A 56,656-nucleotide genomic window follows, 5' to 3' on the forward strand; every position below is an offset into this window, starting at 1 on the left:
CCCCCGTGAACGCCGACAACCGCGACCCCGCCCCGCGCCCATCACCCCCCGTCACCCGCGCATCCGTCAGCACCATCCACTCCCGATGCCGCGGCCAATCCGTCAGCACCGAAAACAATCGCTCCGCCGGCACATCCGCCTCCGCCGACACCGCCAACCGCACCGCCACGACACCCTCCCTCACACCCCACCCAGACGAAACACCCCTACCCCCACCTGACAGAACCTGACAACAATCCCCGCCACCATCGCCGACATGCACGCCACCGGAACCTTCGACATCACCACCTGGGACACCCTCGCCACCGACGAACACCCCGGCGCCACCATCGCCCGCCACCGCCTCACCAAACACTTCACCGGCGACCTCACCGGCACCTCCACCACCGAGATCCTCACCATCACCACCCCCGACGGCCCCGCCGCCTACACCGGCCTCGAACACCTCGACGCCACCCTCCACGGCCGCACAGGCACCTTCGTCCTGGCCCACAGCGCCGGCGGGGGAGCGGACGGAACACCGTGGACGCGCTGGGAGATCGTCGCCACGTCGGGAACGGGAGAACTGACCGGCATCACCGGCTCAGGCCAGATCATCAACGACGACGGACACCACTACACCCTCGACTACACGCTCACCAACGGGACATGAGCGGATTCTCTCCGTTACGGCTCCGCCTGGCCGGCACCGACCGCCGCCACCTGTTCCGGTCGGCCGAACGGCGGCAACCACCCGCTGTGGTCCCGCGCCGTCACGGGTCGCCCGACTCCCTAAACAACGGGCATCGCCTCCGACCCGCCCAGGGAACCAGCAGCCTCGGCGACGCCATCGAGACGCTCGCCGGTGCCGCGGCATGCGCGTCATCGTCTCCGACTTACTCGACGACCCCGGCTGCCCGGAACACCCCATCCCGGGCAGCGGGGGAGAGGGGAGCGGCCCCGAGGTGTAGCCCGGCCGGCCCAGGGGTCGCCGACGGCAGCTGGAGTGCGGCCACGTCGGGCTGATCCTCCTCGGCGTCATCGCCGGCATCGTCCTGCTGGCCCCCAGGGGAGGACCGGGGCGAGCGGCGCCCGGCCAAGGCGCTGCCGACATCCCGGCAGGCAGGGCGCGTCCCGCAAGCGACCAGGGCCCCAGCACGCCGGGCGGCACGGGCGGGCGCGGTTGCGGCAGGCCGCCCCGGCGAATCGCCGACCACGACCCGTGACGGCGCGGCACCACAGCGGGTGGTTGCCGCCGCGCACCGAACCGCGACGCGCTGCGGCGAGCGGGGCCGGCCAGGCGGAGCCGTAACGGAAAAAGACCTGAAAACGCGGAGGAGCCCCCCACCCAACCACGGGAAAGAGGGCCCCTCACCACGCCCCGGCACCGGCAGGCGACGGGGGACGGCCACACGCGGGCCACCGCCGTAACCCGCGCCGCCGTCACCGCCGGCGGCCCCGGCAAGAAGTGGTCGACACCGCCGCGACCGACCACCCCCGAAAACCGGCGCCACCCATCCCGCCGACACGTCATGCCCGCCGAAAGCCGGACGAACGGCGATGGTCACCTTCACCACCCGCCACGGTCAATCCCGAGACCCGCTCACGACCCGACCGAAACCCACCACGACCAGCACAACCGCGCCCACCCGCGCCGCCCGGCGCGCTGAACCTTTCACCCCGCCCAGCCAACTTGACATAATGTTCATTATCGAGCACGCAAAGCCGTCGTAAGATCACCGTCATGGGCAACGTCGGACCCACCGAACTCCTCGTCCTGCTGATCCTCCTCGGCGTCATCGCCGGCATCGTCCTGCTGGCCGTCAGAGCCGCCGGCGGACGACCCCGCGCCCAAGTCGCCTACTGGGCGCCCGGCGTCATCCCGCAGATCGCCGAACCCATCCGCGACCGCGTCCGCGACCTCGGCGCCGACGGCCGCATCCTGGAAGCGATCAAACTCGTCCGGCAGGAAACCGGCCTCGGCCTGCGCGACGCCAAGTTCGTCACCGAATCGATCATCGCCGGCCGCTACCTCCCCACCAGCACCGAACGCGCCCTCCAGACCGGGCCCGACCTGGCCGGGCGGGTCCGCGAACTCAAGGAGGCCGGGCGGACCGAGCAGGCGATCTTCCTGGTGCGCGGCGAGACCGGCATGAACCAGGAACAGGCCGAGGCGTTCGTGGGCCTCATCTGAGAACCCCCATATCGGGCAAAGATGTCTATACCAGACAGAAGGTGAATTCTGTTTGGTATCCCATTTTTGTCGTGTTGTGAGCTACTGATTGACCAGGCAGGTAGTCGAACCATGACGCACATGTCGAGCGAACTCTGATCACATCCACGGCTCTTCATGGTCGGGAAGGGTCGTGCACCAGATCGCCAACGTGTAGCGGTCGCCGTCTTCGACGACGCCTACCTCATGTTCGAACCGACGATCACACGGGAAAGCGACGAGGGTGCCCGCAGCCGGGATCACCTCCAGCTCGCGGGACGGGAAGCGCAGCGAACCTCCCGAATAGCCGCCGCCCGGGCCTGCTGAATTGAGATAGAGAATCGCGGCATGGCTTCGGTGAGGGGTGTGGTTGGGCTCCCATTTCTCGGCTACGCGACGCTCGTTGTCGGCGTGGAGGGGAACACGGTCACCGGCCCGCATTTCACTCAGGATGGTGCATTCCAGCCATAGGTCGTCGAGGCCGAAGAATTTGCTCAGTTCGGCAAGAACGCGGGAGCGGATTCCTGCAACGGTGTCGTCACCGTGCTCCATCAGGGAGATTGCCGACATCTCCGAGCGCACCCGGGTGGTTCGCACCGTCGGGTCGCTCGTCTTGACTTCCCGGATTTGCTCGACGAGGCGGCCACACTCGGCTGCGGTCGTGAAGCCGGGCCTGATCATGATCTGCATGTTGGCCCCCACACATGGTTCCGCCAGGTCATGTGATGACGGTAAGTCGGACACAGAGCCGGATCAAGCTCGCTTGGCAGGGGTTGCGTGCCCGTCCTTGACGCTGTCGGCCCCCCGTGCTCACAATCGCTGTACCGTTGCCACGGATTAGGAGAACGCGTGGACTTCTCCATGCGGCAGTTGACGGCCTACGCACTCGAGCCGCCTCATCTCCCCCTCGAACCCGCAGAAGTGTTTCGAGACTGGATGAACGGGACTCCCGATCGGTACGCGAACCGATGCCTGCCGATGCTCATCGCCAATCAGTACGGGTGGCACGTCCTCAACAGGGGGACGGTCCGCGTGGAATGGAATGGCGGCATCGACGCGGCCGACGTCTCTATCAGCGCTGATGGCTGGGACGACCCACCGATCTCGAATTTCGGCAGCGGCATAGTGACCTGGCGAATCCCCTATCTGTTCAGGACGCCGCCGGGCTGGAATCTGCTTGTCCGCGGTCCGGCGAACCACATCAAGGGTGGTGCCGGCTCACTTGAGGGGATAGTCGAGACCGACTGGGCGATCACCCCCGCGTTCCATTCCTGGCGCCTGACCGACCCGGGCCGCACGGTTGTGTGGACCGACGGCGAGCCGATCTGCTCGATCGTCCCGCAGCGGCGGAGCGATCTGGAGCGCTGGGACCCGATCCTGCGTGAGCTGGGGTCCGATCCGCAGCTCGCAGAGGAGTATCGCCGATTCGCCGAACGCCGCGCCGCGTTCAGCGCCGCCCATCCGACCGGCTGGGAGAAGGACTACTTTCTCGGCCGCCGGCCGGGCGGCGAGGTATCCGGCCCGGATGACCATCAGCGCAGGCTCCGCCTGCGTGCCTTCACTCCCGCCGTCGCCGACGGAACACAGTAAGGAGCTCTCTCATGCCGACTGATGAGACGACCGCCGAGGAGACTCCGGAGATCGCGGAGCCCGCCGTTCTCACCCCGGACGAGGTGAACCCGCCGCCTCCCCCGCCTGTCCCCACCCGCTAGGCCGTGCCTCCCGTGGCGCAGCGCGCGCCACGGGGGCCTACTACCGAGGAACGCCCCATGGCCGGACCCTGCCGCCTGACCCTGTTGGACTGTGAGATCGACGAGATCGGGGCGTTGCTGAGTGAGGTGGCGGCCCGTTATTCGTTCGTCGATGACACCGGTTTCCTCATGGAGGCCGAGCGGCTCGCCCACGGCCTCCCCCGACGGCTGCGGGCCTTCCTCGCTGAGTGCCGCGCTGCGGAGAGGCCGTTGTTCGTCATCGCGCGCTGGCCGGTCGACGATGCCGCATTGGGACTTACTCCGCCGGACTGGCGAGCCGGCTGCGCCGACCACGAGTCGATCCACCGGCACCAGTTGCTGTTGGTGCTCGCCGCCTCGTTGCTCGGCGATCCGTTCACTCTTTCCTCCGCTCAGGGGGGACACCTGGTCAACCACATCGTGCCGGTCGCTGGTGCCGAGCGGCAGATCAGCGCGGCCAGTAGCGAGGAGCTGGGCTGGCACACGGAGGAGGCCGGTTTCCGGTTCCGTCCCGACCATCTCGGCTTCATCTGCCTGCGTAACCCTCAGCGGGTGCCGATGATGATCGGACTGGCTGACCATCTGGTCCTCGATCCCGCCGTCAGGGAGATCCTTCGCAGCCCTTTGTTCGGCATGCCGCAACTGGGGGCGGCTGAGCGAATCGAGTACGCGCCCGTCCTTTACGGCGATGTGGACCGACCTTATTTGAGTGCCGATTCGGTCTACATGGTGCCCGCGCCGGGTGACCGGGCCGCCGCGGAGGCCTGGGAGGTGCTGGGCGCGGCGATCGACACGGCCCTGCGTCCGTTCGTCATGGAGCCGGGCGACCTCTACTTTCTGGACAACCACCGGGCGGTCCACGGCCGCCCGGCGTTCCTTCCTCGGTACGACGGTGCCGACCGGTGGCTGCTGCGGGTCAAGATCGGCAGGGACCTGCGCGCTTCTCGTCCATATCGGGGCGGCGCAGGGACCCGCGTGATCGATTTCGACCGGTTAGGCTGATGCGGCATTCAGGGGTTCTCGACATGAGGTGCGACGCCGATGATCGAACTGCATGAGCTGATCCGCGATCTGCGTTCGGAATTGATGGAAGCGATGGCGGCCGCGCCCGAGGAAGGGCTGCAGTTCGAACTGGGTCCGATCGAGCTCGAAGTCAGCTTCGGCGTCGAGAAGAGCGGCGGCGGTGGGGCCAAGGTCAAGTTCTGGGTCGTCTCGCTTGAGTCCGAGGGGAAGGTGGCTGCGACGTCCTTGCAGAAAGTGACGTTGACACTGTCGCCGCGGACTGCCGGCTCCTCCGCTCCCCCGTATGTCTCCGGTCGTGAACGGCTGGGCGAGCGGTAGCTCCGTGCCCTCGACGGTCGGACGAATGGGACGCGCGCGAGGCCATGGGCTCGATCCGCACAGCGCCGCTGAGATCATCACGGTGCTGCCGGACGGTTCTCGGCGCAGGGGCTCCGGCTACCGGGTCTCGGCGACGGCGGTTCTCACCGCAGCCCATGTCGTCGTCGGCGCCGAGACGGTCACGGTACGGTTCGACGCGGACCGTTCCGATGAAACGGTGGGCCCCGCGACCGTCGCCTGGCTTGACGAGACCATCGATGTCGCCGTCCTCGAAGGCGCCTGGCCGCTCCCGGGAGGCGCTGCGCGCGTCGTGCGCTACGGCTGGGTGGACGACGTGGACACGGTCTTGTCCTGTTCTTCCGTCGGGTTCCCGCGCCACAAACTCCGTCAGGCGGCCGATGGCTGGTATCGCGACTCCAGCCACGTACACGGCACGATCTCGGCGCTGTCGCACCGCCGCGAGGGGACGCTGGAGATTCGCGTCGGACCGCCGGACAGTGACCCCGACCCGAGCATCTCCCCGTGGGAGGGGATGTCGGGATCTGCCGTGTTCGCTCGTGGGGTCTTCATCGGCATGGTCTCGCGTCACCATCGTTCTGACGGCCTCGGCGTGCTGACCGCGACCCGGGTCGACGGCTGGCTTACCCGGCATGACCGTGGGCTGCTGGCCGGGCTGTGCGCGTTGACCGGCCTGCCGTCCGCCCCTGAGGAGCTCGTCGACGTCCTGGGTGAACTGGGCGACGCGGAGGCCGCGGTGCTCGCGCCGGTCGCGCCGTCGCGGACGGTCTTTCTCTCCTACGAGGTGCACGACCGTGCTTCCGCCGACCAGGTGGCGCGGCTGCTGATGCGGCACAGTATTCGTTCTCTCACCGATCCGGCGTCGTCGGCCGACGATCCGCTCGGCGGGTCGTTGGAGCAGACCGAAGCGGTCGCTGTGCTCGTGGGGCCCGAGGGCATCACCGGCGAACGCTCGGCCAGCATCCGCGCGGCCGTCGAATACGCCAGCCGTGAGCGCAGCAACCTGCGCATCGTGCCGATCCTGCTGCCCGGCGCCTCCGCGCGACTGCTCCCGGCGTTTCTGTCCCGGCAGCTCGCGGTGGACCTCCACACCGCTCTGGGGCAGCCGCGCACGAGAGCGGAGCTGGTCGCCACCGTAGAGGGCCTGGCTCCCGAGAGGTCGCAGACGACGCTGCCGGATGATCCGGCGCCGTTTCCGAGCCTGCGCGCTTTCACTTCCACCGAGGCGTCGTTGTTCTTCGGCCGCTCCGCCGAGACCGCGCGGCTGGTTGATCGGGTGCGTGGTGCGTCCTTCACCGCGGTGGTCGGCGCCTCGGGCTCGGGCAAGTCGTCCTTGGTGATGGCGGGGCTGGTGCCCGCCGTCGGGGAGCGGACCGAAGTGGTGACGTTGGTGCCCGGACCATGGCCGATCCGTGCGCTCGCCGCCCGGATCGCCGCGCTGGTGCCTGAGAACGAGCGGCCGAGCCCGAGCGTGCTCGAACGGCAGTTGCTGACCGACCCCGACGAGCTCGGCAAACTCCTGCATGATCTGGTCGCCGCCGACGATCGAACCGACCGGGTGTTGCTCATCGTCGACCAGTTCGAGGAGGTGTTCACCCTCAAGCCGCCGCAGCGGGGCGACGTCGACGCGCAGCTGCACTTCATCCAGAGCCTTCATCGCATCGCCGAATCCCGGTCCGACGCGGTCCGCGTCGTGATCACGCTCCGCGCCGACTTCGTCCAGCACTGCCTCGCCTTCGCCGAACTCCGCGAACTGCTGGCCGCCGACCAGCTGCTGCTCGGACCGCTCGACGACCCTTCTTTGCGCGAAGCGATGCTGATGCCCGCGCAGCACGTCGGCGCGCTGTTCGAGCGCGGCTTGGTCGACCGGGTCCTGGTCGACATGCGAGGCCGGTCCGGCGCGCTGCCCCTGCTGCAGACCGCGCTCGCGGCGTTGTGGCGGCGGCGTCGCGGCGTGTGGCTCACCCACGCGGACTACGATGCCGTCGGCGGCATCGGTGGCGCGCTGAACCAACTGGCCAACGACACCTATGCAGGGCTCAGCGAGCGCCAACGGGAGCTCGCCCGGCTGATGTTTCTGAGGTTGGTGGCCGTCCGTGAGGGCGCTTACACCCGGCGGCGGGTCCCCCGGCACGAGCTCGACCTCGTCGCGGCCGATCCGCGGGAGATCGAGCAGGTCATCCTCACGTTGTCCCATCGTGACGCCCGGCTGATCGCCGCCGGTCACGACACGGTGGAAATCGTCCATGAGGCGCTGATCGACAACTGGGACACGCTCATCGCCTGGTTGCAGCAAGACGCCGCGGACTTGCGCACCCACCGGCTGCTCACGGAGGCTGCGCAGGAGTGGGCCGATCACGAACGTGAGGACAGCTACCTCTACCGCGGGCTGCGTCTGGCGGCCGCGAGCGACTGGGCCACCCGCAACGCAGGGCTCCTGAGCAGGCTGGAGGATGTCTTCCTGACCTCCAGCCGTACCGCGCAGGACACTGCGGTGGCGCGTGAGCAGTCCGATCGGACCCTCGCCCGCGCCGGGCAGGCCATGTTCGAGCTGGAGGCGGCGCCGGAACAGGCGCTGAGGTTAGCGCTCCAGGCCGCAGACGACGGCGGCGATATCCCGCTGGTGCAGCGAACGATGTTCCGGGTCTTCAACGAGGCACGGGTGCGCCGCATCCTGCGGGGCCACTCCGACCGGTTGTCGGGGGTGGCCTGGCATCCTGACGGCCGCCTGGCGGCCACCGCCAGTTACGACGGCACGATCCGGCTGTGGGACGCGGCCGAGGGTCGTCTTCTGACGGTCATCGAGGCGGGCCAGGACTGCGTGACGTGCCTCGACTTCGACGCCGACGGGACTCGCCTTGTGAGCGGCGGCTGGGACGGCACCGCTGGGATCTGGGACGTCGGGAGCGGACGGAGCGTCAGTAGGCTGAGGGGCCATACCGACTGGGTGTCGTCGGTGAGGTGGAGCCCAGACGGCCGGTTCGCGGTGACGGGAAGCCTGGACACCACGGCCCGCATATGGGACGTCTGTGCGGGAACGACGATCCGCACGCTGGAGGGGCACAGCGACTGGGTGCGCTCGGCCGAGTGGCATCCGGACGGCACACGGATCTGCACCGGTAGCTATGACACCACCGCCGCGGTCTGGGATGTGGAGACCGGGGAACGGCTCTCGACGTTGCGGCAGCACGAAGGGCCGGTGCCGGCGGTCGCGTGGAGCGCCGAGGGGACCGAACTGCTCACCGCGAGCGAGGATGGAAGTGTCGTCCTGTGGGATGCCGAGCACTTCACTCCGGTCCGCCGTATGTCGGTGACCTCGACCCCGCTCTACGGAGTCGGCTGGTCGCCGGCTGAGCGGCGGGCGGCCGTGTGCGGGGAGGACGGCCGGGTCCGCTTGCTCGACGTCGACCTCGGGCAGACCGTTGACACGCTGCCCGGCCACGTGGGCTGGGCCTCTGGAGTGGCGTGGAGCCCTGGCGGGCATCTGCTGCTGTCCGGGAGCGAGGACGCCACCGCCCGCGTCACCGCCGTGGACGAAGGTTTCGTGGCACGAATCGCCGGTCGGCACGAAGGCCGGGTGCTCAGTGTCGCCTGGCATCCCGACCAGGAGAGGATCGCATCAGCGGGCCAAGACGAACGGGTGCGAATCTGGGACACCAAACACGGCGGCCCGCCGACGGAGCTCCTGACGGACGCCGTCGCCGTCGCGTGGAGCCCGAACGGCCATAGCCTCGCCATCGGAGGCGACGACGGGTCGGTCAGCATCCGCGACTCTCTCACGTTCGCCGTGGACGCCACCGTTCACGGGCACCAGGGCAGGGTCACCTCGGTCCGCTGGAGTCCCGACGGGCTGCTCCTGGCTTCCGCCGGCAGCGACGGCTCGGTGACGATCTGGGCGGCCGACGGCCTGCGAGAGCGCTGGCGGCTTTCGGGTGACCAACTCGTCGAGGACCTGGCGTGGAGCCCGACGGGCGAGCACGTCGCCGTCGCGGACTGGAACACGGAGGCGCGCGTCTGGCAGCCCGGCGCCGACGCCGATCCTGTCCGGCTTCCCGCCCACACCGCACCGCTGCACGCGATCGACTGGAGTCGCAGCGGCCGCTACCTGCTCACGTCGAGTGGCGACGGTACCGCTCGCCTGTGGGACACCCACGACCGCCGACCGGTCCTGCGGCTGGCGACCGGCGAGTCGCACGCCGCACGCTTCAACCCGATCTACACCCAGGTCGCCACCGGAAGCCAGGACGGCGGCGTCCGGCTGTGGAACTACGCCGACAGCGGCGACCTGCTCGTCACCTACGCCCACCCGGGCGCGGTGTGGTCACTGGCCTTCCGTCCCGATGGCGGCGAGTTGGCGACCGGCTGCGAAGACGGCGCCGTTCGCGTCTGGCTCACCAGCCCGCAGACCATCCACGCCGCCCTGCGCCAACGCGTGGCTGATCTTTCGGCCTGACTGGCTCCGGTCTTCGATTCACGTCGTATGGCCCCCCGCATGACCGTGAAGTAGTGTCGCCCGGGTGTATCCCATCGAACTCATGCACCGGGGCGGCATACGGCTACGCGAGTTCGCGCCTGACGATGGTGAACAGCTTTTCGCGATTTACGGCGATGCCGAGGTCACTCGGCACATGAGTTTCGAGCCTGGCGACAGGGAGCAAGTCGAGGAGATCGTCGGCTCGGTGAGACGGGCGGCTCTGGACCAGCCTCGGCAGGAGTACTCCCTGGCGGCTGTCGATCCGTCGGGCCTGCTCGTGGCGTTCGCCCGGCTGGCCGTCGACACCGTCCATCCCCGCCAGAATTCGGGCCAGATCGGGTTCGCGGTACGTGCTGACCAGTGGGGTAAGGGCATCGGTGGCCAGGTCGTGAACTTGCTGTGCAGGCTGGCGTTCGATGACATGGGTCTCTATCGCGTGTGGGGTGCTCGTTCTCCCGTCAATGAGTCTTCGGCCCGTGTGATGGGACGTGCGGGAATGATCGAGGAGGGAGTCATCCGGGGGCACATTCGTGTGGGTGACGGTTACCGCGATTCGGTGGTTCATTCCATCCTGCTGCCGGAGTGGAAGACCCGAACCGCTGCCTAGCCTTGCCTGTGCTCGTCCGGCGATGTCGAGGACATGAAGATGTCAGCGTGTAGCTCCGAGGTGACGATCGTGACGTACAGCGGACCTGAACCGACGAGCAGCGCGAGATCCTCAGCCTCGACCACTGGAGCACCGCGTCAGCGCCCTCGCAGGCGAGGATGAACTCCTTGGCGTTGCCCACGATGGACGACACCCCGGCCGAGACGCGGGGCGAGCCGCACACGCTGATGTTCGGCTCCCCCGGTTACCGCCGCGCGATGTTCACCCGCCCCGACTTCGCCCGCTACCGGGTGGTGCTCAACTACGCCTCCCTGCGCCTGACGCGGCTCGGGCTGACCCCGCTCGACCGTTTGCGCGCCTGTCACCTGCTGGCGAGCGCGGCCGAGGAGGTCTACGGCGTCTCAGGGGTGGAGTCGATGCGCCGCTACGCCCGCGGCTGACGGCTATTTCTCCTCGACCCAGAAGGTGTCGTGGCGGACGAAGAACTCCTGGTCGGTGCGGCCGGAGGCGGCCCATTCGGCGATGCCCTCGAAGTAGCCCTCCCGTGGCGCCCCCGGGGAGAAGATGAGCAGCAGGCTGGCCGGTTCGCCGGATTCGTTGCGGAAGCCGTGCACGCCGCCCTCGGGGACGTGCACGAAGTCGCCGGGGACCGTGGTGATCCATTCGCGGCCGTTGTAGATGCGGACGGCGCCGGTGAGGATGAAGAACGACTCGGTGAGGCTGCGGTGGAAGTGCGGGGCGGGGCCGCTGGGTTTAGCGCCCATGTCCCAGCGGTAGAGGCCGAACTTGCCGTCGGTGGAGGCGCCGGTCGCCAGGTAGGTGCAGCTGCCGCCGTTGGCGTAGGTGATGTCGGGCGGGGCGCCGTGCGGGAGGTAGGTGGCGGTGATCTCCCCGGTGTCCCCCAGGTAGCGCGGTTCCGGATATGTCATGTTATCGATCATGCCACTGAGCTGGGATTGTCGGTGGCGGGGGTTAGGGTCTGGGGTCATGCGTCCGGCGGAGCTGAATCGGTTGTCGGTGGAAGAGGCGGCGGATCGTTATGTGGAGCTGGTCCGCGCCAAGGTGGTGACGGGCGGGTTGTCGCGCGCCACGGCGGAGGTGTACGCGCGGGATGTGCAGACCTTCGTGCGGCTGACGGCGGCCTGCCGGTTGTCGCCGGTGCTCGACGACCTGTCGGGTGACGACGTCGACGCGGTGCTGCTGGCCTTCGCCCGCAAGCCCGACGAGCGGCGGCGGGCCCCGGCGGGCGGCGGGGAGTTGCAGAGCGCCGCCTCGCAGGCGCGGTTCCGGCGGTCGGTGTCGGCGCTGTTCAAGCATGCCGCGCTGGCCGGGTGGGTGCAGCTCAACCCGATGGCGGCCGCGACGGTGACGGCGCGGGAGCGGGGCGGGCTGCGGGCCGAGCGGCGGGCGCTGACCCGTGAGCAGGCGCAGGGGCTGATCGGGGCGGCGGCCGATCCGGCCGCGGGTGAGGAGGCGCGGGGGCGGCGTGACCAGCGGACCGAGGTGCGTGACGCGCTGATCGTGCTGTTGCTGACGATGGTGGGGCCGCGGGTGTCGGAGCTGGTCCGGGCCAACGTGGAGGATTTCTACACCAACGACGGCGAGCGCTACTGGCGGATCTTCGGCAAGGGCGGCAAGACGCGTGACGTGCCGCTCCCCCGTCTGGCGGCTCGGGCGCTGGCGGCGTATCTGGAGGTCCGGTCGAGTGAGGAGAAGGCGTTGTTGTTGTCGTGGCGGGGGCGGCGGCTGGCCCGGGGCGACGTCCAGGGGGTGATCGACCGGGTGCTGGCCCGCGTCGACCCGGAGCGGCGGCGGTCGGTGACCCCGCACGGGCTGCGGCACACCACGGCGACCCATCTGCTGGCGGGCGGGACCGACATGGACGCGGTCCGCCGGGTGCTGGGCCACGGCGACCTGAGCACGCTGGGCCGTTACCGCGATGAGCTGCCGGGCGAGCTGGAGGCGGCGATGCGGGCCCATCCGCTCGTGCACGATACGGGTGTCTAGGGCGGGCGGTAGAGGGCCGTATAGGGCTTGACTCTCACGTTACGGCAGGCCGCAGGCTGGGTCGCGTCCGAGAAGGGAGGGGGAGATCGTGGCGGGTTATTCGGTGGGGCAGGTGGCGGCGTTCGCGGGCGTGACCGTGCGGACGCTGCACCACTACGACGAGATCGGCCTGTTGTCGCCGAGCGAGCGCACGGCCGCCGGCTATCGGCGGTACGCCGGGCCCGATCTCGACCGGCTGCAGCAGGTGCTGTTCTACCGGGAGCTGGGTTTCCCCCTGGAGGAGATCACCACGATCCTCGACGATCCGGGGGCCGACGCGCAGACGCATCTGCGGCGTCAGCATGAGCTGCTGCGGCGGCGCATCGCCCGGCTGGAGGCGTTGGTGGCGTCCGTGGAGACCGCGATGGAGGCGGCGAGAATGGGAGTGTCGTTGACGCCCGAGGAGCGTTACGAGGTGTTCGGGGAGTTCCGGCCCGAAGACCACGCCGAGGAGGCCGAGCGGCGGTGGGGCGGCAGTTCGGCGTGGACGGAGAGCCGCCGGCGCACCGCCTCCTACAGCAAGGCCGACTGGGAGCGGATCACGGCCGAGGCGGGCGCGCTGGTGACCGACTGGCACGCGCTGTTCGCGGCGGGTGTGCCGGCGGCCTCGCCCGAGGCGACGGCGGTGGCCGAACGCCACCGGGCCCACATCAGCCGCTGGTTCTACGAGTGCGGTTACGAGATCCACGTGGGCCTCGGGGAGATGTACGTGGCCGACGAGCGGTTCGCCGCCAACTACGAGCGGGTGGCCGACGGGCTGGCGGCCTACATCCGCGATTCGATCGCGGCGAACGCCCGCTAGGCGGCTTTGTCACCGGTTTCCCCACGGCCGCCCGTGATCTTTGTCATGATGGTCGTGACTGGCTGTGGGTAAGCCCGGTTTCCCCTTTCACGTCGTGGAAACGCCGTTGTAATAGGGGTTCCGGAGGATGGGCGGCATGATCAGGGCCATTCTCTTCGACCTGGACGAGACGCTGTTCGATCATCGGGCGGCGGTGGCGCACGCGGTGACGGCGTGGACGGCCGGACGGTCTCCGTTCCATCCGCTGCTGGCCGAGGGGCCGGGCCTGTGGTTGCGGCTGGAGGACGTCCACCTCCCGGCCTGGCACCGGGGCGAGTGCTCCTTCGGCGAGCAGCGCCGCCGGCGGCTGCGCGACTACTGCCGGCGGATGGGCGTGCGGGTCCCGGCCGACCTCGACGGGGCGTACGCGGAGTTCCTCGACCTGTACGAGCAGGCGTGGACGGCCTTCCCCGACGCCGCTCCCCTCATCGGCCGGCTGGCCGGCACGGGGTTGACGCTGGGGGTGCTGACCAACGGCCAGCCGGTCCAGCAGGAGGCGAAGCTGCGGCGGCTGGGCCTGCTCGACCGCCTCGACCCGGTGCTCACCCCCGACGCGCTGGGCGGGAACTTCAAGCCCGCCGCCGAGGTGTACACCGCCGCGGCCGCCAAGCTGGGCCTCGACCCGGGAGAGGTGGTGCTGGTGGGCGACAACCTGAACCTCGACGCCATCGGGCCGACGCGGGCCGGCATGCACGGCGTGTGGCTCGACCGCTACGGGTCGGCCCCTCCCCCGGCGGGCGTCCCGACGATCCGCACCCTGGCCGACCTGCCGGCGCTGCTGCCGGAACTGGCGTCGGTGCGCCCCCTGGCCCTGGTCTGAGGGTTCTGGTGGAGGTCACCGGGCCGCGGCGGCGAGGTTGCGGGCCCTGCGGGGGTCGGTGAGGGCGTCGGTGTTGTCGGCGACCTGGTCGACGGCGCCGACCAGATCCAGGCGGGCGACGGCGGGGTCGGTGACGGCGTCCATGAGGGCGCGGGCGAACCGATGGCCGCCGATCACCTGGAACGGCCGGTCGTGGTAGAGCCGGGTGCCGGGTTCGACGGGGGCCGTCAGCGCCAGCCGGTTGTGCAGGGCGGCGACGCGCCGGTAGGCGGCCGACAGGTGGTGCTCGCGGCCCTGCCAGGTCGTCTCGCGCAGCGCGCCGGTCAGCGCGTCGCCGAGTTCGGCCGACCCCGACAGCCGGTTGAAGGCGCTGCCGAGCCACTTGGTGTAGGGCGGGTAGCGCCGCCGCATGAGCAGCGTCAGCCGCATCAGGTCGCGGGCGATCCTGCCGGTCGCCAGCACCGACCCCAGGTCGTCGCCGACCTCGCCGGCGCGGCCCGGGAAGCTCTCCTCCTGCGCGATGCGGGTCCACTGGCAGGCCAGCACGTACCGCCACACGTCGTCGGGGTACCAGCGCAGCCGCCGGCGGGCCGCGCACACCTCATCGAGGCCGTCGTGGAAGACGTCGCCGCCGGTGAACTCCGCCAGCCGCTGCCACGGCACGCCCAGCCAGTCGTCGACCCCGATCGGGTCACGCGGGTCGAAACCGAGCAGGTCACGGGCCCACGGCGAGAACTCGGTGATCGTGACCCCCGGCCGCACCGGATGCACGTCGGAACCGAACGCGGTCGGGAAACCGCCGTACTCGGCCGGCAGCCGCCGCCAGACCCGGTCGCGGACCTCCTCGGCGCACCCGGCGGGCACGAACACGATCGCGCGGGGCCCCCAGTCGTGGTCGGCCGAGCGGGCGGTGTCGAAACCGAGCACCTCCGACCCGGGCCCGATGAGCGCGGCACTGTGCGGAACGGGATGGGGGCCGTCGTCCAGGAGCGGCCGCAGCACGTCGTGGTAGTAGGCGCGGCACAACTCCAGGCCGGGGACAAACGCGGACATCATTCCCTCACTGTGCATGGTCGGGCCGCGCCGCTCACCTGGTTTTATGCCTCCTGTACGGCCCTGGTCGCCGCCACCGGCCGCCGCGCGTAGCCCAGCCGCCGGTAGACGGCCAGCGCGGCGGCGTTGACGTCGTCGACCATGAGCGACACCCGGCCGTGCCGCTCCAGCAGCGCCGCGGTGAGGAACCGGCAGATCGCCCCCGCCAGCCCGCTCCCCCGCGCCTGCGGCAGCGTGGCGACCCCGCCGACGAACCCGACCGTCGGAGCCGACCAGGCGTCGGCGCCGACGGCGACCAGCCGCCCGCCCTCGTCGCGGATCCCGGCCCAGCGGAAGACGCCGGGCATGCCGGGCCGGGCGTAGGCGTCGGGATTGGCCACCGCCAGCACCCGGGCGACCTCCTCGACGTCACCGGGCCCGAGCCAGCCGACCCTGGGCTCCACCAGCACCGGGGACCCGCCGGAGCCCACGGGCCCGCGCCGCCCCTCCCCTGCCTCACCGGCCCGGCCGGCCAGACCGGGAGCGCTCGGCGACGGCTCCGCGGCCGGGCTCGACGATCGGCCAAGCCCCGCGGGCAGGGGCCCGGACACGTCGGCCAGACCTGGAAGGTCGTCGCGCCCGCGCTGCGACTTCATCTCGAGGGACCTCGTCTCGAGGGGTCCCGTCGTGAGTCGTGCTGTGTCGAGCCGCGCCGGGTCCAGGCGGACCGTGTGCGGGTCGACGGTCATCCAGGTGAAGTTCCCGGCCGGGCCCAGCTCCCCCGGCATCGCCTCCACCAGCCGGTGGATCACCTCGCGGTCGCCGAAGGGCCGCAACCCCGTGCCCATCTCCCGCCACACCCGCCGCACCAGCGCCGGCAGCGCGGGATCGCCGGCGGCGCCGAACACCGCCAGGCGGTCGTGCTTGGACACCGCCGGGCAGGCCGCCACGACGGCCCCGCCGTGCGCGAAGGCGCGTGCTCCGCCCTCGGGCAGCCGCTGGGCCGTCCAGACGAGCAGGTCGTCGCCCCCGCAGGCGGCGGCGACCTCCTCGGCGTGGTGCAGTTCGATCACAGAATGGCGCCCGGGGCGTACCCGGCGGCGTGCGGGTGGCGGGCGGTGATCTCCCCCACCCGGGCGGCGACGGCGGCGACCTGGTCGGCGGCCGCGCCGGTGAAGGACACCCGGTCGGCCAGCAGCGCGTCGAGGTCGGCCCGCGACAGCGGGAACCGGTCGTCGGCGGCCAGGCGGTCGAGCAGGGTGTTGCCGCCGCCGTCCTGGCGCATCGCCAGCGCGGCCGCGACCGCGTGCTCCTTGATGAGCTCGTGGCCGGCCTCGCGGCCCAGACCGGCCTTGACGGCGGCCATCAGCATCTTGGTCGTGCCGAGGAAGGGCAGGTAGCGGTCGAGTTCGGCCTCGATGACGGCGGGGAAGGCGCCGAACTCGTCCAGGACCGTCAGCATCGTCTCAACCAGGCCGTCGAAGGCGAAGAACGCGTCCGGCAGGGCCACCCGGCGCACGACCGAGCACGACACGTCGCCCTCGTTCCACTGGTCGCCGGCCAGTTCCCCGGCCATGGACGCGTAGCCGCGCAGGATCACGGTCAGGCCGTTGACGCGCTCGCAGGAGCGGGTGTTCATCTTGTGCGGCATCGCCGAGGAGCCGACCTGCCCCTCCTGGAACCCCTCGGTGACCAGTTCGTGGCCGGCCATCAGCCGGATCGTCTTGGCCAGCGACGACGGCGCGGCCGCCAGCTGCACCAGCGTGGTCAGCACGTCGTAGTCGAGGGAACGCGGGTAGACCTGCCCGACGCTGGTGAAGGCCCGGGTGAAGCCCAGGTGGGCGGCGACGCGCTGCTCCAGGTCGGCCAGCCGGTCGGCGCCCAGCAGGTCGAGCATGTCCTGGGAGGTGCCGACCGGGCCCTTGACGCCGCGCAGCGGATAGCGGGCGATCAGCTCCTCCAGCCGCTCGTAGGCGACCAGGAGCTCGTCGGCGGCGGTGGCGAAACGTTTGCCCAGGGTGGTGGCCTGCGCGGCGACGTTGTGCGACCGGCCCGCCATGACGGTCGCGGAGTGTTCGCCCGCCAGCCGGGCCAGCCGCGCCAGCAGGGCCACGACCCGGTCGCGGACCAGCAGCAGGCTGTCGCGCACCTGCAGCTGCTCGACGTTCTCGGTCAGGTCGCGGCTGGTCATGCCCTTGTGCACGTGCTCGTGCCCGGCCAGCGCGTTGAACTCCTCGATGCGCGCCTTCACGTCGTGGCGGGTGACGCGTTCGCGCGCCGCGATCGAGGCCAGGTCGACGCTGTCGGCCGCCTTCTCATAGGCGGTGATCACGTCGGCGGGCACCGGGATCCCGAGATCGGCCTGGGCCTTGAGCACGGCCACCCACAACCGCCGCTCCAGCACCACCTTGTGGTCGGGAGACCACAGACGGGCCAGGGCGGGCGAAGCGTAGCGGGTGGCCAGGACGTTGGGGATGCGCGGCTTGTCGGTCACGTTCCCCGAGCTTATCGAAGCCGCGCATCCCCTCACGTCTACCGGGTGGGGGCCAAAGCCTCCTCGTCGTACACCTCGAGCTTGCGCTCGTGCTTGGGTGTACGGCTGAAGCGCTCCTTGGTCCTCTCCACCATCACGTACAGCGTCGGCACCAGGACGAGCGTCAGCAGCGTCGAGGACACCAGGCCGCCGATGACGACGATCGCCAGCGCCTGCGAGATGAACCCGCCCGACCCCGTCAGGCCGATCGCCATCGGGGTCAGCGCCCCGATCGTGGCCAGCGCCGTCATCAGGATCGGCCGCACCCGGCGGCGGCCGCCCTCCATGACGGCCTCCACCACGCCCATGCCCTGCTCGCGGTACTGGTTGACCAGGTCGATCAGCACGATCGCGTTGGTGACGACGATGCCGATCAGCATCAGCATGCCGATCAGCGCCGGCACGCCCAGCGCCGTGTCGGTGATCAGCAGCAGCCCGATCGCGCCGGTCGCCGCGAACGGGATCGACACCAGCAGGATCAGCGGCTGCACGAAACTCGAGAACGTCGCCACCATGATCATGAAGACGATCGCGATGGCCAGCACCATCGCCAGCCCCAGGTCGGCGAACGCCTCCTCCTGGTCGGCCGAGGCGCCGCCCACGGTGGCGCTCACCCCGGCAGGCAGCGTGAGCGTGTCGAGCGTGGCGGTGACCTCGGTGGTGACCGCCCCCAGGTTGGAGGCGTCGGCCGCGCCCGACACCGTCGCGGTGCGCTCGCCGTCGAGGCGGCTGATCTGCGTCGGGCCGCCGTCCTTGACGACCTCGGCGACGTCGGTCAGCTTCACCATGCCGGTCGCCGAGGCGATCTCCAGGTCCTCCACCTGCGCCAGGCTCTCGGGCGTGTCGCCGGTGCGCAGCACGATGTCGGCGGCCCGGCCGTCGATGTCGATCGACCCCACCGGCGCGCCCCGGAACGCCTGCGCGACCTGCTGGCCGATCGCCGCCTCGGTCAGGCCCTTCTCGGCCGCCTTCTCCCGGTCGACGTGGACCTCGATCCGGTCGGCGCTGTCCTCCAGGTTGGAGGCCACGTCACGCAGGCCCGGCACGCCGGCCAGCGCCCGCACGACGGTCGCCGAGGCGGCCGACAGCTGGTCGACGTCGGGGCCCTGCAGGATGACCTGCATCTGGTTGGAGGCCAGGCCGCCCCCGCCGCCGCCCCCGCCGACCGTGATCTCGCCCACGCCCGAGCCCAGGGCCGCGAACTTCTCCCGCAGCCCCTCCTGCAGCGCGTTCGCGTCGACGTCGTCGGCCAGCGTCACCGAGAAGGCGGCCCGGTCGGCGCTGCCGCCCGCCCCGCCCATGAACTGGTTGCCGCCGCCGACGTTCACCTGGTAGGACGCCACCCCCGGTTCGTCGGCCAGGATCTGCTCGACCTTCCCGGCGGCCGCGTCGGTGGCCTCCAGGTTCGTGCCGACCGGCATGCGCTGGCTGATGTTGATCGTGTCCATGCCGGCCGAGTCGAGGAAGTTCGTCTTCAGGTTCGGCGCCAGCGCCATCGTCCCGATGAAGATCACCACACCGATGGCCAGCGTCACCCAGCGCCGCTGCGTCGCGAACCGCAGCACCGGCAGATAGGCGCGCTGCAGCGGCGAGCGCAGCTCCTTGGCCTCGGCCTCCTCCCGCGCCCGGCGCGCCTCCTCCGGCGACAACGCCGGCGCCTTCAGGAACCAGTAGGCCAGCACCGGGATCACCGTCAGCGACACCAGCAGCGAGGCCAGCAGCGCCACCGTCACCGTCACCGCGAACGGCGAGAACAACTGGCCCACCATGCCGCCCACGAACGCGATCGGCGCGAACACCGCCACCGTCGTCAGCGTCGAGGCCGTCACCGCGCCCGACACCTCACGCACCGCGCCCAGGATCGCCTGCCGCTTCGGCTCGCCATAACCCAGATGGCGCTTGATGTTCTCCAGCACCACGATCGAGTCGTCGACCACCCGCCCGACCGCGATCGTCATCGCGCCCAGCGTCAGCAGGTTCAGCGAGTAGTCGCCCACCCACAACGCGATCAGCGCGATCACCACCGACAGCGGGATCGACACCGCCGTCACCAGCGTCGACCGGATCGACAACAGGAAGATCAGAATGATGATGACCGCGAACGCCAGGCCCAGCAGGCCCTCGGTCGTCAGGTCGTGGATCGACCGCTCCACATACGGCGCCTGGTCGAACACCACCGTCAGCGTCGCCCCCGACCCCAGCGCCGTCGTCAGCTCCGGCGTCAGGTCCCGGACGTCATGGGAGATCGCCACCGCGTTCCCGTCGGGCTTCATCGTGATCGACACGCCCAGGCTCGGCTTGCCGTTGGTCCGCGTCAGCGTCGTTGCGCTGTCGTCGACCACCTCGACGTCGGCCACCGACCCCAACGTCACCGGCTTGGGCGGCGCCGGCGGCCGCACGCTCGCCACCGGCTGCCCGGGACGGCCCGGCGCCTGCGCCTGCGCGGCCGGCGGCGTCAGGTAGAGGTTCTTCAGGTCATCGACCGTCGCGACCCGGTCGCCGATCTGGACGGTCAGGTTCCGGCCGTCCTCGGTGATCGACCCGGCCGGGATCGCCACGCCGTTGGCGCGCAGCAGCTCGGGGATCGCCGCCGGCGACAACCCCTTCTTCGCCATCTCCCCGGTGTCGGGCGTGATCGTCACCTGCTTGCCGCGCGCGCCGGTGACCTCCACCTCCCGCACCCCGTCGATCCCCCGCAGCGACGGCACCGCCGCCTGCTCCAGCCGGTCGAGCAGCGTCGCCTCGTCACCGCCGGAGGCGGCCAGCACCACCACCGGGATGTCGTCGGTGCTGCCCGCGATCACCTGCGGGTCGACCGTCGAGGGCAGCTGCCCCTCGATGCCCGCGATCGCCTGCTCCATCTGGCCGATGGCCTCGTCGATGTCGGTGCCGAACTCGAACGCCACCTGGATCGAGGCCATGCCCTCACGCGAGGTCGAGGAGATCTCCGTCACCCCGGCGATGCCCTGGAAGCTGCTCTCGATAGGCTTGGTGACCTGGTCTTCGACGATGTCGGGCGCCGCACCGGCGTACGGCGCCACCACGAACGCCCCCGGGAACTCCAGCGACGGGAACAGCTGCTGTTTCAACGAGGGGATGGCATAGGCGCCGAGAGCGCTGGCCACCACCGCAATCATGATCACAAGAGTGCGGTTGGCGAGGCTCAGCCTGGCCAGGAAGGTCATGCGCGAAGGCTCCTTGACAGAAGGTCGGCCGGAAGATTAATGCGGCTCACCCTAACACTTCGCGTCGTACGAATATTTAATGTCACGTGGCATTCCTGATAACCTTCTCAGGTTTGCGACAGCCCACCGAAGGCCAGCGTGAAGACACCCGACACGACAGACGGCGACGAACGCGACCAGCTCATCGACTGGATCGCCGACACCCAGCGCCTCCTCGGGCGCGCCTTCGCCCGCGACCGCTCCCTCCCCCTGCTCGCCACCACCCTCACCATGCAGCAGCTCAAGGTCATCGTCGCCCTGTCGTTCCACGAATCGGCCTCCGGCCAGGAACTCGCCCGCGAACTCGGCATCGGCCTGGGCACCCTCACCGGCATCGTCGACCGCCTCGTCGCCCACGGCCTGGTCTCCCGCCGCGAAGACCCCGCCGACCGCCGCGTGCGCCGCCTCACCCTCACCACCGAAGGCCGCACCCTCACGGACGAGATGCTCGACGCCGGCGCCGCCAACTGGCGGCAGATCCTCACCCACCTCGACACCGACACCCTCCGCGACATGAGCCGCGTCATGCAACGGATCAGCGACGTCCTCATCGAGGAAATCGGATCATCCGACGATAGGCTGAGCGGTCATGAACAATGTGGACGCCCCCTACCTCACTGACCTGTTCGGCCTCCACGGCCGCACCGCCCTCATCACCGGCGGAAGCAGCGGCATCGGCTACGCCATCGCCCGCGCCCTCGGCGGCGCCGGCGCCCACATCACCATCGCCGCCCGCCGCCAAACCCACCTCGACCAGGCCCTCACCCGCCTGCACGCCCACGGCATCACCGCCACCGCCGTCCAAGCCGACATGGGCGACCCCGACGACCTCACCCGCCTGTGCCAGACCGTCACCGACACCGACATCCTCGTCACCAGCGCCGCCAACAACATCCGCCACCCCATGGGCGAGCTCACCCCCGGCGACTACGAACAGACCATCGCCGTCAACCTCACCGCCCCCTACCGCCTCGGCCAGCACCACGCCCCCCGCATGGCCAGCCGCGGCTGGGGCCGCATCATCAACATCGGCTCCCAGCAGACCCACCGCGCCTTCGGCAACAGCGGCGCCTACGGCGTCGCCAAAGCCGCCATCGGCGGCCTGTCCCGCTCCCAAGCCGAAGCCTGGAGCCCCCACGGCGTCACCGCCAACACCATCCTCCCCGGCTTCGTCCTCACCCCCCTCACCCAAGCCGCCCAAGCCATCCCCGGCCGCGTCGAAGCCCTCGCCGCCCGCCACGCCGTCGGCCGCAACGGCCTGCCCGACGACTACGCCGGCATCGCCGTCTTCCTCGCCTCCGACGCCGCCGCCTTCGTCACCGGCCAGAACATCTGCGTCGACGGCGGCTTCTCCATCACCTGAACCACCCGCGCCCCACACCCCCGCACGAGAGCCACGCCGAGCACGCAGACGAGCCCGCGAAACCGGCCGAGCGCGGAGAAACGCGGCCCAGCCCCCTTCTCCCGTAGCCGAGAGAACCGGGCGCGACCGGTCGCCGCCGCGCACGGCGCGGACCGGGCGCCGACGTCGGCGCCGGCCACGCGAAGCCGTAACGGAAGAAAAGACCCGTACCCATCGGCCGCCCGCGGAAGGGGAAGAACACGGGCGGCCGATGGGGCACTAGCGACGGCGGACCACACTCACCCCGCGGCCCGGCGCCCAGTTCTCGATCACCAGCATCGCCTCTTCGACCCGCGTGATCACCGCACCCTCGATCTCCACCCGGAACAGGTGCGACTCCCCCGGATCCCCGCCCACCACGGCCTTCACCACCTGCGGGTCGGTCACCTCCACCGCGCGCCCCGACAACTTCGCCTCACCCGGCCAGGTGCCCGACCCCTCCTCACCCGGATCGGTCGTCGGGCCGTGCAGCGCCATGCGGCCATCGCGCAGCAGATCGGCCGCCTTCACCGCCTTGGTCATCGACCCCAGCCACAACTCCCCCTGCGCGAACTGGGTCTCGGTGCCGCTGATCCGCGGCGAGCCGTCCCGGCGCAGCGTCGCCATCGTCTTGTGCTTGCCCACGTCGAACAGCCGCAGAAAGCGCGCTGCGAACTCAGGGGCGTCGTTCTCGATCTCCTGCCACGAGGCCATGCCCGCCATAGTGCACCCCGCCACCGACAAAATCGGCTCGGCCGTCGTCGATAGGTTGTGAAGTGCGGGTCAGCGCATGCCAACAACCCACCAGCTTTACAAAGTAAGATAGGGAGCAGACATGGAGACGCGCACACTCGGCCATCTCGCCACCTCCGCCCTCGGCCTCGGCTGCATGGGCATGAGCGACTTCTACGGCCCCGGCGACGACGCCGAATCGATCGCCACCATCCACCGCGCCCTCGACCTCGGCATCACCCTGCTCGACACCGCCGACGCCTACGGCCCCTTCACCAACGAGAAGCTCGTCGGCCGCGCCGTCCGCGACCGCCGCGACCAGGTCGTCATCGCCACCAAGTTCGGCATCCAGCGCGCCGACGACGGCACCCGCCTGGGCATCAACGGCCACCCCGACTACGTGCGCGCCGCCGCCGACGCCTCCCTGACCCGCCTCGGCGTCGACCACATCGACCTCTACTACCAGCACCGCGTCGACCCCGCCGTGCCCGTCGAGGACACCTGGGGCGCCATGAAGGAACTCGTCGACGCCGGGAAGGTGCGCTTCCTGGGCATCTCCGAGGCCGCGCCCGAGACCGTGCGGCGCGCCCACGCGATCCACCCCATCACCGCCGGGCAGTACGAATACTCCCTGTTCACCCGCGACATCGAGACCGACCTGCTGCCCGCCCTGCGGGAACTGGGCATCGGCCTGGTCCCCTACAGCCCCCTGGGCCGCGGCCTGCTCACCGGCGCCGTCGACCTCGGCGACCTGCGCGAAGACGACTTCCGCCGCACCAACCCCCGCTGGGAGGACGCCAACCTCAAGGCCAACATGGCCCTGGTCGGCGAAGTGGCCGCCGTCGCCCGCGCCCACGACGCCACCGCCGCCCAGGTCGCCCTCGCGTGGGTGCTGGCCCAGGGCGACGACGTCGTGCCGATCCCCGGCACCCGCCGCGCCGCCCGCGTCGAGGAGAACATCGCCGCCACCGGCCTCACCCTGTCAGGCGCCGAACTGGCCACCCTGGGCGACCTCGCCGACCAGGTCGCCGGCGACCGCTACAACGCCGCCGGCATGGCGACCCTCAACCACTGAAACCCTCCAGCCGGTCGAGCAGCAGCCGCGCAACCTCGCCGGGCCGCTCGATCGAGGGCAGGTGACCCGCCCAGCCGAGCTCCACCAGCTCCGCCGACGCCAGCCCCGCCGCGATCACCCGCGCGCTCTCCTGGAAGTACGGAAGATCATGTACCCCGTACACCACCACCGCCGGCGCCGTGATCACCGACAGGTCGATCGGCAGATGCCCGGCCGTCGGCTCCGGATCGGCGGCCAGCTGCAGCTCGAAGGAGGTGCGCTGCATCTCCGCCACCCAGATCCGCTCCGCCTCCCCCGCCTCGGGCCCGAGCCAGGTGTCGACGTTCAGCCGCACCGCGCCCTCGACGTCGCCCGCCTCCAGGAAGGCGTCCTCGGCCTGGCCGAACGCCCGCAGCTCCGGCGTCGGCGGCAGGCCCATCCCGGCGGCCAGCAGCACCAGCCGGCCCACCAGGTCGGGGCGCGCGGTGGCCACCTCCAGCGCCACCCGCCCCCCGTGGGAGGCGCCGATGACGGCGGCCCCCCGCACGCCCAGCCCGTCGAGCACCTCGGCCACGTCACCGGCGTCGGTGTAGGGCTCCTGGGCCGCCCACGGGCTGCGCCCGAAACCGCGGAAGTCCAGCCGCACCACCCGGAACCGCGCCGTCAGCTCCACCCACAGCGGATCCCACATGCGCGCGTCGGCGGCACTCGAATGCAGCAGCACGACAGGAGCCCCGGAACCGGCCTCCTCGAACCAGACACCCAACAGACGTCGGCCTCTCTGAGAAGGGCGCTCCCGCCCCCGTGGCAGAGCGCCCGGCCCATCGTCGCCATCCGGCCCCGCCCGGAGCAAACCATTTACCGTCGTCGCGAGGCTTTTTGCAGGTAAAGGTTGTCCTGCACTGCCCCGGCACCTTTACAAAGTAAGTCTCAGCGGTACATCTCCGCCATGCCGAGCGCCGCCTCGGCCATCATCGCGCGCAGGTCCGCCGGCCCCAGCACCTCGATCAGCGCGCCCATCCGCAGCAGCGTCCACCGCGCCCCGTTCAGCCCTTCCACCGGGATCTCCAGCACCGTCCACCCCGGGCGATCGGGGTCGGGCTCGGCCAGGGCCAGCGCGGGGGCGGCCCGCTCCTCCCCGATCGTGTACGCCAGCAGCCCCTCTCCCCCGGGCGCCAGCCGGATGCGGGCCGTCCCGGTGTACAGGCGCGCCGCGAACTCGGCCGAGAACCGCTCCCAGAAGGCCGGCAGGTCGAACTCGCCGCGCTCGAACCGCCCCGGCAGCCCGGCCAGCGTCAGGATGCGCGCCACCCGGTAGGTCCGCATCGACCCGTCGCACTCGGCCGCCAGGTACCACGACCCGCCCTTGAGCACCAGGCCGTAGGGCAGCACGTCGCGGCGCACCTCGGCCGGGCCCCACCGCCGGTAGGTCAGCCGCAGCGGGCGCTGCTCCCACACCGCCGCGGCGACCTCGGCCAGGAACGGCACGTCCTCGGCGCCCCGGTGCCAGCCGGGCACGTCGAGCAGGAACCGCTCGCGCATCCGGGCCGCCTGGGAGCGGGGGCCGGGCGGCAGCGCGGCCAGCAGCTTCAGCTCGGCGGCGGCCGCGAGCTCGGCGAGCCCCAGGTCGGCGGCCGGTCCGGGCAGCCCGGCCAGGAACAACGAGGACGCCTCGGCCTCGGTCAGCCCGGTCAGCTTCGTGCGGTAGCCGTCGAGCAGCTGGTATCCCCCGGCGGGTCCCCGGTCGGCGTAGATCGGGACCCCGGCCGACGACAGCGCCTCCATGTCGCGGTAGACGGTCCGGATCGACACCTCCAGCTCGGCGGACAGGTCCGCCGCCGTCATCCGCCCCCGGGTCTGCAGGAGCAGCAGCAGGGAGAGCAACCGGCTGGCACGCATGACGCCCAGTCTGTCCCATATTGCCGATCGAACAGAGTTCATGTTCAAATGAACACATGGAAAGTGCCGAAAGGCTCAACGCGATCATGGGCACGCTGCGGTCCGCCGACAGCGTGACCGTGGCCGATCTGGCCGGCCACTACGGCGTGTCGGAGATGACCATCCGCCGCGACCTCGACGAACTCGCCCAGCAGGGCGTCGTACGGCGGGTCCGCGGCGGCGCGCTCAGCCTCCTGCTGCGCGGCGAGGAACCCCCCTACGGGGCCCGTGAGCTGGAGGCGGTCGACGCCAAGAAGCGCATCGCCCAGGCCGTGGCCGGGCTGCTGTCCGACGGGGAGGCCGTCGTCCTCGACGGCGGCTCGACCCTGCTGGAGGTGGCGCGGGCGGTGCACGACCGCCGCCTGACCGTGCTGCCCCTGGCCCTGCGGTGCGCCACCGAACTGGCCACCGCGCCGAGGGTGAAACTCGTCATGCCCGGTGGGGAGGTGCGGCCGGTCGAGCTCAACCTCGTCGGCCCGCTCGCCGAGGCGTCCCTGCGGGCGCTGCGCTTCGACACCGCCGTCATCGGCTGCTGCGGATTGTCGGCCAAGCACGGCGTCACCGCCCACGACCTGGAGGACGTCGCGGTCAAGCAGGCGGCCATCGCCTCGGCCCGGCGCGTCATCGTGGCCTGCGACTCCGGCAAGTTCACCCGCACCGCCTTCGGCGCCGTCTGCTCCTTCGCGGGCCTGGACGTCGTCGTCACCGACACCGGCGTCCCGCCGGACGAACACGACGCCCTCACCGGAGCGGGCGTCACCGTCATCACCGCCTGAGGATCCCCCACATGTTGTTGCGCGCCCGCGTGGCCGTCTACGGGCTGTTCCTGATCTCCGGTGTCGCCCTGGGCACCTGGACCTCCCGCATCCCCGCCATCAAATCCGACCTGCGCCTCAGCGAGGGCGAACTGAGCCTGGCCCTGCTGGGCATCGCCGCCGGCGCCATCGCCGGCATGCAGGCCGTCGGCCGTCTGGTCGACCGCTACGGCTCCCGCCGCGTCATGATCCCCGTCGCCCTGCTGCAGGGCCCCGTGCTGGTGCTGCCCGCCGTCGCGCCGGGCCTCGTCGGGCTGGCCGCCGCGCTGCTGGCCTTCGGCGTCGTGCACGGCGTGCTGGACGTGTCGATGAACGCCAACGCCGTCATCGTCGAACGCCACTACCGCCGCCCGATCATGTCCTCCTTCCACGCCGTCTTCTCCGTCGGAGGGTTCTTCGGGGCCTCCACCGGCGGCCTGTTCGCGCACGCCGGCGCCAGCGTGGTGGCGACGTTCGCGACGGTCGGCGTGCTCATCCTGGCCGTCTCCCTGGTCTGCGCCCGCATGGCGCTGCCCGACGAGCTCGACCTGTCGCGCGCCCCCGCGCAGCAGGCGCCCGGCAAGACCGGCAACGCGATGGCCGGATGGGTGCTGTTCCTGGGCGTGCTGGCCTTCTGCTGCCTGGTCGGCGAAGGGTCGATGGCCGACTGGAGCTCGGTCTACCTGGTCGAGGACCTGCTGTCGGACGAGAGCGTCGGCGCCGCCGGATACGCCGCCTTCTCGATCATGATGACGGCCGGCCGGTTCGCCGGCGACAAGCTCGCCGCCTGGCTCGGCCCGGTCCTGCTGGTGCGCTGCTGCGGCGCGCTGGCCGGCGCCGGCCTGCTGACCGCCCTGCTGATCGGCCACCCGGTGGCCGGCATCGTCGGGTTCGGCCTGTTCGGGGCGGGGCTCTCGTGCATCATCCCGCAGGTGTTCTCCGCCGCCGGGCACCGCGACCCGGCCACCAGCGGCCGGGCGCTGGCCCGCGTCGCCAGCCTCGGGTACGCCGGCCTGCTCGTCGGCCCGGTCCTGATCGGCGGCATCGCCGAGCTCACCGGCCTGCCGTTCGCCCTCGGGGTCCCCGCGGTGATGGCCCTGTTCGTCGCCCTGGCCGCCGGAGCGCTGCGGCCCGTCGCTACAGCAGATCCCAGCCCAGCCGCAGCACCAGCGCCGACACCACAGTCAGCAGAACGACCCTGACGAACCCGGCGCCCCGCTTGAGCGCCATCCGCGCGCCGAGCTGGGCGCCGGCGATGTTGGCCACGCCCATCGCCAGCCCCAGCGCCCACACCACGTGCCCCTGCGCGGCGAACACGGCGATGGCGCCGACGTTCGTCCCCATATTGATGATCTTGGAGGTGGCCGAGGCCCGCACGAAGTCCATCCCGATCACGGACGTGAACACGATGATCAGGAAGGTGCCCGTGCCCGGCCCGATCAGCCCGTCGTAGAACGCGATCGCCACCCCCGCCGCCAGCACGGCGACCACCAGCCGCGCCCGGGTCCGCCGGTTGGGCAGCGCGACCGCGCCGAAGGAGGGCCGCAACGCCACGAAAGCGGCCACGCCCACCAGGATCACGATGATCAGCGGCTTGAGGACCGCCGGGTCGAGCAGCGCCGCCAGCAGCGCGCCGCCGGCCGAGCTCAGCACCGCCGCCACCCCCGCCGGGACGGCGATCCGGTCGACGCCGGTCCGGCGGGCGTAGGTGTAGGCGGCGCTGGTCGTGCCGAGGACCGAGGCGCTCTTGTTGGTGGCCAGCGCCTCGACCGGGGTGAGCCCGGCCAGCAGCAGGGCGGGCAGTTGCAGCAGCCCGCCGCCGCCCACCACGGCGTCGACCCACCCGGCCGCCATTGCGGCCAGTAGCAAAAGCAGGATTTGTCCCCCGGTCACGGGCCAGAACTATAGACCCGCGTTCGCGATGATCTCCGCGCTGGGCAGGGCCGTCGACTGGGCGGCCGTCAGCCCGGTCGCGGCCAGGTGAGCCTCGACGATCCGCCGCCCCACCGGATACCCGGCCATCGCCGGCAGCCCGACCGGCGTGCCGCCGAACCGCGCCGCCGCCGCGTCGCCGTGGACGTAGGCCGAGAAGTTCCGCATCCCCGTCAGCGACAGATTGTCGACGATCTTCCGGTACGCCCCCTCGAACTCCCCCTCGGCCAGCGAGTTCGCCCAGTACCCGAGGGTCCCGCCCACCTCGGCCGTGAAGGCGTCGGCCAGCCCCTCCGACACGATTTGCTCGCCCAGCTGAACCGTGGGCGGGTCCCACGTCACGTTGGCGTAGCGCACGTTGTGGTGGAACTCGTGCACCGCGCAGTCGGCGATGGCCCCGACGCTCTCCTCGGTCGGCCAGATCGTCAGGTGGATCCAGCCGGGGATGCCGCCCATGCCGAAGTAGCCGTGGCTGGTCCCGGTCAGATAGGCGTCGTCGGGGTTCCCCAGCACGAGCAGCACGTTCACGGTGTCGGCGACCGTGATGTCCGGCACGGCCGCCACCTGGTGCTCCCACGCCCGGTGCAGCGCCGCCTCGATGCGGGGGAGCACGCCGTCGAGCCGGTCGAGGGCCGGCGGGTAGCGGTCGTCGTCGCGGTCGGTGCGGAAGCCCGACCCCTGGTGGTGGAAGTCGGCCAGCGCCCCGGTGGTCAGCCACGGCATCGCGGCGGCCATCGGGGCGAGCAGGTCGCCGAGCAGCGCGGGCCGGCCGGCCAGCGGGGCCGCGAAGACCGCGCGCATGGCGGTCACGGTGTCGATCAGGTTGAGCTTCATGCCGGCGACCCTAAGGACTCCCGTTACGTGAGGCTCAACGCATTATCACGACCTGCCTGACCGCCTCGCCGGACGCCAGCCGGTCGAAGCCCTCGTTCACCTCATCCAGCCTCAGCCGGCCGGACAGCAGCCGGTCGACGGGGAGCACCCCGGACTCGTACATGGCGATGAACCTCGGCACGTCGCGGCGCGGCACGCACGAGCCCAGGTAGCTGCCGCGCAGCGTCTTCTCCTCGGCGACCAGCGACAGAGCCGGAACGGTCAGCGCGGCGCCGGGGGCGGGCAGGCCGACGGTGACGGTGACGCCGCCCGGGGCGGTGGCCGCGTACGCCTGGGCCAGGACCGGGGCGACGCCGGTGGTGTCGACGACCTTCACCGCTCCCCCGCCGGTCAGCTCCCTGACGTGGTCGACGGCGCCGGGTCCTCCCGGTACGGCGTGCGTCGCGCCCAGCGACAGGGCCAGGTCGCGTTTGCCCTCGACCAGGTCGACGCCGACGAGCGTGCTCACCCCGGCCGCCCTGGCCGCCAGCAGCGCCGACAGGCCGACCCCGCCGAGCCCGAACACCGCCACGCTGTCGCGCGGCCCGACCCCGGCGGCGTGCAGGGCGGCCCCCGCGCCGGTCAGCACCGCGCAGCCGAACAGCGCCGCCACCTCGAACGGCAGGCCCGGGGGCACCCTGACCGCCGAGCGGGCCGACACGACGGCGTACTCGGAGAAGGCCGACACGCCCAGGTGGTGGAACACCTCGCCGAGCCGCCGTCCGCCGCCCAGCAGGGCGCCGGCGCGGTTGGCCGCCGCGCCCGGCCCGCAGAGCGCGGGCCGCCCGGCCACGCACGGCGGGCAGGAGCCGCAGGCCGGGACGAAGGTGAGCACCACGTGGTCGCCGGGCACGAACTCCCGCGACCGCGACGCGGCGACCACCCCGGCCGCCTCGTGCCCGAGCGCCATCGGCAGCGGCCGGGGCCGCGAGCCGTCGATGACCGACAGGTCGGAGTGGCACAACCCCGCCGCCTCGATGCGGACCAGCAGCTCGCCCTCCTGCGGCGGCGCGAGGGTGAGCTCCCGGACGTCCAGGGGCCCGCCCCGCTCCACCAGCACGGCCGAACGCACCTTCACGCGACCACCAGCCTCTCCATCGCCGCCCGCATCCCGCCCTCGATCGGAGTCGGGCGGCGGGTGCGGCGGTCGACGAACACGTGGGTGAACTCGCCCTCGGCCAGCAGCCGCTCCCCCTCGAACAGGCCCAGCTCGTAGCGGACCGAGGAGGAGCCGAGCCGGCCCACGCGCAGCCCGACCCGGATGACCGCCGGGTAGGCGGCCTCGGCCTTGTAGGAGCAGCGCGACTCCACGCACAACCCGATCGCGTCGCCGCCCATCGGATCGAGGCCCGCCGAGGCGATCAGCCAGCGGTTGATCACCGAGTCCATCAGCTCGTAGTGGACGACGTTGTTCAGGTGCCCGTAGACGTCGTTGTCCCGCCAGCGCGTCGCCAGCTCGTCCCAGTGCGCGTACCCCATCTACAACCCCAGGTCCCGGCCGACGATCTCGCGCATGATCTCGCTCGACCCGGCCCAGATGCGGGTCACCCGCGCGTCGGCCCACGCCCGCGCGACCCGGTGTTCCCGCATGTAGCCGTACCCGCCGAACAGCTGCACGCACGCGTCGAGCACCCGCCACTGCACCTCCGACGACCACAACTTGGCCTTGGCCGCCTCCACCGCCGTCAGCTCCCGGGCCGCGTGGGCGGCCACGCACCCGTCGACGTAGGCGCGGGTCACCTCCAGCTCGGTGACCAGGTCGGCGAGGGTGAACTTGTTGTACTGGAAGGACCCCACCGGCTGCCCGAACGCCCGCCGCTCCCGCACGTAGGCGAGGGTCTCGGTCAGCGCCGCCCCGGCGTGCGCGAGGTTGGCGACGGCCGCGCCGAGCCGTTCCTGCGGCAGCCGCTCCATCATCGCGACGAACCCGCCGTCGACCGGCCCGATCACGTTCGCGGCCGGGACGCGGACGTCGCGGAAGAACAACTCGGCGGTGTCGGCCTCGGGCTGGCCCATCTTGTCGAGCTTGCGGCCCCGCTCGAACCCCGGCATGCCCTCTTCGACGCCGAACAGCGTGATGCCCTTCTTGCCCGGGCCGGTCCGGGCGGCGACGACCACCAGCCCGGCCTGGATGCCGTTGGTGATGAAGGTCTTGGACCCGTTGAGCACCCAGTGGTCCCCGTCCGGTACGGCGCTCGTGGTCAGCGCCGCCAGGTCGGAGCCGCCCCCGGGCTCGGTCATGCCGATCGCGGTGACCAGCTCGCCGGAGCAGAAGCCGGGCAGCCACCGCCGTTTCTGCTCCTCGGTGGTCAGGTCGACCAGGTAGGGGGCGACGATGTCGAAGTGGATGCCGAACCCCGAGGCCAGCGCCATCCCGTGGGCGGCCAGCTCCTCGTGCAGCACCGCGTTGAACCGGTAGTCGCCGGCCGCGCTGCCGCCGTACTCCTCGGGGATCTCCAGCCCGAGCAGCCCCTGCCGGCCGGCCGCGCGCCACACCGGCGGGCCGATGAGCCGCTCCTCGGCGAAGCGCTCGGCGTGGGGGTCGACCTCCCGGGCGACGAACTCCCTGACCGACTCCCGGAACGCCTCGTGGTCCGCCGTGTAGACCGTCCGCCGCATGACACCCTCCCGCTAAGCGATCGCTCAGCAGGGTAGCGCCCGGACCATCCGCAGGGCCAGATGGGCGTACAGCGCGCCGACGTCTTCTGGGGTGTCGGCGCCGCCGGGGCGGTACCAGCGGGAGACGTCCACGCACATCGACACGATCGCCCGGGTGGTGCCGGCGACGTCGGCCGCCTCGAAGACGCCCGCGGCCACCCCGGCGGCCACCTCGTCGCGGAACAGCGCCTCGATCCGGCGGCGCTCCCGGCGGATCGCCGCCCACTCGTCGGCGGCCAGCGCGCCGAGCTCGTTCTGGACGACCCGGCATCCGCGCTGGTGAGCGGCGTGAAAGCGGGCCAGTGCGTAGACCAGGGCGCGGAACCGCACGGCCGGGGCGTCCGCCTGCCGGGCCGCCTCCGCCACCGCCCGATGGGCCGCCTCGTGCACGATCAGCACGATTCGGGCCAGCAGCTCGGCCTTGGAGGGGAAGTGCACGTACATCGCCCCGGGGCTCAGCCCGGCGGCCGCGGCGATGTCGCGCGTCGAGGCGCCGCCGAAGCCGCGCTCAGCGAACAGGCCGACCGCGCCCACCACCAGGCGGCGGGCGGCCGGGGGCTCGACCGCATCCCACAACTCCATGAGGGGTAAGCGTACGCTTAGATGGCGTCGCCGGGGTCGTCGGAGCCGCCGGGAAGCGGCGTCGGGCTGCCCCCCTCGCTCGGTCCGGGCGACGGCGAGGGCTGCGTCGGCTCCGACTGCTCGGGCACCGGCGGCGGGGTCGGCACGAACACCGTCGGCGGCAGCGGCTGCGCCGGGATCGCCTCGTCGTCGCCCCGGAACAGGAACAACCACACCATCACCAAAAGCAGCAGCACCAGCACGGCCAGCACCGCCGAGGCCGTCGCCACCTGGCGCGGCGTCGCCGTCGGCGGCGGGGCGGGGGGAGGCGGCGCGGGCAGCGCCGGATTGCGGTCGCCCAGCCAGTAGGGCACGAAGTCGGGGCCGTGCCGGTCGCCGATCAGCATCCCGGACACCATGACCGGCTCGAGGAACTTCTCGGCACCCGGCCCGCCCGGCACGAACGGCGTCGCCGCCCACGGCGCCTCACCGCCGTCCCACGCCACCACGAACGGCGTGGCCGGACTCGCCCGGCGCACCCGCGACAGCAGCCCGCGCACCCCCGACCGGGCCGACTCGGCCTCCCTGATCCCGGTCACGAACCGGTCCCTGGCCGCCGCGTCGAGCGCCGCGCCGCGCGTCAGCACCACCACCGACACCGCCCGCCCGTCGGGCGCCTGCCCCAGGTAGACCAGACCCGCCGGGGCCGTCTGCAGGCGCGCCTGCAGCACGAACGGACCCAGCCGGGGCGGATCGCCATACTGGAGAGGAGTGGCCACACCCCATCAAAACACAACGAGACACCGACGGCCGGAACCCGCCCGAACGCACCCCGAATGCACAGGGTGTCCGCGGCGATCGCAACGGGCAGGGTGAGACCATGGTCTTTCCCGCCAAGTCACGATTGAATAACACGCATGATGGTTGCTGATGAAGGGCCGGGCACGTCCGTCGTGCCGGCGAACATGTCCGCAGGTGGCGGCGCCTCGACCGACGCCGACATGGGCGCGCTGCGCGACGCCCTGGCGGAGGTGCGGCGGGTCATCGTGGGGCAGGACCACATGGTCGAACGGCTCCTGGTCGCCCTGCTGGCGCGCGGCCACTGCCTGCTGGAGGGCGTCCCGGGCGTGGCCAAGACGCTGGCCGCCTCGACCCTGGCCACCGTGGTCGGCGGCACGTTCGCGCGCATCCAGTTCACTCCCGACCTGGTTCCCAGCGACATCGTCGGCACCCGCGTCTACCACCCCGGCACCGAACGCTTCGACGTCGAGCTCGGGCCGGTCTTCGTCAACTTCCTGCTCGCCGACGAGATCAACCGCGCCCCGGCCAAGGTGCAGTCGGCCCTCCTGGAGGTCATGGCCGAACGCCAGGTCTCCCTGGCCGGCGTCACCCACCCGCTGCCGCGCCCCTTCGTCGTGCTGGCCACCCAGAACCCGATCGAGTCCGAGGGCGTCTACCCGCTCCCCGAGGTGCAGCGCGACCGGTTCCTGTTCAAGGTCCGCGTCGGCCACCCCACCGCCAACGAGGAGCTGGAGATCCTCCACCGCATGAGCGTCACCCCGCCGACGCCCGACCCGATCCTCGACGCGGAGCGCCTGCTCTCGCTGCAGAAGTCGGCCGAGGCCGTGTCGGTCCACCAACTGGTGGCCGACTACGTCGTGCGCCTGGTGATGGCCACCCGCGCGCCCGCCGACTACGGGCTGCGGGAGCTGGAGGAGACCATCGAGATCGGGGTCAGCCCCCGCGCCACCCTCGGCCTGGTCGCCGCCGGCCGCGCCCTGGCGCTGCTGCGCGGCCGCGACTACCTGCTGCCCGACGACATCCGCGACGTCGCCGTCGACGTCATGTCCCACCGGCTCATGCTCACCTTCGACGCGCTGGCCGACGGCATCGAGCCCGAAGACGTCGTCCGCCAGATCCTCCACTCCGTGCCGCCGCCGCTGGTCGTCTGGAACCAGGGCCAGCGATGAAGGGCGCCGACTCCGCGCTGCGCAAACTGGAGCTGACCGTCGTGCGCCGGCTCGACGGTCTCCTCCAGGGCGGCCACCTGGGCCTGCTGCCCGGCCCCGGCAGCGAGTTCGGCGACACCCGCGTCTACGTCCCCGGAGAGGACGACACGCGGCGGATGGACTGGAACGTCACCGCCCGCACCACCGTCCCGCACGTCCGCGACCTCATCTCCGACCGCGAACTGGAGACCTGGGCGCTGGTCGACCTGACCGCCAGCATGGACTTCGGCACCGCCGACATGGACAAGCGCACCCTGGTCATCCACGCCGTCGGCGCGCTCGGCTTCCTGTCCAGCCGCGTCGGCGACCGCTTCGGCGCCTACGTGCTGCACGGCGAGGAGGTGCACCGCTACCCGGCCCGGCCCGGCCGCGCCAACCTGTTCGGCCTGCTCCAGTCGCTCACCGACGCCCCCCGCGCCCAGGGCACCAGCAGCCTGGGCGGCGCGATCGAGATGCTCGCCGCCGCCCACCGCCGCCGCGGCATGCGCGTGGTCGTCTCCGACTTCCTCGACGACCCCGGCGACTGGGAACGCCCCATCCGCCGCCTGGCCACCCGCCAGCAGGTGCTCGCCATCGAGGTGATCGACCCGCGCGAACTCGAACTGCCCGACGTCGGCCAGATCACCCTGCTCGACCCGGAGACCGGCCGCCACCGCGACATCCACCTCACCCGCCGCATCCGCGAACGCTACGCCGAGGCCGCCGCCGAGCAGCGGGAGAACAACCGGGCCGCGCTGCGCCGGGCCGGCGCCGACCACCTCGTCCTGCGCACCGACCGCGACTGGATGACCGACATCGCCCAGTTCGTGCTCCGGCAGCGCCGAACCGCACACCTGATGGCCCGGAGGGCCCGCGCATGATCTTCCTGTCCCCCGCGTGGCTCTGGCTGTTCGCCGCGCTGGTCGTCCTGGCCGTCGGCTACGTGGTCGTCCAGTTCGTCCGGCGCCGCTACGCGGTCCGCTTCACCAACCTGGCCCTGCTGGCCCTGGTCGCGCCCGAGAAGCCCGGCTGGCGCCGCCACCTGACGGCCGGGCTGTTCCTGGCCATGATGAGCCTGCTGGTGCTCGGCGCCGCCCGGCCCGCCGACGAGGTGCGGGTGCCGCGCGACCGCGCCACCATCATGATCGCCGTCGACATCTCGTTGTCGATGGAGGCCGCCGACGTCGCCCCGACCCGCATGGTCGCCGCCCGCCAGGCCGCCGAACGGTTCGTCCAGGACCTGCCCGAGCGCTTCAACGTCGGCGTCGTCTCCTTCGCCCGCTCGGCCGCCGTGGCGATCCCGCCCACCACCGACCACGCCGCCGTGGTCAACACCATCCGCAACCTGACCACCCGGCCCGGCACCGCCATCGGTGAGGCCGTCTTCAACTCCCTCGACGCCATCCGCTCCTTCGACCAGCAGGCCGTCACCGACCCCCCGCCCGCCGCGATCGTGCTGCTGTCCGACGGCGACAACACCAGCGGCCGGTCGGTCAACGAGGCCGTCGAGGCCGCCGCCGGCGGCAAGGTCCCGGTCTCCACCATCGCCTACGGCACCCCCGAGGGCACCGTCGCCATCGACGGCCGCAGCGTCCAGGTGCCGGTCAACAAGCAGACCCTCCAGTCGCTCGCCGACGGCACCAACGGCCGCGCCTACACCGCCGAGTCCGGCGACGAACTGCGCGAGGTGTACGCCCAGATCGGCACCAGCCTCGGCTACCGCGTCGTCCACCAGGAGATCACCCAGCGGTTCATCATCGGCGCCGTCATCGCCGGACTGCTGGTGGCGGGATCGGCGCTGGTGCTCGGCACCCGCATCCCCTGACGCGGGCGCCGAGCCCGGTTCACACGACGGCTCCCGTTCCCGTCCGGCTCCGGCGGGGCGCGGGCGGTGAGGGCGGCGGCTGCCCGCCGAGCCGTTCGAGCTCGACCGCGACAGGACCGGCCACCAGCGACGACGACGCGGTCCCCACCACGATCCCGGTGACCAGCGCCACGGCGAAGTCCCGCAGGGAGTCGCCGCCGAACACCATCAGGGCCACCAGGATGAATAGCGCCCCCAGCCCGGTGTTGACCGTTCGCGGCACCGTCTGCAGGATCGCCGCGTTCACGACGTCCGGGAACCGGGCCGAGGGACTCGCCCGCCACACCTCGCGGACCCGGTCGAAGACGACCACCTTGTCGTTGACGGAGTAGCCGACGACGGTCAGCATGGCCGCCAGGAACACCCCGTCGACCGGCCGGCCCAGCCAGGCGAACAGGCCCACCACCGCCAGCGCGTCCACGACCAGCGCCAGCACCGACGCCACGGCGAAGGTCCACCGGAAACGCAGCGTCAGGTAGGCCAGCTGCGCCGCCAGCGCCACCCCGAGCGCGATCACCGCGTTGCGGCGCAGCTCCTCCCCCAGGCTGGGGCCGACCATCTCGTCGCGCCGCTTGCTCACCTCACCCACCCGCGCCTCCAGGGCCCGTTCGATCGCCGCGACGTCGTCGGCGCCGATCTGCCCCGCCCGCACCGACACCGCGGCCACCGAACCCCGCACGGAGGTCTGGACGGTCGCCGACGCGTGCCCCGCCTCGGCCACCGCCTGCCGCGCCACCTCCCCGCTCACCGGCCGCGCGGCGGTGAACTCGATCATCCGGCCCCCGGTGAACTCCACCCCGAAGTTCAGCCCGTGCACGACCAGACCGGCCACGGCCACCCCGGCCAGCAGGACCGCCCCGGCCAGCCACCGCCGCCCGGCGGCCATGAGCCGGGGGTCGCGCCGCGCGATCCACGTCCTGACCCGGCCGGGCGAGGCCAGACCCGACCACCGCCCGCCGACCACGCCGGCGAGGGAGTGCGTCAGCACCCGGGTGACGAGCAGGGCCGACACGAGCGCCGCGAACACGCCGATGGCCAGGGTCACGCCGAAACCGCGCACCGGCCCGGACGCCAGCCAGAACAGCAGACCCGCCGCCAGCAGCGTGGTGACGTTGGAGTCGGCGATGGCGCTCCACGCCCGCGCGAAACCCCGATCCAGCGCCGCCCGCAGACCCCGCCCCGGCGCCCGCCCGTACTCCTCCCGGGCCCGCTCGAAGACCAGCACGTTGGCGTCCACCGCCATGCCGACCGCCAGGACGAACCCGGCCAGCCCCGGCAGGGTGAGCGTCGCCCCGAGCGCCAGCAGCGCCGCATAGGAGATCAACCCGTACGTCGCCAGCGCCACCGCCGCCGTCAACCCCGACAGCCGGTAGACGACGACGATGAACACCGCCGTGAGCAGCACCCCGGCGACGCCCGCCTTGGCGCTGGCCTCGATCGCCTCCGCGCCGAGCGTGGGCCCGACGGTCCGCTGCTCGATCAGCGTCAGCGGGACGGGCAGGGCGCCCCCCTTGATCAGCATGGCCAGGTCACGCGCCTCCTCGAAGGCGAAGGAGCCGGTGATCTGGGTCGAGCCGCCCGGGATGCCGACCCGGCACGCCACCCCCGGATCGACCTGCGGCGAGGAGACGACCTCGTCGTCCAGCACGATGGCCACCCGCCGCCGGGGATCGCCGGGCTCGTGGCACGCCGCCTCGGCCGTCAGCCGCCGCCACTCGTCGGCGCCGTGGAAGTCGAGGCCGACGAACCAGCCGGGGCCCTGCGCCGGATCGGTGCGCGCGACGGCGTCCCGCACGTCGCCGCCGGTGATCGCGGCCGGGCCGACCCGCAGCGGCCGGCCCGACTCGTCGGTCAGATCACGCCCGCGATCCCCGGCCGGACCGAGCACGGGATGGAAGGTGAGCTGCGCCGTCCGGCCGATGACCTCGGCGGCCTGACGGGGGTCGAGCACACCGGGCAGCTCGACGACGATGCGCCGCTCCCCGGAGCGCAGCAGGGTGGGGTCGACCACGCCGAGCGCGTCGGCGCGCCGGCGCAGCACGTCCAGCGCGCGGTCGGCGGCCCCGGCGTCGGCCTCGGCCATCGGCCCGTCCCGGGTCTCGAACACGAGCTGGGTGCCGCCACGCAGGTCCAGCCCGAGACGTGGCGAAAGGGTGAGCGTGAGCAGCAGAGCGGTGACGACGACGACGCACGCCGCCACCGCGCGCCAAAAGGGCGCACGGAACATGAGAAAGCCTCCACGGCCATCGCAGAAGGGGAAAGGGACCTCAGCGCGTCGTGGCAGAAGGAGGAGCCCGTGCCGGAGCCCGGCCGGCCGCCGGTCGCGGCACGGCCGAGAACGACCCGGCGACGGCCGCGACCGCCCGCAGGACCGGAGCCGGCCACCCGATGGACGGCAGCACCGCCGGCAGGAGCAGCGGCGCGGCCACACCCCAGCCGGGCCGCAGCCGGGGCGGGGCGGTGTCGTGATCGGCGGCCGGAGCCGGATCGCCCCACTGGGCGAGCGGCGCGGACGCCACGCCGGCGACCGCCACCGGGAGACCGGGCGCCCCAGGGGACGCGCTCGCCGGTGCGGGACCCAGCAGGAAGGCCGACAGCAGCAGGAGCAGCGCGACGGGCAGTCTCCTCCGCACGTCTCCTCCTGACTTCCGGGGGGTTTCGCGCCACCGTACCCCGCGACCGGGAGCGGCGCGCCGCTGCGCCGACCGCGTGGGCGCCATCCCGTCGAGCGGCACGAGGCCGCCTGACCCGGCCTGCCCGGGGGCGCACCCGCTCCCGGGCCGGAACCCGCACCCCCGGAAGCTGGGGTAACGTTCCGGCCCGTGCACTACTTCGACGAGCGGCCGCAGGCCGAGAGCCGGCCCGCCACGGTCACGCTGGTGCTGCCCGACCTGCACCTGCGGCTCGAGACCGACCGGGGCGTGTTCTCCCCCGACCGCGTCGACACCGGCACCAAGATCCTGCTGGAGTCGGTGCCGCCCCCGCCGGCCTCGGGCGACCTGCTCGATCTGGGCTGCGGCTACGGGCCGATCGCGCTCACGATGGCGACCCGGTCGCCGCAGGCGACCGTCTGGGCCGTGGACATCAACCGTCGGTCACTCGTTCTGACGGAGCGCAACGCCACGGCCGCCCGCCTTGACAAAGTAAGGTGCGTGCACGCCGACGAGATGCCCGACGACGTGCGGTTCGCCGCGATCTGGTCCAACCCGGCCATCCGCATCGGCAAGCCCGCCCTCCACGCCATGCTCACCCGCTGGCTCGACCGGCTGCTCCCCGACGGGGCCGCCTACCTCGTCGTGCAGAAACACCTCGGCTCCGACTCCCTGCAAAAGTGGCTCACCGAGCAGGGCTTCGGCGCCACCCGCCACGCCTCCCGCGCCGCCTACCGCATCCTGAAAGTGACTCCTCGATGACGACCCCGAACCCGCGCCGCCAACTCCGCCCGACCGACGTCAAGCGGCTCAACCGCACCTGGCGCCGCAACACGGCCGGCCGCCTCGGGATGATCGTCGAATCGGTGACCGGGCCGTTCAACATCGGTTCCATCTTCCGTACGGCCGCCGCCTTCGGCGTCGACGTGATCTGGCTGGCCGGCAACGCGACCCCGCCGACCAACCCCAAGGCGCAGAAGACCGCCCTGGGGACCGACCGGCTGGTCGAGTGGCACGAGCCGGTCCCGGCCGCCCAGGCCGTGCGCGCGGCCAAGGACGACGGGTTCACCGTCGTGGCGATCGAGCTCACCGGCGACGCCGTCCCGCTCCACGAGGCCAAGCTGACCGGCGACGTGTGCCTGGTGGTGGGCAGCGAAGACCACGGCTGCTCCCCCGCCGTCCTGGAGTCGGCCGACGCGGTCGCCTACATCCCGCAGGTGGGCCGCGTCGGCTCCTTCAACGTCTCCGTCGCGGCGGCCATCGCCCTGGCCGAGGCCCGCCGCCAGGAGTGGGCCGCCCTCTAGGAGGGCGTCAGCCGGCCGGGCAGCCGCGCGAAGCCGATCGCCGACCCGGCCGCCGGTTCGCAGCTCAGCCGGTCCAGGTCGACGGCGGGCAAGAGCATGGTCCTCACCGGTTCACCTGTCCTTCCGATGCCGTTCGCCGGGACATATCCCGTCACGAAACAGGGCGTTCCATGCCGGGACGGCGAGTGGAACGGGGGCCCTCACACCGGGCATACTCACGCTCGTGCAGCGACGGTTCGCCTTCCTCGACCATCCCGGGCCGCTGGCCTTCGCCCACCGGGGCGGGGCCGCCGAGGGACGCGAGAACACGATGGCCGCCTTCGAGAAGGCCGTCGCCATGGGCTACTCCTACCTGGAGACCGACGTCCACGCGACCGCCGACGGGGTGCTCGTCGCCTTCCACGACCACACCCTCGACCGGGTCACCGACCGGCGCGGGCGCATCTCCCGGCTGCCCTACCGCGAGGTCGCCAAGGCCCGCATCGGCGGCGTCGACCCGATCCCGCTGCTGGAGGACCTGCTCGGCGCCTGGCCCGAGGTGCGGGTCAACATCGACGTCAAGGAGTCGCCGGCGATCGTGCCGCTGGCGCGGGTGCTGCGGCGAACCGGCGCCTCCGCGCGGGTGTGCCTGACCTCCTTCTCCGACATGCGGCTCGCGCAGGCCCGGCGGGCGTGCGGGCCCGAGGTGTGCTCGGCGATGGGGCCGCGCGCGATCGCGGCGCTGCGCACCGCCTCGGCGCGCGGCGGCGGGCGGCTGCTGGCGGGGCTGGCCCGCGCGGGCGTGCCGTGCGCCCAGGTGCCCGTCGGCTGGCGGGGGCTGCGCGTGGTCACCCCGGCGTTCGTGCGCACCGCCCACGAGATCGGCGTGCAGGTCCACGTGTGGACCATCGACGACCGGCCGTCCATGGAACGCCTGCTCGACCTCGGGGTCGACGGGATCATGACCGACAACATCACCGGCCTGCGCGAGGTGCTCACCGCACGCGGCCAGTGGAGTCCCCGCCCACCTGAGAGCGAGTAGGAATGGCTTCCCCCCAGGTCATCGACGAGAGCCCGCAGGCCAGAACCCGCGAGCAAAAAGGCTGGTACTGGTACGACTGGGCCAACTCGGCCTTCCCGACCACGGTCATGACCGTGTTCCTCGGGCCCTACCTGACCGAGATCGCCGAGCAGGCCGCCAACGGCGCGCCGTTCGTCGACGTGATCGGGTTCGACATCCGGCCCTCGGCCTACTACTCGTTCGTCGTCGGCGTGGCGGCGGTCTTCCAGATCGTCGTCATGCTGATCGCCGGCGCGCTGGCCGACCACACCGGGCGCAAGAAGGAGATCCTCGGGTTCTTCGCCTACCTGGGGTCGGCGGCCACCCTGCTCATGTGGTTCGTCGCCGACGGCGCGTACATCCTGGGCGGCGTGTTGTTCATCGTCGGCCAGACCAGCTTCGCGGCCGCGATGGTGGTCTACAACTCCTTCCTGCCGCAGATCGCCACGCCGGAGGAGCGCGACAGCGTGTCGGCGCGCGGCTGGGGCTTCGGCTACCTGGGCGGCGGGCTGCTGCTCGTGGTCAACCTCGGGCTGTTCCTGAACGCCGAGGCGATCGGCATCTCGACCGGCACGGCGGTGCGCCTGGCGCTGGCCTCGGCCGGCCTGTGGTGGGGTGCGTTCACGATCATCCCGCTGCTGCGGCTGCGCAACCGGCGCGGCCAGGCGGCCAGGGACGAGGGCGCCGGCCGGGCCGTGGTGCTCAGCGTGCGCCAGCTCGGCCTGACCATCCGCGACCTGGTCACCCGCTATCCGCTGACGCTGGTCTTCCTGCTGGCGTACATCGCCTACAACGACGGCGTGCAGACGGTGATCAGCTTCTCGGCGACCTACGCCGACCAGGAACTGCGCCTGGGCGAGACCGAGCGCATCGGCGCGATCCTGATGGTGCAGTTCGTGGCGTTCTTCGGCGCGATCCTGCTGGGCCGGGTCGCGGTCAGGATCGGCACCCGCAAGACCGTGCTCTGGTCGCTGGCCGGCTGGTGCGGGGTCGTGGCCGCCGCCTACTTCGTGCCGCCGGAGCGGCCGCTGCTGTTCTTCGCCCTCGGGTTCGCCATCGCGATCGTGATGGGGGGAACACAAGCCCTGTCGCGGTCGTTGTTCTCCCACGTGATCCCGAAGGGGCGGGAAGCGGAGTATTACAGCCTCTACGAGATCAGTGACAAGGGTGCGACGCTCATCGGATCCTTCACCCTGGGCCTGGCCCTCCAGCTCACCGACAGCTACCGGTACGGCATCGTCTCGCTGGTGATCTTCTTCATCATCGGCGGGGTGCTGCTCGCGTCGGTCAACCTGCCGAAGGCGATCAGGGCCGCGGGCAACGACGTGCCAGAACGGATTTGACGGCGAATCGGTTCACGAGCGCCGGAAAAAGCGCGATTGGATCACGTCTTGGGTGGGAATCCACACACGGTATCAGGCGTTGTACCCGGTGGAGACCAACCCCTCTATAGCTGTGTCGTATAGGGGGACCTCAGGAGGCTTAGAACATGGGCGAGCGTGCACTTCGCGGTACCCGGCTCGGCGCGACCAGCTACGAGAACGACCGCAACACCGATCTGGCACCCCGCCAGGAGGTGTCCTACACCTGCCCCAGGGGTCACCACACCACCGTTCCACTGGCCGCCGAGGCCGAGATCCCCGCGAGCTGGGAGTGCCGTCACTGCGGCTCCCCCGCGCTCCGGGTCGACGCCGAGCAGCCCCAGCAGAAGAAGGCCAAGCCCCCGCGCACCCATTGGGACATGCTGCTGGAGCGGCGTTCGATCGAAGACCTCGAAGAGGTCCTGAACGAGCGACTGGCCATTCTGCGGGCCCAGCGGCGCAAGAGCGCATAGGCCCCATCCCACCACCGACGCGAGGGCGCCCTCCGGACCATCCGGGGGGCGCCCTGTCGCGTTCATCAGCCCGTGGGGCAGCTCGCCTCGTTCGCCGCCCGCTCCATGCCCGTCCGGGGGGCGGGCAGCCCGGCGGCGACGCCGACCGACATGATCGCCCATCCGCCTCTCAGGTCACCCTTGTAGACGACCCTGGCGGGGTCCACCGGGTCCTGCACACTCTCGTAGGGATACACCGAGCGCACCCCCATGAACCGGTCGGTCACCTGGTCGATGACCAGTTCCTCGCTGGTGTTGTCACCATCGGTGTCGATCAGGACCGACAGGCCGGGCCGCCCGGCGGCGTCGGTGACGCCCCGTTTGACGACCATGCCGGGGAATTCAGCCACGATGCGCAGGATGCGCGCCGTCACCTGCGGGTAGGGCGCGGCCATCCGGAGCTTCTGCACGACGGTGCTGAACTTGCCGGCATAGGTCTTCTTCCACTTCGGATAGGTGAAGCCGAGATCGTCCGGCCAGGAGGGCGCGTAGTCGTGCGGGCACAGGACGGAGTCCAGCCTCTCCCTGTGCCGGGTGGTCTCCCGGGCCAGCCAGGGACCCTTACCGTCGGCCGGGATCCACATCTCGGTCGTGTCGGGAGCCCTCTCCCCCGCGCTGAGGTCCAGCATGGCGAAGCGCGTGTACACGAACTGTCCCGGCCGGATCTCCAGGGGCGGGTCGGCCTCGGCCAGGTCGGCGGCGCGCAGCAGGATCTCCCGGGGGGTCGGAGCCCCGGGCGGCTTTCCGGCGGGCCCTCGCGAGGCCGGAGCGGGCGGGCCGGGCATGGGCCGTTCGGTGAGCAGGGGATCGGGTGCCGGCGGAGGGCTGCCGGCGGGGACCGGGCGCAGGAACACGGCCACCGCCATGCCGACCAGGGCGGTCGCCAGCGCCGCCAGGATCGGCTTCAGCCAGTCCCGTCCGTGCGGGCGGGCCGTCGCGGCGGCGGACACGAAGCGGGCGCGGGCGCTGGCCAGGTCGGCCTCGGTGGCCGGGGGACGGTCGAAGAGGGTGTCGAGATCACGCATCGGCCGCCTCCAAAGCGGTCTTGACCCGGGTGCGGGCGCGGTTGAGGCGGGAGCGGACCGTGCCCACCGGGATCGACAGGGCCAGCGCCACCTCCCCGTAGGTGAACTGGGCCCAGGCGACCAGCAGCAGCACGTCGCGGTCGCCCGGTTTGAGCGCGGCCAGGGCGCGCAGCAGCGGGCGGTTGACCGCCAGGGTCGTCACGCCCTCCTCCACCAGGGCGGCGACGGTCTCGTCGGGGCCGGTGCGGGCGTAGGCGCGGTAGCGGGCCGTCTCGCGGCGGCGGTGCTTGCCGACGAGGTTGGAGGCGATGCCGTAGAGCCAGGGGCGGGCGTCGGTGTGGGCCGCGTCGTAGACGTGGCGGCGGCGGAAGGCGTCGAGGAAGGTGTCGGAGACGACGTCGTCGGCCACGTCGGGGCCCAATCGGCGGGCCACGTAGGCGTGCAGGTGGGGTGCGTGCCGGTCGAACAGGGTGGCGAAGCACTCGGGGTCGGTCAGGGATAAGCGAACCAGGTCGTTGTCCCGGGCCGTCGCGGTCGCATCCCTCATGGGATCCTCTCGGGCGGTTGGGTCTGACGCCCTGCTTTCACCGCGAGCCGCCCGGAGGGTTCACTCAGTCGTCGACGACCTCGCCGCGCACCACGTTGTCGCGCTGCCGCGGCTGGTCGTGGCCCTGGTCATGACGGGGCATGGCGGAGATGAAGGGGGCGTAGGGGGACCGGGCGGCCATCGACTTGACCCGCCGGCCCAGGAACCAGGTCGCCAGCTGTCGGGCGAACGGCCGGGTGAAGGGCAGGATCATGAAGAAGCCGAAGACGTCGGTGATGAAGCCGGGGGTCAGCAGCAGTGCGCCGCCCGCCACGATCAGGGCGCCGTCGGCGAGTTCCTTGTCGGGCATGCGCCCCGACTCGATCGCCTTCTGCAGCGCGGCCCAGGCCCGGCGGCCCTCCCGCCGCACCAGCCAGCCGCCCAGCAGGCTGTCGGCGATCAGCAGCGCCACCGTGGTCCAGCCGCCGATGACCTCACCGATCTGGATCAGCAGCCAGATCTCCAGCACCGGCACCACGAGAAACGCCAGGAACAGCCCGATTCGCAGCATTCGTCACACCTCCACACGCGAGCCTACGAGGGTTGGAACGCCTGCGCGCGCGAGGCGGGTTCCCGTTAACGCCGACGGCGAAACCGGTCGGGGAGGCCGGTGACGCCCCACACGCTGATCCGCCACAACGCCTCGGTCATGACGTCGCGGCTCATCTTGCTCTGCCCGACGGCCCGGTCGACGAAGGTGATCGGCACCTCGGTGATGCGCAGGCCCTCGCGGACCGTGCGCAGGGTCAGGTCGACCTGGAAGCAGTAGCCCTGCGACTGCACGCCCTCGACGCCGATCTTGCGCAGGGTGGTGGCCCGGTAGGCGCGGAACCCGGCGGTCGCGTCGCGGACCGGCATGCCGAGCATGATCCGCGTGTACGTGTTGGCGCCCCGCGACAGGAACTCCCGGGAGGCCGGCCAGTTGATGACCTTCCCGCCCGGCACCCACCGCGACCCGATCGCCAGGTCGGCGCCGCCCTCGACCGCCGCGAGCAGCTTGTGCAGCTCCTCGGGCTGGTGGGAGCCGTCGGCGTCGATCTCCACGAGCACGTCGTAGCCGCGCTCCAGGCCCCACTGGAACCCGGCGATGTAGGCGGCGCCCAGGCCCTGCTTGCCGGGCCGGTGGAGCACGTGGACGTGGTCGTCGCGCTCGGCGAGCTCGTCGGCGATCTTGCCGGTGCCGTCGGGGCTGTTGTCGTCGGCGACCAGCAGGTCGACGTCGGGCAGCGCGGCGCGCAGCCGCTCGACGATGCGCGGCAGGTTGTCGCGCTCGTTGTAGGTGGGAACGATCACGAGCACGCGCCCAAGCATCCGGTCCATCGGCTCCTCCTAGTGATCTTCCGGGTGATCTTCCAGGTCCCGCCGGGCCCGCCGCGCGGCGACCGCCGCGACGACGGCCGCGCCCGCTCCCGCCGCCATCAAAATGATCTCGGGCAGAACACCTACCCGGGTCGCCACGGTGTCACGCGTGCGCACCTGGGCGGTGACCACGGCGCTCGCGGCCACCAGTTCGGGCGTCTCCCACAGGATGCGTCCGTCGGGGGCGACGTGGGCCGAGACGCCGGTGGTCGCGACCGGGATCACCGTGCGGTTGTGCTCCACCGCCCGGATCCGCGACATGGCGAGCTGCTGCGGCGGCAGGTTCGACTGCTCGTAGGTCGCGTTGTTGGTCTGCACCACCAGCGGCGAGCCGCCCGCGCGGACGGTCCCGTTGACGATGGTGTCGAAGGCCACCTCGTAGCAGCTGACCGCGCCGAGGGTGACCGGGCCCGCCTTCAGGTCGCCGGGCTTCTCGCCGGGGATCGACTGCCGCCCGACCAGGGAGGCCCGCTCGAACAGGGCCAGCACCAGGCCCTTGTACGGGGTGAACTCCCCGAACGGCACCAGCTTCTGCTTGTCGTAGTAGGCGCCGGGCCCGGTGACCGGGTCCCACACGATGCTGCGGGTGGCCCGGGCGTCGTCGCCGAGGATCACCACGGCCCCCACGAGGACCGGCACGCCGACGTCCTTCACGGCGGCGTCGATGATCGCGTAGGCGGCGGGGTCGCGGAAGGGGTCGATGTCGGTGGAGTTCTCGGGCCAGACCACCACGTCGGGCTTGGGCTGCCGGCCGGCCCGGACCGCCTCGGCCAGCCGGTGGGTCTCCTCGGCGTGGTTCTTCAGCACCACGGCCGGCTCGCCCCCGTGGAACCCCAGCTGTTCGCTGCGGGGCACGCTGCCCTGGATCACCCCGATGTTCACCGTCTTGCCCTCGTCGCCGTGGAGGGGGACGAGCATCCCCACCACCGGTAGGGCTACCACCCCGGCCGCCGTCAGCGCGACCACGCGCTCCCGGTAGTCGCGGGTGAACAGGTGAACGGCCAGGTAGGCCAGCAGGGAACCGGTCAGGGCGACGGTGAAAGTTACAAACGGGGCGCCGAACAGGGAGGCGTACTTCAGGTAGGGCGCGGTGCCCTGGCTGAAGACCAGGCGGGCCCACGGGAAGCCGCCCATCGGGAAGGTGCTGCGCGCCCACTCCTGCAGCACCCACAGGCACGCCGCCCAGAGGGGCCACAGGCGCATGCGGAGCACCAGGGACACCAGCACCCCCTGGAGGGCCCAGAAAGCGCTCTCAATGACGACCAGGGCCACCCAGGCGTCGTCGCCGATGGGCCGCACCCACGCCATGGCGGGGAACAGGAACGCCAGCCCGGCCGCGAAGCCGATCCACAGGGCGCGGCGGGGACGGACCCCGTACACGGACAGGATCACGGGCGCCACCCCGATGGGGGCGCAGAACCACCAGCCGAGCGGCGGGAAGGCCAGGAAGATCAGCAGGCCGCCGGCGACGGCGAGACCGGCGCGGGCCCACACGGGCGGGGCGAACGCCGGGGCGGTCGACCGCGGGGTCGCCGTTGCGAGCACGCGTCTCCTTTGACCAGACCGAATGAAGGGCTGGTCGGAACGGTACCGCGCCGGACGGCAGGCCCCAAAACAGGCACTTGAACATCCCAGGGAACTCACAGCAATGGTCCTTGAGTTCTCCTGTGGCCACAGGAGAACTCAAGGACCATCCGGCTACGCACAGGGCACGGGTGCCACGTGCCCAGGCCCATCTCACGAGACGGTTCGGAGCCCTGAGCGCCCTTCGGACCGGTTCCGTCCCGTCGGCGGCGGGCGCGGAGTTCCGTTGTCTACTGGGCGCCGGGACCCCTCCCGGGTCCAACCCCCCACCCGGTTGTGGTGCCCCGGCCCGACAAAAGCGCCGGCGCCGCGCCTGGCTGAGCTACGGAGCGTCCCGAATGTGGGGCGACGCTCCGTCACGGACGCGGAATCCGACGATGTCTGAGCACGGCCAACCGGTCAGTCCCGTGCTGGACTGCGCAGCAAACTACCGACCTGAGCGCAGATGTCAACCAGCTCCCCAGCAGCGGGAACGCCAAGTTTTCGCAGGTGGGACAGGCTGGTACAAGGGCCGCTATCGGAGGCCCGCCAGCACCTCGGGCAACGGGCCGGTGTGGACGACGCAAAGACGGCGGGTCGCCCTGGTCAGGGCCACGTAAAGGTCGCTCGCGCCGCGCGGCGACTCGGCCAGGATCCGGGCCGGTTCGACCACCACGACGGCGTCGAACTCCAGGCCCTTGGCCTCGGTCACCGACAACACCGCCACGTCGGCGTCGAGCGCCTCGGGACCGGTCATCCGGGGCATCCCGACGTCGAGGCCGTCGGGCACGATCACGACCAGCCGGCCGTCGGCCACCTTCTGCCGCTCGATGATGCCCGGCAGGTCGGCGACCAGGTCGTTCGACCGCACGGAGGTGGGTTTCTCGCCGCTCTCGCGGACCGAGTCGGGGGCCTTCAGCGCGGGGTCGACGAGGGTCAGCACGTCGGCCGCGACGGCCATCAGCTCGGCCGGGGTGCGGTAGTTGACGGTCAGCCGCGACTCGCGCCAGCGGCCCTGGACGTAGGGGTCCAGAACGCTCTTCCAGCTGGGCGCGCCGGCCGCCGAACCGGTCTGCGCGATGTCGCCGACGATGGTCATCGACCGCGACGGGCAGCGGCGCATCAGGGTGCGCCAGGCCATCGCCGACAACTCCTGCGCCTCGTCGACGATCACGTGCCCGAAAGCCCACGTGCGGTCGCGGGCGGCGCGCTCGGCCGTTGTGAGATATCCCTCTTCCGCCTGCTGCCGCTCGGCGAAGCGCTCGGCGTCCATGATGTCGGCCAGGCCGGTCATCTCCAGGACCTCGCGGGCGTAGGCGAGCTGCTGCTCGCGCTCCTCCTCGGCGCGGCGGGCGGCCCGCAGCACGCCCTCGTCGATGTCGCCGAGCAGCTCGGCGGCCTCGTCGAGCAGCGGCACGTCGGCCTCGCTCCACCAGCGCTCGCCCTTGCGCGGCGGCTCGCGCAGCAGCAGCGCGGCCTCGGCCGGGGTGAGCCCGGCGGCGGTCATGCGCTCGGCCGAGGTGAACAGGCCCAGGAGCAGCTGCTGGGGGGTCAGGTAGGGCCACAGCCGGTTGAGCGCGGCCTTCACCGGTTCTTCGGTGCGCAGGTCCTCACGCAGGTCGGCGAAGTCCTCGTCGGAGAGCACGCCGCGGCCCAGGTGGCGGGCGGCCTGCTTGGTCAGCGTGTTCAGCAGGTGGCGCACGAACACCGAGCGGGCCTGGTTGTGCGGGCGGCGCGACTTGACCGCCCGGTTGCGGGCCGCCTCGAAGCTCTGCCGGTCGAGCCGCAGCGTGTAGCGGTCGAGCCTGATGTCGACGGGCCTGGCCGGCATGCGCTGCCGGTCGGCGATGGCGCGGGCGAGCACGTCGGCCATCCGCAGCCCGCCCTTGAGCGCCGCGGCGGCGGCCGGCTCGGCGCGCGTGGCGGTCACCCCGGGGAACAGCTCCCCCACGGTCGACAGCAGCACGTCGGTCTCGCCCAGCGACGGCAGGACCTGCTCGATGTAGCGCAGGAACGTGAGGTTCGGCCCGACGATGAGCACCCCCCGGCGCTCCAGCCTCTCCCTGTACGTGTAGAGCAGGTAGGCCGCCCGGTGGAGGGCGACCACGGTCTTGCCGGTGCCCGGCCCGCCCTGGACGACCATGACGCCCGACAGGTCGCCCCGGATGATGCGGTCCTGCTCGGCCTGGATGGTGGCCACGATGTCGCGCATCCGGCCGGTCCGGGTCTCCGAGAGCGCGGCCAGCAGGGCGGCCTCGCCGTTGAGGGTGGCGCGGTCGTCGGCGGTCAGGCCGTCGAGGTCGAGCAGGTCGTCGTCGACGGAGACGACCTCGCGGCCCTTGATGTGCAGGTGGCGGCGGCGGGTCACGCCCATCGGCGCGGCCGGGGTGGCGCGGTAGAACGGCTGGGCCACCGGGGCCCGCCAGTCGATCAGCAGCCGCCGCTGCTCGTCGTCGGTGAGCCCGATGCGGCCGATGTAGAAGCGCGTCTCCTCGGCCCCGGGGGCCAGGTCGAGCCGGCCGAAGCACAACCCGCGCTCGACGGCCCACAACCGGGCCAGGCGCTGGGAGTACATGACGGCGAAGTTGTCGCGTTCCGACCGGTTCTGGTGGGTGCCGAACGCGCCCTGGGCGAGCACGCCGTCGAGCTGCGCGCGGGTGCGCACCCGCAACTGGTCGAGCCGGTCGTAGAGGCCGGCGACGTAGTCGCGTTCACGGGTCAGCTCGGGCGCGGATGACTGTGGCATAGGCCGATAGATTCTACGCGTCCCCCCGAGTCGGCCGGTCACGATGCGGTGTCGGCCCCTTGACTCGTTTGGAAGGTTTCTTTACTTTCTCCAAAGTGAGCCAGCCGACTCCCGGAACCCCCAGCCTGCTGCGGGCCATCAACGACCGCGCGGCCCTGCGGGTCCTCCTCGACCGGGGTCCGCTGACGCGGCCCGAACTGGGCGCCCTGACGGGGCTGTCCAAGCCGACCGCCTCCCAGCTGCTGCTGCGCCTCCAGGAGGCCGGTCTGGTCGTCCTCGACGGCATCCGCGAGGGCCTGCCGGGCCGCACCGCCGAGCTCTACCGCATCAACGCCGGGGCGGCCCACGTCGCGGCCCTCGACGTCACCCGCGACCGCATCGAGGTCGCCGTCGCCGACCTGACCGGAGCCGTCGTCGGCGCCTCCGCGCTGCCGACGCCCGGCCGGGCCGGGGGCGACGTGGTGGAGAGGGTGCGCACCGCCCTGGCCGAGGCCTGGCCCCATCCGGTCAACCGCGTGGTGATCGGCATCCAGGGCGCCGTCGACCCGTCCACGGGCCGTCTGGGGTACGCCGCCCACATCCCGGGCTGGCACATCCCCGGCCTCGTCCCGACCCTGACCGCCGGGGTCGGCACGCCCGTCGACGTGGAGAACGACGTCAACCTCGTCGCGCTGGCCGAACGCGCCCACGGCGGGCACCGCGACTTCGTGCTGCTGTGGGTCGACTCCGGCATCGGCTCGGCGATCGTGCTGGGCGACCGGCTGCACCGGGGGGCCACCGGCGGGGCGGGCGAGGTGGGCTACATGCCGGCCGTCGGCGCGCCGACCGCGCGCGACGTCGGCAAGCGGGTCGACCACGGCTTCCAGGCGCTGGCCGGCGGCCAGGCGGTGCTGCGGCTGCTGCGGGCGCGCGGCATCCGTGGAACGTCGGCGGCCGAGGCCGTGGAGCGTGCCGTGAAGGTCGCCGAGGAGGGCGGCAAGCGGGCCGGCGAGGCCGCCGAGGGGCTGCGGGAGATCGCCCGGCGGCTCGCCATGGGGCTGGCCGCGATCACCAGCGTGCTCGACCCCGAGGTCATCGTGCTGGCCGGCGGGATGCCGCTGGCCGGCGGCGAGACGCTGCGCGCGCTGACCGAACGCGAACTGCACGCCCTCACGCTGCCCCGGCCGCCGCTGCGGCTGTCGGCCGTGGAGGGCAACCCGGTGCTGGCCGGGGCGCTGCACCTGGGGCTCGACGTGGTCCGGGACGAGGTCTTCGGATCGAAACTACAAGGAGGATGAGTGAAACTCGCCGTTGTCGGGGGCGGCTCGACGTACACACCAGAGCTGATCGACGGCTTCGCGCGGCTGCGCGAGGAGCTGCCGCTGAGTGAGATCGCCCTGGTCGACCCGGACGCCCACCGGCTGTCCCTGGTCGCCGGGATGGCCCGCCGCATGCTGGCCCGCGCCGGGCACCCCGCCGCCGTGACCGAGCACGCCTCGGTCGGGCCGGGCGTCGAGGGCGCCGGGGCGGTGCTGCTGCAGCTGCGCGTCGGCGGGCAGGCGGCCCGCAACGTCGATGAGACGCTGCCGCTGGAGTGCGGCTGCGTCGGCCAGGAGACGACCGGCGCGGGCGGCCTGGCCAAGGCGCTGCGGACCGTTCCGGTGGTGCTGGAGATCGCCGAGGAGGTGCGCCGCCGCGCGCCCGGCGCGTGGATCGTCGACTTCACCAACCCGGTCGGCATCGTCACCCGCGCGCTGCTCGACGAGGGCCACCGGGCCATCGGCCTGTGCAACGTGGCCATCGGGATGCAGCGGCGCTTCGCCGCCCTGCTCGGCGTGCCGTGGCAGTCGATCGGGCTCGGGCACGTCGGGCTGAACCACCTGACGTGGGAGCGGTCGGTGACCGTCGACGGGCGCGAGGTGCTGCCCGCGCTGATCGAGGAGCACGCCGCCGCGATCGCCGCCGAGGTCGGGGTGCCCGAGTGGATCCTGCGCGACCTGGGCGTCGTGCCGTCGTACTACCTGCGCTACTTCTACGAGCACGACGCCGTGGTCGAGGAGCAGCGCACCAAGCCGTCGCGGGCGGCCGAGGTGGCCGCGATGGAGCAGACCCTGCTCGACGTCTACGCCGACCCGGCCAGCGACACCAAGCCCGAGCTGCTGGCCAAGCGGGGCGGCGCCTACTACTCCGAGGCCGCCGTCGCGCTGATCGCCTCACTGGCCGGCGACCGGGGCGACGTGCAGGTGGTGAACGCCCGCAACGGCGACACCCTGCCGTTCCTGCGGCCGGAGGCGGTCATCGAGGTGCCCGCCGTGATCGGCGCGTCGGGCGCCGCGCCGCTGCCCGTGCCCGCCGTCGAGCCGCTCTACCGGGGGCTGATCGCGAACGTGTCGGCGTACGAGGAACTGGCCCTGGACGCGGCCAGGAACGGCGGGGAACGCCGCGTGCGGGACGCGCTGCTGGCCCACCCGCTCATCGGCCAGGCCGGCCTGGCGACGGGCCTGGCGAGCCGGCTGATCGCGGCCAACCGCGCGCACCTGCCCTGGGCCGTTTGATGCGGACCATCCTGGCGATCGACGGCGGGAACAGCAAGACCGACCTCGCGCTGGTCGGCGCGGACGGCTCGGTGCTCGGCACCTGGCGGGGCGGCCCGTTCACCCCGCAGAGCAGCGGCGTCGTCGCGGCGATCGACGTGATCGAGTCCGCCCTCGGCGGGCCGGGCCCGCACGCCGACCACGTCTTCGCCTACGTCGCCGGAGCCGACCTGCCCATCGAGGAGGTCCGGCTCCGCGACGAGATGGCCCGCCGCGGCTTCGCCCCCGAGATCGTCGTCGGCAACGACACCTTCGCCCTGCTCCGGGCGGGCGCGAGCGGCCCGTGGGGTGCGGCGGTGGTGTGCGGCGCCGGGATCAACGCCGTGGCGGTCGCCCCCGACGGCCGGGTGGCCCGCTTCCCCGCCCTCGGCCGCATCTCCGGCGACTGGGGCGGCGGCGGGGGCCTGGCCGAGGAGGCCCTGTGGCACGCCGCCAGGGCCGAGGACGGCCGGGGGCCCTCCAGCGAGCTGGCCGCGATGGTCTGCCGGGTCCTGGGCGCCGCGACGGTCGAGGAGGTCGTGATCGCCCTGCACTTCGGCGACCTGCCCTACGACCGCCTGCACGACCTGGTGGCCCCGCTGCTGGAGACCGCCCGCGGCGGCGACCCGGTCGCCCGGTCGATCGTCACCCGGCAGGCCGACGAGGTCGCCGTGCTCGGCGTGGTCGCCATGCGCCGCGTCGGCCTGCTCGACGTGCCGTGTGAGGTGGTCTTGGGCGGCGGCGTGCTGACCGCCCGCGACCCGCTCCTGACCGCCCTGGTCGAGGAGCGGTACGCCGCCCAGGCCCCGCACGCGAAACTCGTCGTCGCCGACGTCCCCCCGATCGTCGGCGCGGCCTTCAAGGGCCTGGACGCCCTGGGCGCCTCCCCCGAGGCGTACGACCGGGTCAGGGCGGCGTTCTAGACGGCGGGAGGCCGGTAGTCGAACGGGGTGGAGAGCACGACCGTGGTCCGGGTCGACACGTTGGCGGCGGCCCGGATCTGGTTGAGCAGCTCCTCGAGGTCACGCGGCGAGCCGACGCGGACCTTGAGGATGTAGCTCTCCTCCCCGGCCACGCTGTGACACGACTCGATGGCGGCCAGATGGCGCAGCCGCTCGGGCGCGTCGTCGGCGGCGGCCGGGTCGATGGGCTTGATCGACACGAAGGCGGTCAGCGGCAGCCCGACCTCGTCGAAGTCGACCAGGGCGGCGTATCCCTTGATCACGCCGCGTTTCTCCAGCCGCCGCACCCGTTGGTGCACGGCCGACACCGAGAGCCCGGTCTCCTTGGCCAGATCGGTGAAGCTCATCCGCCCGTCGGCCGCCAGCAACGCGACTATCCGCCTGTCGATCTCCTCCATTTCGCAAACGGTACGGCAATCAGACGATCACCAGATCCCGGGTCGTGTTGTTGAGCCGGGAAACGCCGTCTTCGGTGCAGATGACGATGTCCTCGATGCGGGCGCCGTGCTCGCCCGGCAGGTAGATGCCCGGCTCCACCGAGAACGCCATGCCCGGCGCCAGCGGCTCGTCGTTGCCCGCCACGATGTAGGGGTCCTCGTGGGACTCCAGCCCGATCCCGTGGCCGGTCCGGTGGACGAACAGCTCGCCGTAACCGGCCTCGGCGATCACCTCGCGGGCCGCCGCGTCGATCGACTCGCAGGTCACCCCGGGACGGACGGCCGCGCAGGCGGCGTCCTGGGCGGCGCGCAGCACCGCGAAGTAGCGCGCGTAGTCGGCCGGGGGCTCGCCCACGCAGTAGTTGCGGGTGGAGTCGGAGCAGTAGCCGCTGGCCATCGTGCCGCCGATGTCGATCACCACCGGCTCGCCGGCCCGGATCACCCGGTCGGAGACGTCGTGGTGGGGCGAGGCGCCGTTGGGGCCCGAGGCGACGATCACGAAGTCGATCGTGACGTGGCCCGCGCTCAGGATCGCGTCGGCGATGTCGCGGCCGACCTCGCGCTCGGTGCGGCCCGCCTTCAGCAGCGAGGGCACCAGCGCGTGGACGGCGTCGATGGCCGCCCCGGCCTCGGCCAGCGCCGCCGCCTCGGCGGCCGACTTGCGCATCCGCAGGTCGCGCAGCACCGAGGAGGCGAGCCGCTGCCCGGCCCCCGGCAGCGCGTCGCGGAACCGCAGCGACTGCATCGCCCACATGCGGTCGGCCAGGGCGACGCTCCCGACCTCGCCCAGCCGGTGGGCGACCACCGCGTAGGGGTCGTCGGTCTCGTCCCACGGCACGAACTCCACGCCCAGGCGGCCGGCCGGCGAGCTCTGCGCGGCGGGCAGTTCGAGGCGCGGCACCATCATGAAGGGCTCGCCGCCGTCGCCCGGCACGACCAGACAGGTCAGCCGTTCGAGCGCGTGGGCGTCGTAACCGGACACGTAGCGCAGATCGGGGCCGGGGGTCAGCAGCAGGGCGCCGGCCCCGGAGGCCGCGGTCGCCGATCGCACCAGGTCGAGGCGGTCGGCCGAAAACACGTCAAGGGACTCCGTTGTCACAGCGTCATACTAGAAGTGGCGTGGATCGGCGAAAAACCCGGCGACCCGTCACGACCGATGCTACGCTCCGCACAGGGCCGTTTACGGCTCGTCCCCCATCCGTCACTTCTCACCCTGTTTGGACCATGCGTTTCCCGAGAGCGAGCCTCACCATGACCGGCACCGCCGGTGGCGAGCAGCCGCCCCTCCCCTCCATCGAGGAACCGTCCCTGGCCGGGGCGCACACCGCGGCCGACATGGTCGCCTCGATGCGAGAGCGGCTCGACCGCACCGAGGCGCGGCTCGCGGAACAACAGCAGCTCACCTACCTGCTGCGCGACGCGATCATGCCCGATCCCGGCGCCGACCTGGTCCTGCCCAGCGCCCGGGTCGCCGTGCGCTGCGTGCCGATGGAGGAACGCCCGGCCGGCAGCCACCACCGGCAGGTCGCGGGTGAGCCCGAGCAGCTGCTCAACGTGCTCGGCGGCGACTGGTGGGAGGCCAGCAGGCTGCCCGACGGGCGCATCCTGCTCGCCGTCGGCGACGTGTCGGGCCACGGCGTGCCCGCGATCGCCCACATGGCCCAGCTCCGCCACGGCCTGGCCGCCCTGGCGATGACCGGCCAGGGTCCGGGCGCGATGCTCGGCTGGCTCAACACGCTCACCATGACCCGCCTCGACGACACCACCGCCACCGCCGTGGTCGGCCTGTTCGACCCCGCCACGCTGAAGTTCACCTGGGCCGGCGCGGGCCACCCGGTGCCGGTGATGGTGCGCGGCGGCATCGCGCGGCCGATGGTCGCCCCGCCGGGCGTGCTGCTCGGCGCCACCCGCAAGCCCTCCTACGGCG

54 protein-coding genes (1 of these 54 cut by a window edge) are annotated in these 56,656 nt (G+C 72.0%); 28 read left to right on the forward strand and 26 right to left on the reverse strand.

The annotated features are described in order from the left end of the window. Positions 1-256: 256 nt before the first annotated feature. Together AW271_RS25740 and AW271_RS25750 are read left to right on the forward strand one after the other, a co-directional pair. Positions 257-652, forward strand: a complete 396-nt coding sequence (locus AW271_RS25740; protein ID WP_062340181.1) for a DUF3224 domain-containing protein — start codon at positions 257-259, stop codon at positions 650-652. A gap of 1,071 nt (positions 653-1,723) precedes the next feature. Next, entirely contained in the window at positions 1,724-2,173 is a 450-nt protein-coding gene (locus tag AW271_RS25750) for a hypothetical protein (RefSeq protein ID WP_062340183.1), read from the forward strand. A gap of 138 nt (positions 2,174-2,311) precedes the next feature. Here the strand turns inward: AW271_RS25750 and AW271_RS25755 are convergent, their stop codons facing one another. Continuing rightward, the gene (locus AW271_RS25755; protein WP_157554631.1) at positions 2,312-2,881 is read right to left on the reverse strand and encodes a 2OG-Fe(II) oxygenase; all 570 of its coding nucleotides are present in this window, start codon (positions 2,879-2,881) and stop codon (positions 2,312-2,314) included. A 159-nt stretch (positions 2,882-3,040) separates the two neighbouring features. On the opposite strand from AW271_RS25755, the gene AW271_RS25760 reads away from it, so the two are divergent. From AW271_RS25760 to AW271_RS25785, 6 genes are all read left to right on the forward strand, one after another. Next, positions 3,041-3,781, forward strand: coding sequence for a DUF6065 family protein (locus AW271_RS25760; protein WP_062340185.1), 741 nt, complete (start codon positions 3,041-3,043; stop codon positions 3,779-3,781). 179 nt (positions 3,782-3,960) lie between these two features. Continuing rightward, positions 3,961-4,923 (forward strand): TauD/TfdA family dioxygenase, encoded by a 963-nt coding sequence (locus tag AW271_RS25765; RefSeq protein WP_062340186.1) that lies wholly within the window; start codon positions 3,961-3,963, stop codon positions 4,921-4,923. A gap of 39 nt (positions 4,924-4,962) precedes the next feature. Beyond that, positions 4,963-5,262, forward strand: coding sequence for a trypco2 family protein (locus tag AW271_RS25770; RefSeq protein ID WP_062340187.1), 300 nt, complete (start codon positions 4,963-4,965; stop codon positions 5,260-5,262). Between the two features lie 25 nt (positions 5,263-5,287). Beyond that, the gene (locus tag AW271_RS25775; protein ID WP_062340188.1) at positions 5,288-9,733 is read left to right on the forward strand and encodes an nSTAND1 domain-containing NTPase; all 4,446 of its coding nucleotides are present in this window, start codon (positions 5,288-5,290) and stop codon (positions 9,731-9,733) included. A gap of 64 nt (positions 9,734-9,797) precedes the next feature. After that, positions 9,798-10,361: a GNAT family N-acetyltransferase gene (locus AW271_RS25780; RefSeq protein WP_062340189.1), complete on the forward strand. Its 564-nt coding sequence runs from the start codon at positions 9,798-9,800 to the stop codon at positions 10,359-10,361. A 167-nt stretch (positions 10,362-10,528) separates the two neighbouring features. After that, on the forward strand, positions 10,529-10,801 hold the full coding sequence (locus AW271_RS25785) for a hypothetical protein (protein ID WP_157554633.1): 273 nt from the start codon (positions 10,529-10,531) through the stop codon (positions 10,799-10,801). Positions 10,802-10,804: 3 nt separating this feature from the next. Here the strand turns inward: AW271_RS25785 and AW271_RS25790 are convergent, their stop codons facing one another. Then, positions 10,805-11,290, reverse strand: coding sequence for a cupin domain-containing protein (locus AW271_RS25790; RefSeq protein ID WP_062340191.1), 486 nt, complete (start codon positions 11,288-11,290; stop codon positions 10,805-10,807). 58 nt (positions 11,291-11,348) lie between these two features. Between AW271_RS25790 and AW271_RS25795 the strand changes: the two genes are divergently transcribed. The 3 genes from AW271_RS25795 (at position 11,349) to AW271_RS25805 (ending at position 14,068) form a co-directional block, all read left to right on the forward strand. Beyond that, positions 11,349-12,368: a tyrosine-type recombinase/integrase gene (locus AW271_RS25795; RefSeq protein WP_062340192.1), complete on the forward strand. Its 1,020-nt coding sequence runs from the start codon at positions 11,349-11,351 to the stop codon at positions 12,366-12,368. A gap of 88 nt (positions 12,369-12,456) precedes the next feature. Beyond that, a complete protein-coding gene (locus AW271_RS25800; RefSeq protein WP_062340193.1) occupies positions 12,457-13,209 on the forward strand; it encodes a MerR family transcriptional regulator in 753 nt (250 codons plus the stop codon). 136 nt (positions 13,210-13,345) lie between these two features. Then, positions 13,346-14,068, forward strand: coding sequence for an HAD family hydrolase (locus tag AW271_RS25805; RefSeq protein WP_062340194.1), 723 nt, complete (start codon positions 13,346-13,348; stop codon positions 14,066-14,068). 15 nt (positions 14,069-14,083) lie between these two features. Here AW271_RS25805 and AW271_RS25810 read toward each other — a convergent pair whose 3' ends face one another. Genes AW271_RS25810 through AW271_RS25825 form a run of 4 tightly spaced genes read right to left on the reverse strand, consistent with a single transcriptional unit; the run spans position 14,084 to position 20,818 of the window. Further along, positions 14,084-15,121, reverse strand: a complete 1,038-nt coding sequence (locus tag AW271_RS25810) for a DUF4037 domain-containing protein (protein ID WP_062340424.1) — start codon at positions 15,119-15,121, stop codon at positions 14,084-14,086. A 44-nt stretch (positions 15,122-15,165) separates the two neighbouring features. Beyond that, a complete protein-coding gene (locus AW271_RS25815) occupies positions 15,166-16,173 on the reverse strand; it encodes a GNAT family N-acetyltransferase (RefSeq protein ID WP_062340195.1) in 1,008 nt (335 codons plus the stop codon). Continuing rightward, on the reverse strand, positions 16,170-17,594 hold the full coding sequence (gene purB, locus AW271_RS25820; protein ID WP_062340196.1) for an adenylosuccinate lyase: 1,425 nt from the start codon (positions 17,592-17,594) through the stop codon (positions 16,170-16,172). Before purB ends, AW271_RS25815 begins: the two co-directional genes overlap by 4 nt. Positions 17,595-17,632: 38 nt before the next feature. Continuing rightward, complete coding sequence (locus AW271_RS25825; protein ID WP_062340197.1) at positions 17,633-20,818, reverse strand: efflux RND transporter permease subunit; 3,186 nt, start codon at positions 20,816-20,818, stop codon at positions 17,633-17,635. A 138-nt stretch (positions 20,819-20,956) separates the two neighbouring features. Here AW271_RS25825 and AW271_RS25830 point away from each other — a divergent pair, with 138 nt between their 5' ends. Further along, positions 20,957-21,478 (forward strand): MarR family winged helix-turn-helix transcriptional regulator, encoded by a 522-nt coding sequence (locus AW271_RS25830; protein WP_062340198.1) that lies wholly within the window; start codon positions 20,957-20,959, stop codon positions 21,476-21,478. Continuing rightward, positions 21,447-22,220, forward strand: coding sequence for an SDR family NAD(P)-dependent oxidoreductase (locus tag AW271_RS25835; protein WP_062340199.1), 774 nt, complete (start codon positions 21,447-21,449; stop codon positions 22,218-22,220). The genes AW271_RS25830 and AW271_RS25835 overlap by 32 nt, the downstream gene beginning before the upstream one ends. A gap of 258 nt (positions 22,221-22,478) precedes the next feature. Here AW271_RS25835 and AW271_RS25840 read toward each other — a convergent pair whose 3' ends face one another. Continuing rightward, the gene (locus AW271_RS25840; RefSeq protein WP_062340425.1) at positions 22,479-22,952 is read right to left on the reverse strand and encodes a pyridoxamine 5'-phosphate oxidase family protein; all 474 of its coding nucleotides are present in this window, start codon (positions 22,950-22,952) and stop codon (positions 22,479-22,481) included. A gap of 121 nt (positions 22,953-23,073) precedes the next feature. Between AW271_RS25840 and AW271_RS25845 the strand changes: the two genes are divergently transcribed. After that, a complete protein-coding gene (locus AW271_RS25845) occupies positions 23,074-24,045 on the forward strand; it encodes an aldo/keto reductase (protein WP_062340200.1) in 972 nt (323 codons plus the stop codon). Here AW271_RS25845 and AW271_RS25850 read toward each other — a convergent pair. Beyond that, complete coding sequence (locus AW271_RS25850) at positions 24,035-24,790, reverse strand: alpha/beta fold hydrolase (RefSeq protein WP_062340201.1); 756 nt, start codon at positions 24,788-24,790, stop codon at positions 24,035-24,037. The genes AW271_RS25845 and AW271_RS25850 overlap by 11 nt on opposite strands. Positions 24,791-24,954: 164 nt before the next feature. Beyond that, on the reverse strand, positions 24,955-25,923 hold the full coding sequence (locus AW271_RS25855) for a helix-turn-helix transcriptional regulator (protein ID WP_062340202.1): 969 nt from the start codon (positions 25,921-25,923) through the stop codon (positions 24,955-24,957). A gap of 56 nt (positions 25,924-25,979) precedes the next feature. On the opposite strand from AW271_RS25855, the gene AW271_RS25860 reads away from it, so the two are divergent. Both AW271_RS25860 and AW271_RS25865 read left to right on the forward strand, forming a co-directional pair. Beyond that, entirely contained in the window at positions 25,980-26,738 is a 759-nt protein-coding gene (locus AW271_RS25860) for a DeoR/GlpR family DNA-binding transcription regulator (protein WP_062340203.1), read from the forward strand. A gap of 11 nt (positions 26,739-26,749) precedes the next feature. After that, on the forward strand, positions 26,750-27,958 hold the full coding sequence (locus AW271_RS25865; RefSeq protein WP_062340204.1) for an MFS transporter: 1,209 nt from the start codon (positions 26,750-26,752) through the stop codon (positions 27,956-27,958). Here AW271_RS25865 and AW271_RS25870 read toward each other — a convergent pair. From AW271_RS25870 to AW271_RS25900, 7 genes are read right to left on the reverse strand one after another with little or no spacing between them, the layout of a single operon-like run. Further along, positions 27,894-28,610 (reverse strand): sulfite exporter TauE/SafE family protein, encoded by a 717-nt coding sequence (locus AW271_RS25870; protein WP_062340205.1) that lies wholly within the window; start codon positions 28,608-28,610, stop codon positions 27,894-27,896. The two genes, AW271_RS25865 and AW271_RS25870, sit on opposite strands and share 65 nt — an antisense overlap. Before the next feature lie 48 nt (positions 28,611-28,658). Then, a complete protein-coding gene (locus tag AW271_RS25875) occupies positions 28,659-29,522 on the reverse strand; it encodes a DUF2268 domain-containing putative Zn-dependent protease (RefSeq protein ID WP_062340206.1) in 864 nt (287 codons plus the stop codon). 34 nt (positions 29,523-29,556) lie between these two features. Beyond that, a complete protein-coding gene (locus AW271_RS25880) occupies positions 29,557-30,639 on the reverse strand; it encodes a zinc-binding dehydrogenase (RefSeq protein WP_062340207.1) in 1,083 nt (360 codons plus the stop codon). Beyond that, on the reverse strand, positions 30,636-31,040 hold the full coding sequence (locus AW271_RS25885) for an acyl-CoA thioesterase (protein ID WP_062340208.1): 405 nt from the start codon (positions 31,038-31,040) through the stop codon (positions 30,636-30,638). The genes AW271_RS25880 and AW271_RS25885 overlap by 4 nt, the downstream gene beginning before the upstream one ends. Beyond that, on the reverse strand, positions 31,041-32,180 hold the full coding sequence (locus AW271_RS25890) for an acyl-CoA dehydrogenase family protein (RefSeq protein WP_062340209.1): 1,140 nt from the start codon (positions 32,178-32,180) through the stop codon (positions 31,041-31,043). Between the two features lie 24 nt (positions 32,181-32,204). Next, a complete protein-coding gene (locus tag AW271_RS25895; RefSeq protein WP_062340210.1) occupies positions 32,205-32,801 on the reverse strand; it encodes a TetR/AcrR family transcriptional regulator in 597 nt (198 codons plus the stop codon). Between the two features lie 17 nt (positions 32,802-32,818). After that, positions 32,819-33,511, reverse strand: coding sequence for a hypothetical protein (locus AW271_RS25900; RefSeq protein WP_062340211.1), 693 nt, complete (start codon positions 33,509-33,511; stop codon positions 32,819-32,821). Between the two features lie 234 nt (positions 33,512-33,745). Here AW271_RS25900 and AW271_RS25905 point away from each other — a divergent pair, with 234 nt between their 5' ends. The 3 genes from AW271_RS25905 to AW271_RS25915 are packed head-to-tail and all read left to right on the forward strand — an operon-like array spanning position 33,746 to position 36,593. Next, complete coding sequence (locus AW271_RS25905) at positions 33,746-34,750, forward strand: AAA family ATPase (protein WP_083977275.1); 1,005 nt, start codon at positions 33,746-33,748, stop codon at positions 34,748-34,750. Further along, positions 34,747-35,649 carry a DUF58 domain-containing protein gene (locus tag AW271_RS25910; RefSeq protein WP_062340213.1) on the forward strand — a complete coding sequence of 301 codons (903 nt, stop codon included), beginning with the start codon at positions 34,747-34,749 and terminating at the stop codon, positions 35,647-35,649. The genes AW271_RS25905 and AW271_RS25910 overlap by 4 nt, the downstream gene beginning before the upstream one ends. Then, on the forward strand, positions 35,646-36,593 hold the full coding sequence (locus tag AW271_RS25915; protein WP_062340214.1) for a VWA domain-containing protein: 948 nt from the start codon (positions 35,646-35,648) through the stop codon (positions 36,591-36,593). Before AW271_RS25910 ends, AW271_RS25915 begins: the two co-directional genes overlap by 4 nt. 19 nt (positions 36,594-36,612) lie before the next feature. Here the strand turns inward: AW271_RS25915 and secD are convergent, their stop codons facing one another. Then, positions 36,613-38,859, reverse strand: a complete 2,247-nt coding sequence (gene secD, locus AW271_RS25920; RefSeq protein ID WP_062340215.1) for a protein translocase subunit SecD — start codon at positions 38,857-38,859, stop codon at positions 36,613-36,615. A gap of 40 nt (positions 38,860-38,899) precedes the next feature. Continuing rightward, complete coding sequence (locus AW271_RS25925; protein ID WP_062340216.1) at positions 38,900-39,265, reverse strand: hypothetical protein; 366 nt, start codon at positions 39,263-39,265, stop codon at positions 38,900-38,902. A gap of 189 nt (positions 39,266-39,454) precedes the next feature. Between AW271_RS25925 and AW271_RS25930 the strand changes: the two genes are divergently transcribed. The 5 genes from AW271_RS25930 (at position 39,455) to AW271_RS25950 (ending at position 43,460) form a co-directional block, all read left to right on the forward strand. After that, complete coding sequence (locus AW271_RS25930) at positions 39,455-40,045, forward strand: class I SAM-dependent methyltransferase (RefSeq protein ID WP_062340217.1); 591 nt, start codon at positions 39,455-39,457, stop codon at positions 40,043-40,045. Next, positions 40,042-40,587 (forward strand): TrmH family RNA methyltransferase, encoded by a 546-nt coding sequence (locus AW271_RS25935; RefSeq protein ID WP_062340218.1) that lies wholly within the window; start codon positions 40,042-40,044, stop codon positions 40,585-40,587. Before AW271_RS25930 ends, AW271_RS25935 begins: the two co-directional genes overlap by 4 nt. Before the next feature lie 223 nt (positions 40,588-40,810). Further along, entirely contained in the window at positions 40,811-41,608 is a 798-nt protein-coding gene (locus tag AW271_RS25940; protein WP_062340219.1) for a glycerophosphodiester phosphodiesterase family protein, read from the forward strand. Between the two features lie 2 nt (positions 41,609-41,610). Then, positions 41,611-42,969, forward strand: coding sequence for an MFS transporter (locus tag AW271_RS25945; RefSeq protein ID WP_062340220.1), 1,359 nt, complete (start codon positions 41,611-41,613; stop codon positions 42,967-42,969). Positions 42,970-43,115: 146 nt separating this feature from the next. After that, positions 43,116-43,460, forward strand: coding sequence for an RNA polymerase-binding protein RbpA (locus AW271_RS25950; protein WP_030453745.1), 345 nt, complete (start codon positions 43,116-43,118; stop codon positions 43,458-43,460). Positions 43,461-43,525: 65 nt separating this feature from the next. On the opposite strand, the gene AW271_RS25955 is transcribed toward AW271_RS25950, so the two are convergent. The 6 genes from AW271_RS25955 to AW271_RS25980 form a co-directional block, all read right to left on the reverse strand. Next, entirely contained in the window at positions 43,526-44,524 is a 999-nt protein-coding gene (locus tag AW271_RS25955; RefSeq protein WP_062340221.1) for a hypothetical protein, read from the reverse strand. Further along, positions 44,517-45,071, reverse strand: coding sequence for an RNA polymerase sigma factor (locus AW271_RS25960; RefSeq protein ID WP_062340222.1), 555 nt, complete (start codon positions 45,069-45,071; stop codon positions 44,517-44,519). Before AW271_RS25960 ends, AW271_RS25955 begins: the two co-directional genes overlap by 8 nt. Positions 45,072-45,135: 64 nt before the next feature. After that, positions 45,136-45,621, reverse strand: a complete 486-nt coding sequence (locus AW271_RS25965) for an FxsA family protein (RefSeq protein WP_062340223.1) — start codon at positions 45,619-45,621, stop codon at positions 45,136-45,138. A gap of 65 nt (positions 45,622-45,686) precedes the next feature. After that, a complete protein-coding gene (locus tag AW271_RS25970; protein WP_062340224.1) occupies positions 45,687-46,430 on the reverse strand; it encodes a polyprenol monophosphomannose synthase in 744 nt (247 codons plus the stop codon). Positions 46,431-46,439: 9 nt separating this feature from the next. Next, the gene (gene lnt / locus AW271_RS25975; RefSeq protein WP_083977227.1) at positions 46,440-48,014 is read right to left on the reverse strand and encodes an apolipoprotein N-acyltransferase; all 1,575 of its coding nucleotides are present in this window, start codon (positions 48,012-48,014) and stop codon (positions 46,440-46,442) included. Between the two features lie 553 nt (positions 48,015-48,567). Next, on the reverse strand, positions 48,568-50,778 hold the full coding sequence (locus AW271_RS25980) for a HelD family protein (protein WP_062340225.1): 2,211 nt from the start codon (positions 50,776-50,778) through the stop codon (positions 48,568-48,570). A 95-nt stretch (positions 50,779-50,873) separates the two neighbouring features. Between AW271_RS25980 and AW271_RS25985 the strand changes: the two genes are divergently transcribed. The 3 genes from AW271_RS25985 to AW271_RS25995 are packed head-to-tail and all read left to right on the forward strand — an operon-like array spanning position 50,874 to position 54,253. Continuing rightward, complete coding sequence (locus AW271_RS25985; RefSeq protein WP_062340226.1) at positions 50,874-52,055, forward strand: ROK family transcriptional regulator; 1,182 nt, start codon at positions 50,874-50,876, stop codon at positions 52,053-52,055. Further along, positions 52,056-53,312 (forward strand): 6-phospho-beta-glucosidase, encoded by a 1,257-nt coding sequence (locus AW271_RS25990; RefSeq protein WP_062340227.1) that lies wholly within the window; start codon positions 52,056-52,058, stop codon positions 53,310-53,312. It abuts the gene before it with no gap. After that, the gene (locus AW271_RS25995) at positions 53,312-54,253 is read left to right on the forward strand and encodes an N-acetylglucosamine kinase (protein ID WP_083977229.1); all 942 of its coding nucleotides are present in this window, start codon (positions 53,312-53,314) and stop codon (positions 54,251-54,253) included. Before AW271_RS25990 ends, AW271_RS25995 begins: the two co-directional genes overlap by 1 nt. Here AW271_RS25995 and AW271_RS26000 read toward each other — a convergent pair. Together AW271_RS26000 and AW271_RS26005 are read right to left on the reverse strand one after the other, a co-directional pair. Beyond that, on the reverse strand, positions 54,250-54,690 hold the full coding sequence (locus AW271_RS26000; RefSeq protein ID WP_062340228.1) for an Lrp/AsnC family transcriptional regulator: 441 nt from the start codon (positions 54,688-54,690) through the stop codon (positions 54,250-54,252). The two genes, AW271_RS25995 and AW271_RS26000, sit on opposite strands and share 4 nt — an antisense overlap. Positions 54,691-54,709: 19 nt before the next feature. Next, on the reverse strand, positions 54,710-55,807 hold the full coding sequence (locus AW271_RS26005) for a M24 family metallopeptidase (RefSeq protein WP_245653198.1): 1,098 nt from the start codon (positions 55,805-55,807) through the stop codon (positions 54,710-54,712). Between the two features lie 146 nt (positions 55,808-55,953). Between AW271_RS26005 and AW271_RS26010 the strand changes: the two genes are divergently transcribed. Further along, a protein-coding gene (locus tag AW271_RS26010) for a PP2C family protein-serine/threonine phosphatase (protein ID WP_083977231.1) crosses the window boundary here: on the forward strand, positions 55,954-56,656 show its 5' portion. 230 nt of this gene lie beyond the right edge of the window; only the first 703 of its 933 coding nucleotides appear in the window; the start codon lies at positions 55,954-55,956; its stop codon lies off the right edge, out of view.

The organism is Herbidospora sakaeratensis, from assembly GCF_001570525.1.
Lineage (GTDB): Bacteria > Actinomycetota > Actinomycetes > Streptosporangiales > Streptosporangiaceae > Herbidospora > Herbidospora sakaeratensis.

Coding starts and splice junctions, on each gene's coding strand:
- AW271_RS25960 (WP_062340222.1), bottom strand. CDS start 45,071: ATGAGGGATGCGACCGCGACGGCCCGGGACAACGACCTGGTTCGCTTA.
- AW271_RS25945 (WP_062340220.1), top strand. CDS start 41,611: ATGGCTTCCCCCCAGGTCATCGACGAGAGCCCGCAGGCCAGAACCCGC.
- AW271_RS25855 (WP_062340202.1), bottom strand. CDS start 25,923: ATGCGTGCCAGCCGGTTGCTCTCCCTGCTGCTGCTCCTGCAGACCCGG.
- AW271_RS25750 (WP_062340183.1), top strand. CDS start 1,724: ATGGGCAACGTCGGACCCACCGAACTCCTCGTCCTGCTGATCCTCCTC.
- AW271_RS25755 (WP_157554631.1), bottom strand. CDS start 2,881: ATGCAGATCATGATCAGGCCCGGCTTCACGACCGCAGCCGAGTGTGGC.
- AW271_RS25795 (WP_062340192.1), top strand. CDS start 11,349: ATGCGTCCGGCGGAGCTGAATCGGTTGTCGGTGGAAGAGGCGGCGGAT.
- AW271_RS25875 (WP_062340206.1), bottom strand. CDS start 29,522: ATGAAGCTCAACCTGATCGACACCGTGACCGCCATGCGCGCGGTCTTC.
- AW271_RS25845 (WP_062340200.1), top strand. CDS start 23,074: ATGGAGACGCGCACACTCGGCCATCTCGCCACCTCCGCCCTCGGCCTC.
- AW271_RS25825 (WP_062340197.1), bottom strand. CDS start 20,818: ATGACCTTCCTGGCCAGGCTGAGCCTCGCCAACCGCACTCTTGTGATC.
- AW271_RS25860 (WP_062340203.1), top strand. CDS start 25,980: ATGGAAAGTGCCGAAAGGCTCAACGCGATCATGGGCACGCTGCGGTCC.
- AW271_RS26000 (WP_062340228.1), bottom strand. CDS start 54,690: ATGGAGGAGATCGACAGGCGGATAGTCGCGTTGCTGGCGGCCGACGGG.
- AW271_RS25910 (WP_062340213.1), top strand. CDS start 34,747: ATGAAGGGCGCCGACTCCGCGCTGCGCAAACTGGAGCTGACCGTCGTG.
- AW271_RS25870 (WP_062340205.1), bottom strand. CDS start 28,610: ATGGCGGCCGGGTGGGTCGACGCCGTGGTGGGCGGCGGCGGGCTGCTG.
- AW271_RS25890 (WP_062340209.1), bottom strand. CDS start 32,180: ATGCGGCGGACGGTCTACACGGCGGACCACGAGGCGTTCCGGGAGTCG.
- AW271_RS25950 (WP_030453745.1), top strand. CDS start 43,116: ATGGGCGAGCGTGCACTTCGCGGTACCCGGCTCGGCGCGACCAGCTAC.
- AW271_RS25790 (WP_062340191.1), bottom strand. CDS start 11,290: ATGACATATCCGGAACCGCGCTACCTGGGGGACACCGGGGAGATCACC.
- AW271_RS25905 (WP_083977275.1), top strand. CDS start 33,746: ATGTCCGCAGGTGGCGGCGCCTCGACCGACGCCGACATGGGCGCGCTG.
- AW271_RS25770 (WP_062340187.1), top strand. CDS start 4,963: ATGATCGAACTGCATGAGCTGATCCGCGATCTGCGTTCGGAATTGATG.
- AW271_RS25765 (WP_062340186.1), top strand. CDS start 3,961: ATGGCCGGACCCTGCCGCCTGACCCTGTTGGACTGTGAGATCGACGAG.
- AW271_RS25970 (WP_062340224.1), bottom strand. CDS start 46,430: ATGGACCGGATGCTTGGGCGCGTGCTCGTGATCGTTCCCACCTACAAC.
- AW271_RS25810 (WP_062340424.1), bottom strand. CDS start 15,121: ATGTCCGCGTTTGTCCCCGGCCTGGAGTTGTGCCGCGCCTACTACCAC.
- AW271_RS25805 (WP_062340194.1), top strand. CDS start 13,346: ATGATCAGGGCCATTCTCTTCGACCTGGACGAGACGCTGTTCGATCAT.
- AW271_RS25915 (WP_062340214.1), top strand. CDS start 35,646: ATGATCTTCCTGTCCCCCGCGTGGCTCTGGCTGTTCGCCGCGCTGGTC.
- AW271_RS25965 (WP_062340223.1), bottom strand. CDS start 45,621: ATGCTGCGAATCGGGCTGTTCCTGGCGTTTCTCGTGGTGCCGGTGCTG.
- AW271_RS25995 (WP_083977229.1), top strand. CDS start 53,312: ATGCGGACCATCCTGGCGATCGACGGCGGGAACAGCAAGACCGACCTC.
- AW271_RS25980 (WP_062340225.1), bottom strand. CDS start 50,778: ATGCCACAGTCATCCGCGCCCGAGCTGACCCGTGAACGCGACTACGTC.
- AW271_RS25895 (WP_062340210.1), bottom strand. CDS start 32,801: ATGGAGTTGTGGGATGCGGTCGAGCCCCCGGCCGCCCGCCGCCTGGTG.
- AW271_RS25840 (WP_062340425.1), bottom strand. CDS start 22,952: ATGGCCTCGTGGCAGGAGATCGAGAACGACGCCCCTGAGTTCGCAGCG.
- AW271_RS25935 (WP_062340218.1), top strand. CDS start 40,042: ATGACGACCCCGAACCCGCGCCGCCAACTCCGCCCGACCGACGTCAAG.
- AW271_RS25865 (WP_062340204.1), top strand. CDS start 26,750: ATGTTGTTGCGCGCCCGCGTGGCCGTCTACGGGCTGTTCCTGATCTCC.
- AW271_RS25885 (WP_062340208.1), bottom strand. CDS start 31,040: ATGGGGTACGCGCACTGGGACGAGCTGGCGACGCGCTGGCGGGACAAC.
- AW271_RS25955 (WP_062340221.1), bottom strand. CDS start 44,524: ATGCGTGATCTCGACACCCTCTTCGACCGTCCCCCGGCCACCGAGGCC.
- AW271_RS25835 (WP_062340199.1), top strand. CDS start 21,447: ATGAACAATGTGGACGCCCCCTACCTCACTGACCTGTTCGGCCTCCAC.
- AW271_RS25775 (WP_062340188.1), top strand. CDS start 5,288: ATGGGACGCGCGCGAGGCCATGGGCTCGATCCGCACAGCGCCGCTGAG.
- AW271_RS25740 (WP_062340181.1), top strand. CDS start 257: ATGCACGCCACCGGAACCTTCGACATCACCACCTGGGACACCCTCGCC.
- secD (WP_062340215.1), bottom strand. CDS start 38,859: ATGTTCCGTGCGCCCTTTTGGCGCGCGGTGGCGGCGTGCGTCGTCGTC.